General features: G+C 65.5%; 47 protein-coding genes and 1 pseudogene. 16 read left to right on the plus strand and 32 right to left on the minus strand.

The features are described 5' to 3' along the window. The 4 genes from AC1RMD_RS29015 to rpsL form a co-directional block, all read right to left on the minus strand. Positions 1-365 (minus strand): GTP-binding protein (locus AC1RMD_RS29015; protein ID WP_492931958.1); only part of this gene is annotated, 365 nt, incomplete at its 3' end. A gap of 70 nt (positions 366-435) precedes the next feature. Beyond that, positions 436-2,541 carry an elongation factor G gene (gene fusA, locus AC1RMD_RS29020; protein WP_492931960.1) on the minus strand — a complete coding sequence of 702 codons (2,106 nt, stop codon included), beginning with the start codon at positions 2,539-2,541 and terminating at the stop codon, positions 436-438. 114 nt (positions 2,542-2,655) lie between these two features. Then, positions 2,656-3,126 carry a 30S ribosomal protein S7 gene (gene rpsG / locus AC1RMD_RS29025; RefSeq protein WP_008444271.1) on the minus strand — a complete coding sequence of 157 codons (471 nt, stop codon included), beginning with the start codon at positions 3,124-3,126 and terminating at the stop codon, positions 2,656-2,658. Between the two features lie 149 nt (positions 3,127-3,275). Beyond that, positions 3,276-3,659 (minus strand): 30S ribosomal protein S12, encoded by a 384-nt coding sequence (gene rpsL, locus AC1RMD_RS29030; RefSeq protein WP_008444270.1) that lies wholly within the window; start codon positions 3,657-3,659, stop codon positions 3,276-3,278. Positions 3,660-3,954: 295 nt separating this feature from the next. Here rpsL and AC1RMD_RS29035 point away from each other — a divergent pair, with 295 nt between their 5' ends. Together AC1RMD_RS29035 and AC1RMD_RS29040 are read left to right on the plus strand one after the other, a co-directional pair. Further along, positions 3,955-5,931, plus strand: coding sequence for a phosphoethanolamine transferase (locus AC1RMD_RS29035; RefSeq protein WP_492931963.1), 1,977 nt, complete (start codon positions 3,955-3,957; stop codon positions 5,929-5,931). After that, positions 5,931-6,677, plus strand: coding sequence for a carbon-nitrogen hydrolase family protein (locus tag AC1RMD_RS29040; protein WP_492931965.1), 747 nt, complete (start codon positions 5,931-5,933; stop codon positions 6,675-6,677). The genes AC1RMD_RS29035 and AC1RMD_RS29040 overlap by 1 nt, the downstream gene beginning before the upstream one ends. A 45-nt stretch (positions 6,678-6,722) precedes the next feature. Here AC1RMD_RS29040 and AC1RMD_RS29045 read toward each other — a convergent pair whose 3' ends face one another. From AC1RMD_RS29045 to AC1RMD_RS29060, 4 genes are all read right to left on the minus strand, one after another. Beyond that, complete coding sequence (locus AC1RMD_RS29045; protein WP_492931967.1) at positions 6,723-7,685, minus strand: TIGR01777 family oxidoreductase; 963 nt, start codon at positions 7,683-7,685, stop codon at positions 6,723-6,725. Between the two features lie 113 nt (positions 7,686-7,798). Continuing rightward, a complete protein-coding gene (locus AC1RMD_RS29050) occupies positions 7,799-8,326 on the minus strand; it encodes a GbsR/MarR family transcriptional regulator (RefSeq protein WP_492931969.1) in 528 nt (175 codons plus the stop codon). A 104-nt stretch (positions 8,327-8,430) separates the two neighbouring features. After that, entirely contained in the window at positions 8,431-8,871 is a 441-nt protein-coding gene (locus AC1RMD_RS29055; protein WP_492931971.1) for a DUF4214 domain-containing protein, read from the minus strand. A 133-nt stretch (positions 8,872-9,004) separates the two neighbouring features. Further along, complete coding sequence (locus tag AC1RMD_RS29060) at positions 9,005-10,558, minus strand: MutS-related protein (protein ID WP_492931973.1); 1,554 nt, start codon at positions 10,556-10,558, stop codon at positions 9,005-9,007. Between the two features lie 192 nt (positions 10,559-10,750). Between AC1RMD_RS29060 and AC1RMD_RS29065 the strand changes: the two genes are divergently transcribed. The 9 genes from AC1RMD_RS29065 to AC1RMD_RS29105 all read left to right on the plus strand — a co-directional run bounded on the left by AC1RMD_RS29065 (position 10,751) and on the right by AC1RMD_RS29105 (position 22,330). Next, the gene (locus AC1RMD_RS29065; RefSeq protein WP_492931975.1) at positions 10,751-12,019 is read left to right on the plus strand and encodes an efflux RND transporter periplasmic adaptor subunit; all 1,269 of its coding nucleotides are present in this window, start codon (positions 10,751-10,753) and stop codon (positions 12,017-12,019) included. 22 nt (positions 12,020-12,041) lie between these two features. Further along, entirely contained in the window at positions 12,042-12,770 is a 729-nt protein-coding gene (locus tag AC1RMD_RS29070) for an ABC transporter ATP-binding protein (RefSeq protein WP_116993629.1), read from the plus strand. A 10-nt stretch (positions 12,771-12,780) separates the two neighbouring features. Continuing rightward, entirely contained in the window at positions 12,781-14,097 is a 1,317-nt protein-coding gene (locus AC1RMD_RS29075) for an ABC transporter permease (RefSeq protein ID WP_492931977.1), read from the plus strand. A 9-nt stretch (positions 14,098-14,106) separates the two neighbouring features. Continuing rightward, the gene (locus tag AC1RMD_RS29080; RefSeq protein ID WP_492931979.1) at positions 14,107-15,342 is read left to right on the plus strand and encodes an ABC transporter permease; all 1,236 of its coding nucleotides are present in this window, start codon (positions 14,107-14,109) and stop codon (positions 15,340-15,342) included. Between the two features lie 56 nt (positions 15,343-15,398). After that, on the plus strand, positions 15,399-16,742 hold the full coding sequence (locus AC1RMD_RS29085; RefSeq protein WP_492931981.1) for a sigma-54-dependent transcriptional regulator: 1,344 nt from the start codon (positions 15,399-15,401) through the stop codon (positions 16,740-16,742). Next, entirely contained in the window at positions 16,742-18,127 is a 1,386-nt protein-coding gene (locus tag AC1RMD_RS29090) for a sensor histidine kinase (RefSeq protein ID WP_492931983.1), read from the plus strand. Before AC1RMD_RS29085 ends, AC1RMD_RS29090 begins: the two co-directional genes overlap by 1 nt. A 213-nt stretch (positions 18,128-18,340) precedes the next feature. After that, complete coding sequence (locus tag AC1RMD_RS29095; RefSeq protein ID WP_492931985.1) at positions 18,341-18,835, plus strand: FxDxF family PEP-CTERM protein; 495 nt, start codon at positions 18,341-18,343, stop codon at positions 18,833-18,835. A gap of 66 nt (positions 18,836-18,901) precedes the next feature. Beyond that, positions 18,902-19,675, plus strand: coding sequence for a spermine/spermidine synthase domain-containing protein (locus tag AC1RMD_RS29100; RefSeq protein ID WP_492931987.1), 774 nt, complete (start codon positions 18,902-18,904; stop codon positions 19,673-19,675). Positions 19,676-19,891: 216 nt separating this feature from the next. Continuing rightward, positions 19,892-22,330, plus strand: coding sequence for a TonB-dependent receptor plug domain-containing protein (locus AC1RMD_RS29105; protein WP_492931989.1), 2,439 nt, complete (start codon positions 19,892-19,894; stop codon positions 22,328-22,330). On the opposite strand, the gene pdxR is transcribed toward AC1RMD_RS29105, so the two are convergent. Further along, on the minus strand, positions 22,327-23,823 hold the full coding sequence (pdxR, locus tag AC1RMD_RS29110; RefSeq protein WP_492931991.1) for a MocR-like pyridoxine biosynthesis transcription factor PdxR: 1,497 nt from the start codon (positions 23,821-23,823) through the stop codon (positions 22,327-22,329). The two genes, AC1RMD_RS29105 and pdxR, sit on opposite strands and share 4 nt — an antisense overlap. A gap of 81 nt (positions 23,824-23,904) precedes the next feature. On the opposite strand from pdxR, the gene AC1RMD_RS29115 reads away from it, so the two are divergent. Further along, positions 23,905-24,570 (plus strand): pyridoxamine 5'-phosphate oxidase family protein, encoded by a 666-nt coding sequence (locus AC1RMD_RS29115; protein WP_492931993.1) that lies wholly within the window; start codon positions 23,905-23,907, stop codon positions 24,568-24,570. Between the two features lie 235 nt (positions 24,571-24,805). Beyond that, positions 24,806-27,532 (plus strand): TonB-dependent receptor, encoded by a 2,727-nt coding sequence (locus tag AC1RMD_RS29120; RefSeq protein ID WP_492931995.1) that lies wholly within the window; start codon positions 24,806-24,808, stop codon positions 27,530-27,532. Positions 27,533-27,605: 73 nt separating this feature from the next. Here the strand turns inward: AC1RMD_RS29120 and AC1RMD_RS29125 are convergent, their stop codons facing one another. Genes AC1RMD_RS29125 through AC1RMD_RS29170 form a run of 10 tightly spaced genes read right to left on the minus strand, consistent with a single transcriptional unit; the run spans position 27,606 to position 40,943 of the window. Beyond that, positions 27,606-29,255, minus strand: coding sequence for a hypothetical protein (locus AC1RMD_RS29125; RefSeq protein WP_492931997.1), 1,650 nt, complete (start codon positions 29,253-29,255; stop codon positions 27,606-27,608). Positions 29,256-29,260: 5 nt separating this feature from the next. Next, positions 29,261-31,297: a hypothetical protein gene (locus AC1RMD_RS29130; RefSeq protein ID WP_492931999.1), complete on the minus strand. Its 2,037-nt coding sequence runs from the start codon at positions 31,295-31,297 to the stop codon at positions 29,261-29,263. Continuing rightward, the gene (locus tag AC1RMD_RS29135) at positions 31,281-32,324 is read right to left on the minus strand and encodes a hypothetical protein (RefSeq protein WP_492932001.1); all 1,044 of its coding nucleotides are present in this window, start codon (positions 32,322-32,324) and stop codon (positions 31,281-31,283) included. Before AC1RMD_RS29135 ends, AC1RMD_RS29130 begins: the two co-directional genes overlap by 17 nt. Before the next feature lie 13 nt (positions 32,325-32,337). Then, positions 32,338-33,273: a DUF58 domain-containing protein gene (locus AC1RMD_RS29140; protein ID WP_492932003.1), complete on the minus strand. Its 936-nt coding sequence runs from the start codon at positions 33,271-33,273 to the stop codon at positions 32,338-32,340. A gap of 12 nt (positions 33,274-33,285) precedes the next feature. Beyond that, complete coding sequence (locus AC1RMD_RS29145) at positions 33,286-34,284, minus strand: AAA family ATPase (RefSeq protein WP_492932005.1); 999 nt, start codon at positions 34,282-34,284, stop codon at positions 33,286-33,288. A 2-nt stretch (positions 34,285-34,286) separates the two neighbouring features. Beyond that, complete coding sequence (locus tag AC1RMD_RS29150; protein WP_161099398.1) at positions 34,287-34,907, minus strand: DUF4159 domain-containing protein; 621 nt, start codon at positions 34,905-34,907, stop codon at positions 34,287-34,289. Positions 34,908-34,917: 10 nt separating this feature from the next. Then, positions 34,918-36,255 (minus strand): TldD/PmbA family protein, encoded by a 1,338-nt coding sequence (locus AC1RMD_RS29155; protein ID WP_492932007.1) that lies wholly within the window; start codon positions 36,253-36,255, stop codon positions 34,918-34,920. A gap of 3 nt (positions 36,256-36,258) precedes the next feature. Beyond that, entirely contained in the window at positions 36,259-37,896 is a 1,638-nt protein-coding gene (locus AC1RMD_RS29160) for a TldD/PmbA family protein (protein WP_492932009.1), read from the minus strand. Positions 37,897-37,950: 54 nt separating this feature from the next. Then, entirely contained in the window at positions 37,951-39,288 is a 1,338-nt protein-coding gene (locus AC1RMD_RS29165) for a TldD/PmbA family protein (RefSeq protein ID WP_492932011.1), read from the minus strand. Positions 39,289-39,305: 17 nt separating this feature from the next. Next, positions 39,306-40,943, minus strand: a complete 1,638-nt coding sequence (locus AC1RMD_RS29170) for a TldD/PmbA family protein (RefSeq protein ID WP_492932013.1) — start codon at positions 40,941-40,943, stop codon at positions 39,306-39,308. A 421-nt stretch (positions 40,944-41,364) separates the two neighbouring features. On the opposite strand from AC1RMD_RS29170, the gene AC1RMD_RS29175 reads away from it, so the two are divergent. From AC1RMD_RS29175 to AC1RMD_RS29185, 3 genes are all read left to right on the plus strand, one after another. Continuing rightward, positions 41,365-42,177, plus strand: a complete 813-nt coding sequence (locus AC1RMD_RS29175; protein WP_492932015.1) for a class I SAM-dependent methyltransferase — start codon at positions 41,365-41,367, stop codon at positions 42,175-42,177. 123 nt (positions 42,178-42,300) lie between these two features. Beyond that, positions 42,301-42,930, plus strand: a complete 630-nt coding sequence (locus AC1RMD_RS29180) for a hypothetical protein (RefSeq protein WP_492932017.1) — start codon at positions 42,301-42,303, stop codon at positions 42,928-42,930. Further along, entirely contained in the window at positions 42,927-43,631 is a 705-nt protein-coding gene (locus AC1RMD_RS29185; RefSeq protein ID WP_492932019.1) for a PIN domain-containing protein, read from the plus strand. Before AC1RMD_RS29180 ends, AC1RMD_RS29185 begins: the two co-directional genes overlap by 4 nt. Positions 43,632-43,636: 5 nt before the next feature. Here the strand turns inward: AC1RMD_RS29185 and AC1RMD_RS29190 are convergent. The 13 genes and pseudogenes from AC1RMD_RS29190 to AC1RMD_RS29250 all read right to left on the minus strand — a co-directional run. Then, a pseudogene (locus tag AC1RMD_RS29190) lies at positions 43,637-44,503 on the minus strand (methyl-accepting chemotaxis protein); the annotation flags it as partial. A 724-nt stretch (positions 44,504-45,227) separates the two neighbouring features. Further along, complete coding sequence (locus tag AC1RMD_RS29195; protein ID WP_492932021.1) at positions 45,228-46,928, minus strand: HAMP domain-containing methyl-accepting chemotaxis protein; 1,701 nt, start codon at positions 46,926-46,928, stop codon at positions 45,228-45,230. Positions 46,929-46,959: 31 nt separating this feature from the next. Then, positions 46,960-47,484, minus strand: coding sequence for a chemotaxis protein CheW (locus AC1RMD_RS29200; RefSeq protein ID WP_492932023.1), 525 nt, complete (start codon positions 47,482-47,484; stop codon positions 46,960-46,962). Between the two features lie 11 nt (positions 47,485-47,495). Continuing rightward, complete coding sequence (locus AC1RMD_RS29205; protein ID WP_492932025.1) at positions 47,496-49,187, minus strand: methyl-accepting chemotaxis protein; 1,692 nt, start codon at positions 49,185-49,187, stop codon at positions 47,496-47,498. 77 nt (positions 49,188-49,264) lie between these two features. Then, entirely contained in the window at positions 49,265-50,533 is a 1,269-nt protein-coding gene (locus AC1RMD_RS29210; protein WP_492932027.1) for an EAL domain-containing response regulator, read from the minus strand. A gap of 11 nt (positions 50,534-50,544) precedes the next feature. Next, positions 50,545-51,615: a protein-glutamate methylesterase/protein-glutamine glutaminase gene (locus AC1RMD_RS29215; RefSeq protein WP_492932029.1), complete on the minus strand. Its 1,071-nt coding sequence runs from the start codon at positions 51,613-51,615 to the stop codon at positions 50,545-50,547. Further along, complete coding sequence (locus AC1RMD_RS29220) at positions 51,612-52,148, minus strand: chemotaxis protein CheD (protein ID WP_492932031.1); 537 nt, start codon at positions 52,146-52,148, stop codon at positions 51,612-51,614. The genes AC1RMD_RS29215 and AC1RMD_RS29220 overlap by 4 nt, the downstream gene beginning before the upstream one ends. Next, positions 52,145-52,951 (minus strand): CheR family methyltransferase, encoded by an 807-nt coding sequence (locus AC1RMD_RS29225; protein WP_492932033.1) that lies wholly within the window; start codon positions 52,949-52,951, stop codon positions 52,145-52,147. The genes AC1RMD_RS29220 and AC1RMD_RS29225 overlap by 4 nt, the downstream gene beginning before the upstream one ends. 13 nt (positions 52,952-52,964) lie before the next feature. Further along, on the minus strand, positions 52,965-53,534 hold the full coding sequence (locus AC1RMD_RS29230; protein ID WP_492932035.1) for a chemotaxis protein CheW: 570 nt from the start codon (positions 53,532-53,534) through the stop codon (positions 52,965-52,967). 28 nt (positions 53,535-53,562) lie between these two features. Further along, on the minus strand, positions 53,563-55,746 hold the full coding sequence (locus tag AC1RMD_RS29235; protein WP_492932037.1) for a chemotaxis protein CheA: 2,184 nt from the start codon (positions 55,744-55,746) through the stop codon (positions 53,563-53,565). A 37-nt stretch (positions 55,747-55,783) separates the two neighbouring features. Further along, complete coding sequence (locus tag AC1RMD_RS29240) at positions 55,784-56,092, minus strand: STAS domain-containing protein (RefSeq protein WP_492932039.1); 309 nt, start codon at positions 56,090-56,092, stop codon at positions 55,784-55,786. Positions 56,093-56,107: 15 nt separating this feature from the next. After that, complete coding sequence (locus AC1RMD_RS29245; RefSeq protein ID WP_492932041.1) at positions 56,108-56,476, minus strand: response regulator; 369 nt, start codon at positions 56,474-56,476, stop codon at positions 56,108-56,110. A 33-nt stretch (positions 56,477-56,509) separates the two neighbouring features. Beyond that, entirely contained in the window at positions 56,510-57,610 is a 1,101-nt protein-coding gene (locus tag AC1RMD_RS29250) for a methyl-accepting chemotaxis protein (protein ID WP_492932051.1), read from the minus strand. Positions 57,611-57,671: the final 61 nt, after the last annotated feature.

Consider the following 57,671-nt stretch of genomic DNA (forward strand, 5'->3'; position numbering starts at 1 on the left):
AGCAGGATGTGCTCGCGGGTCTGTGGCATAGGGCCGTCGGCTGCGGAGCAAACCAGGATCGCGCCGTCCATCTGCGCTGCGCCGGTAATCATGTTTTTGATGTAATCGGCGTGGCCTGGGCAGTCAACGTGAGCGTAGTGACGGGTAGCGGTTTCGTACTCGACGTGCGCGGTGTTGATGGTGATGCCGCGTGCTTTTTCTTCTGGCGCTGCATCGATCTGGTCGTAGGCTTTAGCTTCGCCGCCGAATTTCTTCGACAGAACGGTAGCGATTGCTGCGGTCAGGGTGGTCTTGCCGTGGTCGACGTGGCCGATGGTGCCGACGTTGACGTGCGGCTTGGTCCGTTCGAATTTCTCTTTTGCCATTTTATTCTTCCTTAGAACAATGTTTTAAATATGCGGGCGGAGGATCTCCCCGCCCGCAAAAATACAAAAATTACTTAGCTTTAGCGGTAACGATCGCGTCGATAACGTGCTTAGGCGCTTCCGAGTAGTGCTTGAATTCCATCGTGTAGGTAGCGCGACCCTGCGTTGCGGAACGCAGCGTGGTCGAGTAACCGAACATTTCCGACAGAGGCACTTCAGCTTTGATGATCTTGCCACCGCCGCCTGGGATCTCGTCCATGCCCTGCACCATACCGCGGCGGGACGACAGATCGCCCATCACGGTACCGGCGTAGTCTTCCGGCGTTTCCACTTCCACAGCCATCATCGGCTCCAGAATCACTGGCGACGCTTTGCGGCAGCCTTCTTTGAACGCCATCGAAGCGGCCATCTGGAACGCGTTTTCGTTCGAGTCCACATCGTGGTACGAACCGAAGAACAGCGTGACCTTGACGTCGACCACTGGGTAGCCAGCCAGAACACCGGTGTTCAGGGTGCCGCGCACGCCTTTTTCCACCGCAGGGATGTATTCGCGAGGAACGGTACCGCCCTTGATCGCGTCAACGAATTCGAAGCCCTTGCCTGGTTCTTGCGGTTCGATCTTCAGAACCACGTGACCGTATTGACCACGACCACCGGACTGCTTGACGAACTTGCCTTCGGACTCTTCGCATACCTTGCGGATCGTTTCGCGGTAGGCAACCTGTGGCTTGCCGACGGTCGCTTCCACGCCGAATTCGCGCTTCATACGGTCGACGATAATTTCCAGGTGCAGCTCGCCCATACCACCGATGATGGTCTGGCCCGACTCTTCGTCGGTCTTGACGCGGAACGAAGGATCTTCCTGAGCCAGACGGTTCAGTGCCAGACCCATTTTTTCCTGGTCAGCCTTGGTCTTTGGTTCCACCGCCTGTTGAATCACAGGCTCAGGGAAGACCATGCGCTCCAGGATGATGATCGCGGTCGGATCGCACAGGGTTTCGCCGGTGGTCACGTCTTTCAGACCAACTGCGGCGGCGATGTCGCCGGCGCGCACTTCTTTGATCTCTTCGCGCTGGTTGGCGTGCATCTGCAGAATACGACCCAGACGCTCTTTACGGCCTTTGACCGAGTTGTACACGGTGTCGCCCGAATTGATGGCGCCCGAGTACACGCGGAAGAAGGCCAGCTGGCCGACGAACGGGTCGGTCATGATCTTGAATGCCAGCGCCGAGAACTTCTCTTCGTCCGAAGCTTTACGGGTGGTTGGCTGTTCGTCCTCGTCGGTACCGCCGACGTCGTCGATGTCCAGCGGCGACGGCAGGTATTCGATGACCGCGTCCAGCATGGCCTGTACGCCCTTGTTCTTGAAGGCGGTACCGCACATCATCGGAACGATCTCGGAAGCGATGGTGCGTTCGCGCAGCGCTTTCTTGATCTCGGCTTCCGACAGGTCGCCTTCTTCCAGGTACTTGTTCATCAGTTCTTCGGACGCTTCAGCAGCGACTTCGACCATCTTCTCGCGCCACTCGGCGGCCGACTCGGCCAGCTCCGCAGGGATCTCGACGTAGTCGAACTTCATGCCCTGGGACGCTTCGTCCCACAGGATGGCCTTCATCTTGACCAGATCGATCACGCCTTTGAAGTTTTCTTCAGCGCCGATAGGGATCTGGATCAGGACCGGGTTCGCCTTCAGGCGAGCGCGCATCTGCTCGTAGACCTTGAAGAAGTTGGCGCCGGTACGGTCCATCTTGTTGACGAAGGCCAGACGTGGCACTTTGTACTTGTTGGCCTGACGCCATACGGTTTCCGACTGTGGCTGAACACCGCCCACTGCGCAGTAAACCATGCAAGCACCGTCGAGCACGCGCATCGAACGTTCAACTTCAATGGTGAAGTCAACGTGGCCTGGCGTGTCGATGATGTTGATGTGGTGCTCAGGGAAGTTGTTAGCCATACCCTTCCAGAAGCAGGTCGTCGCTGCCGAGGTAATGGTAATGCCGCGCTCTTGTTCCTGCTCCATCCAGTCCATGGTGGCGGCGCCATCGTGAACTTCACCGATCTTGTGGTTCACGCCCGTGTAGAACAGGACGCGTTCGGTGGTGGTGGTCTTACCTGCATCGATGTGAGCGGAGATACCGATATTGCGGTAGCGCTCGATGGGGGTCTTGCGGGCCATAATTATTCCTAAATCTTTGAATGGACAAAACCGAGCGCCATTTTTGCTGACAAAAATGAGCCCGGCCTCGAACAACAGATAACAGCCAGACCACGCAGGATCCGGCCGATTTGATTAGAAGCGGAAGTGCGAGAACGCCTTGTTCGCTTCAGCCATGCGGTGAACTTCGTCACGCTTCTTCATTGCACCGCCGCGGCCTTCAGCCGCTTCCATCAGCTCACCGCCGAGGCGTTGTGGCATGGATTTTTCGCTGCGCTTGTTCGCAGCTTCACGCAGCCAGCGCATGGACAGAGCCATACGACGCACTGGGCGCACTTCAACCGGCACCTGGTAGTTTGCACCACCGACGCGACGGGATTTCACTTCAACCAGTGGCTTGGCGTTGTTGATCGCGGTAGCGAACACTTCCAACGGATCTTTGCCCGACTTGGCTGCGATGTGCTCGAAGGCACCGTAGATGATGTTTTCTGCGACCGATTTTTTACCGGACAGCATCAGAACGTTCACGAACTTGGCGACATCCGTGTTGCCGAATTTTGGATCCGGCAGAATCTCGCGCTTGGGTACTTCACGACGACGTGGCATATCAATTCCTTTCAATCTTCAGTTGAGGTGCGCAGATATGGGATTCGCACTCTCGCGGAGGGCCATCATAGCCGACCACTTACTCGACCAATTGCGGTCGATTACATTCACTTAGTTAGCTGCCACTGAGCGAAAACTTTTAATGCAGATTACTTCTTGGCTTGCTTGGCACGCTTGGTACCGTATTTCGAGCGAGCTTGCTTACGGTCTTTAACGCCCTGGGTATCCAGTGCACCGCGAACCATGTGGTAACGCACACCTGGCAAATCCTTTACACGACCGCCGCGCAGCAGGACAACGCTGTGCTCTTGCAGGTTGTGGCCTTCACCGCCGATGTACGAAATGACTTCGAAACCGTTGGTCAGACGAACTTTGGCTACTTTACGCAGCGCCGAGTTAGGCTTTTTAGGAGTGGTGGTGTACACACGGGTGCAAACACCGCGCTTTTGCGGGCTGTTTTCCAGCGCCGGCGATTTGCTTTTCACGGTCAGAGCGACGCGTGGATTGCGAATCAGTTGATTGATGGTTGGCATCGTTATAAACCCAACAAAATTACAACATTAATAACCCGGACGACTGTCCGGCGACTAAAACCTCGTCTCGATCTACAGGAACAACGGAGGCGCGAATAGCCACTCGCGAGGAGCGGCCTGAAACAGCGTATACGATGTGCAGAATAAATTGAGAACTCGCGAGTATAGACGTGGTCGGAACACCAGTCAATCTATTTCGCGGCGGAATGCGGCTGGCGCAAACACTAGCTGAAAGGTCGGGAAACACTTGATAATAGCAGACAATCTCCAACCCTCCCTGTCTATGCGATCTTTGTTGCGCCCCGCTCCCCTGTTCGTGCTGTCCAGTTACCTGCTGCTGTCGCTGGTGCCCTGCGTGCCCATCCTGCTGGGACGACAAGTGCCGGAGCTGACGCAGATCCTGCAGGTCGAGCTGCTGGCCTGGGTCGCGGTGTGGAGCGTGTTGCAGCGCCCGGCCTGGTTCCACTGGCTGCTGATCCCGGCCTTCCTGGCGCTGCCGACCGAGCTCTACCTGTTCATATACTACGGCCAGGGCATCTCCACCCACCACCTGGGCATCATCGCCGAAACCAGCCCGAAGGAAGCGCTGGAGTTCCTGGGGCGCAAAGTGTGGCTGATGGGCGCCGTGATGCTGGCGGTGATAGCCTGGTGGATCGCGGTGCAGCTGGCCGCCCGCCGCAGCCCGCAGCTGGCCTGGCGCGGCAAGTCGCGCCGGAGCGCGCTGCTTATATTAGTAGCGCTGTCGGCGCTGTCGGTCTACGGCTGGGAATTCGGCGTCCACGCCAGGCCGGCGCAGAAGGCGTCGGCCGCGGTCGCCGCCAGCCAGCCCCAGCCGGCCAGCGCCAAACCGGCGGGCTCGGCGCTGGGGTCGGCCATCGGCTCGGCGCTCAGTTCCGCGCTCAGCCATGTCGGCATCACCGCCTCGGTCGGCGCCGGCGACGCCGCCGCCGAAGATGAGGAGGAGGAGGAAGAAGACGCCGACGAGGACAGCGCGCCGGAGCACGCCGCCATCGCCGGCGCCGGCCGCAGCGGCTGGCAACTGGCGCAGCTGCCGTGGTGGATGCGCTCGCCGCTGGGCTTCGACAGCTTCGCCTCGTCGTGGCCGTTCGGCCTGACCGCGCGCGGCGTCGACTTCGTCAAGGAGCGCGCATACCTGGCCGACCTGGGCCGGCGCAGCAGCAGCTTCAGCTTCAAGGCGCACCAACCGGAAAAGAACGACACGCCGGAAATCGTCATCATGGTGATCGGCGAATCGTCGCGCTACGACCGCTGGGGCATCAACGGCTACCAACGCGACACCACCCCGCTGCTCAAGCAGGAAGCCAACCTGGTCACGCTGCCGGACGTCATCACGGCGGTGTCGGCCACGCGGCTGTCGGTGCCGGTGATCATCTCGCGCAAGCCTTCGATGCAAAGCCTGAAGGACGGCTTCTCGGAAAAATCCTTCCTGACCGCATATAAAGAAGCGGGCTTCAAGACCTGGTGGCTGTCCAACCAGATCTCGTTCGGCCAGTTCGACACGCCGGTGTCGGTGTTCGCCAAGGAAGCGAACGTGATCCAGTTCATGAACCTGGGCGGCTTCACCAACAACTCCAACTTCGACCAGATCTTGTTGGAGCCCTTGCAGCACGCGATCGCCGACCCGGCGCCGAAAAAGCTGATCGTGCTGCACACGCTGGGCAACCACTGGAACTACAGCCAGCGCTATCCGAAGGAATTCGACAAATGGCAGCCGTCGCTGTTCGGCGTCGACAAGCCGGTCTACACCGACACCAAGATCAAGCCGCAGCTCAACAACAGCTACGACAATTCCATCTTGTACACCGACTGGTTCCTGTCGCAGGTGATCCGTCAATTGAAGGAGACCGGGCAGCTGGGCTCCATGGTCTACGTGGCCGACCACGGCCAGACGCTGTACGACAACAGCTGCAACCTCGCCTTCCACGGCCACAACACGCAGTTTGAATTCCACGTGCCGGCGCTGGTGTGGTACTCGGACGAATACAAGGCGCGCTACCCGGAAAAGGTGAAGCAGCTGGCGCGCCACCGCAAGGCGCGGCTGGCGACGGAAAACATGTTCCACACGCTGCTGGACCTGGGCGACATCGAGTACGAGGACGAGCGGCTGGAGTGGAGCTTCATCAACAAGCAGTTCAAGCAGCACAAGCGCTACGTCGACAGCTACGGCTGGAGCAACTACGACAACGCCAGCTTCAAGGGCGACTGCCGCGAAGTGATCGACAAGGCCAAGCCGCTGAAGCAGGAGAAGTAATGGGCATCTGCATCGCCGCCGCGCAATCGCCATCCATCGCCGGCGACATCGAGGCCAACGTCGCCATCCATTTGCGCTTCATCGAGGCTGCGCAGGCGCAGGGCGTGGAGCTGTTGCTGTTTCCCGAACTGTCGCTGTGCGGCTATGAATTGCCGCTGCTGCGCGACTGCCTGCTGACGCCGGACGACGCGCGCGTGGCACCGCTGCGCAACGCCGCCATCGCGACCGGCATGCGCATCATCGCTGGCGCACCGCTAGCCGACGACAGCGACGCCCTGCCCTGCATCGCTGCGTTCAGCTTCCTGCCCGACGGCACGACCACGGTCTACCGCAAGCAGTACCTGCATCCGGGCGAAGAGCTGTACGCACGGCCGGGGCCGATGGGCGCACACTGCCAGCAGCTGAACGGCCAGCGTTACGCCCAGGCGATCTGTGCCGACGCCACGCACTACCAGCACGCGGCGGATGCCGCGGCTGACGGCGCAGCGATCTATCTGGCGGGGGTGCTGATTTCCGAAGCGGGTTACGTTAGCGACGCCGCCAAACTGCAGCGCTACGCCAGCGACTTCGGCATGGGCGTGCTGATGGCGAATCACGCCGCGCCGTCGGGCGGCTTTGCGGCGGCGGGGCGCAGCGCCTGGTGGTCGCCTGGCGGCTCGCCGATGGTGGAAGTGTGTGGACCAGGCAGTGCTCTGCTCATCGTCGACCAGAACCGGCATGCGCGGACCATTCCGATCGATGCCTGAACCCCATCAGTTCGACAACAGCTCAACGTCATCAGTGCATTCAGATTAAGCAAGGCTGCGCAACGCGCCTTCCAGCAGCGGATGGCGAAATACGTATCCGCTCTCGAGCAAGCGCGCGGGAGCAATCCGCTGGCCTTCCAGCAGCAGGTCCGCTTGCTCGCCCAGCATCAGCCGCATCGGCCAGCCCGGCGTGGGGAAGCCGAACGGACGCCGCAACACGCCCGCCGCCACGCGGCTGAACTGCGCCTGTGTCAGGCTTTCCGGCGCCGTGAAGTTGTACACGCCCGCGTCTCCCGACCGGCACAGATGCGCAATGCCGCCGATGACGTCGTCCACATGGATCCACGACAGCCATTGCGCGCCGCCGCCCAACGGCCCGCCCAGTCCCAGCTTGATGGGCAACAGCAGCATCGGCAGTGCGCCCTGGGTACCCAGCACCAGCCCGAAGCGCGTGCACGCCACGCGCACGCCGTGGGCAGCGGCGCCTTGCGCCGCCTGCTCCCATTCGCGACACAGGTCGGACATGAACATGGGCTGCGGGCCGGCGCTCTCGGTCAGCAGCGCGTCGTCGCCCCGGCGTTGTATGCCGTAGTAGCCGATCGCGGAGGCCGACACCAGCATGGCCGGCTTGTGCTCGGCCTTGGCGATCCACGCCACCAATTTGTTTGTCAGCCCGACGCGACTGGCGCGCAGCACCGCTCGCCGCGCCGCCGTCCAGCGCCAGCCCAGGATGCGCGCACCCGCCAGATTGATCGCGACATTGATGCGGCACGACGGCGGCAACTGCGCCAAGCTCTCGACGCAATCGACGCGACCGTCGAACAGCAACGTTGCCTGGCGCGCTCGCCGGGTCAGCACCGTCACGCGATGGCCGTCGCGCAGCAGCGCTCGCACCAGGCGCTGGCCGATAAAGCCGGTGGCGCCGGTCACCAGGAAACTGCGTCCCGACGGGCCGAAGCTCAACGCGATTGCGGCATCGTCGCGCGCCGCGGGCAAATGGGTATTCATGACGCTGCCTTTCTAGGTTTGACTTCCAGGTCGAGCTCGCACACCAGTTTCACCATCATGATTTCATCCGTAATTTCTGCAAAGACAGAAACAACAGGTGAAATTTTTACGCGTCAATCCCCGCCCAGCAGGCGCGCCACTTTGCCGCCCATCTTCAGGAAGCGCTGCATGGTGGCGGGCGGCAGGTGCTTGTAGTCGCCGTAGCTGGTGGTCAGCATTTCGAGGAAGTCCAGCACCTGGTCCATCTTGATCTTGGTGGCCGCCTCCAGCGCCGGATCGTTCTCCGCCTCCAGCGCGCATTCGCGCAGCACCGTCAGCGTGGGGTCGATCTCGCGCTTCTTGCGTTCCTCGACGATGACGCGGAAGATTTCCCACACGTCCTGCAGGGCGACGAAATGGTCGCGGCGGTCGCCGGCCATGTGGGTGATGCGCACCAGCCCCCAGCCTTGCAACTCCTTCAGGCTGTTGCTGACGTTGGAGCGCGCCACGCCCAGCGTGTCGGCGATTTCCTCGGCCGGCAGCGGGCGGTTGACGAGGAACAGCAGCGCATGGATCTGCGCCACCGTGCGGTTGACGCCCCAGCGCGTGCCCATCTCCCCCCAGTGCAGGATGTATTTCTGGATGGTCGGCGCGAGCGTCATGGAATTTCCTTAATTTCTGTAATTACAGAAATAATAGAACGATTTTTTTAGAAAATCAAGTCCGTGACCGGACTACCTGGGTCAGGTCACGGATGGCGGCCCGCTTAGGCGAAGACGTCGAGTGGCATTTCGTGCGTCTGCACGCCGACCAGTTGAACCGGCAGGGCATCGGTGACTTTCTGCATCAGGTGCTGCAGATCGGCGCCGGTGGCGGCATCGCCGATCTGCATGATCACGTCGGAGGTCGGGGTGTGCTCCACCAGCGCGCCATATAATTTCACGCCCCAGGTGGACAGTTCCGCCACGCTCGCATGGCGGTCGAACATGTTCATGAAGGCATGGTCGACGCTGGTCGCAACGCCGTCGTTCCAGTTCTGGGTGAAGGCGGCGTGGTACTCGTCCGAGTTTTCCATGGCGTGGGCAACCTGGACAATGGTGCCGCCATTATTGACCATGTTGCTCCAGTACTGCAGGCCGCCTGCGTCTGCAGGACGATTAAAGAATTCAATGTACAGCTTTTCGATTTCGAAAGTCGTAGACGACATTTGTATTGTCCCCAAAAAGAATGGTTGAGTTCACAGGCATTGCATACATCGGCATGTTTCAAAATGCCAATTTTTACATATATGCAATTCAAATATACTAACTTTATTTTTTTGTTAACTCAACAGAAAATCATCACAAAACGCTGACGGCGGCTTGTTGCCCCTGCGGGCTATGCGCTTGCGCGTTCAGCCAGTCGAATACACGGCCGGCCTTCAGCGAGATGGCCTGATCGAAGCCGCGCGCCGCCAGCAGGGCGATGCCGTTGGTATCGGCCAGCACGCCCGGCGCCACCCGCAGGCCGTCGCCCGCGCGGCTGACGCACCACGGCGTCAAGCTCTGCTCCAGCAACGGCGCCAGCACCAGGTTGTGCGAGGAAACGATCACCGTGCCCTGCTGCGACAAGGTGTGCAGCACCGCCGCCGCCGCCGAGATCGATTCCAGGTGATTGGTGCCGCGGAAAATCTCGTCGATGATGAACACCGCCGGCGCCCGCTCGGCCAGCGCCAGTAGCTCGCGCGCCCGCCGCAGCTCGGCGATGTACAGGCTCTCGCCGCCCTCCAGCGCATCCTCGCTCTGCATGCTGGAATACACCGGCAGCAGCGGCGTGGCCGCCCGCTCCGCATAGCAGAAGCCGAACGCGCGGGCGACGATCAGGTTCAGCCCCACCGTGCGCAGCAGAGTGCTCTTGCCGATGCCGTTCTGCCCGGAGATAAAGGCGCCCTGCCCCGCCAGCGCGAACGTCAGCGGCTCGGCCTGCGCCAGCAGCGGATGCACCACCCGCTCCAGCGCGACGGCGCCGCCCTGCTCGGCCCAGCAATAGCGCGGCGTCTGCGCCAGGTGCCGCGCCAGCGCCAGGTCGGCTTCCAGCGTCGCCACCCGCTCGAAGCTGCCGCGCAGGAAGTCGAGATGGCCGCGCACCGCATCGCGGCTGTCGAAGTAGTGGCGCACATTCATCTGCCACAGCCAGTCGCGGTACTCGCGCACGCCGGGCAGGTTGCCGGCCGCCGACTGGGCGATCTTGCGATTGAGCTTGCCCGCCCGCGGCGCGTCCGCGCGCAGGCCGGCCGTCAGCGGATCGTCCAGCGCGGCCAGCAGGCTGTGGGCGCGCAGCATCTGCTGCAGCGTGGCCAGGATGCGGCGCCAGTCCTCGACCGCTTCGTGATAACGCATCTGCACCGCCAACAACACCATCCACAGCACCACCACCACGCCCCACAGCGCCACCACGCCGGTGACCAGCGCCAGCACCACCGACAGCAGCAAGCCCAGCGGCAGCCATGGCAGCAGCGCCAGCCAGCGCGGCGCCGGCGGCAGGGCGGCGCCGAACAGCGTGGTGCTGACTTCGCAGTCGGCGCGGCGCAAGCCGCTGCAGGCGGCGTGCAGGCGCTGCCGTTGTCCGGCGTCCTGCGCCAGTGTCCGCACGCGGACGGCGGACGCGGCCACGGCGCCGCCGTCCGCGTGCAGGCGCCGGTGCAGCTCCTGCTGGCCGAAGATGCTGGTCTCGCGCGCCAGTTGCGCGCTGTACTGCGGCAGCAGCAGGTCGTCCCAGGTTTGCGCGTCCAGCGCGCTGGCGTCGGCGTGGGCGGTGCGCTGGTACAGCGCGACGTCGCTGGCAACGAAGGGGTAGTCGGCGATCGGCGTTTCGGCGGGCAGCAGCAAGCGGGTCAAACGGTCGAACAAGCGCATACGGTACTCGGGTGGGGGCGACAGCGTCACAGATGGTCATGCTTGCCGGTTTATCAAGCGCGGCCGGACAGGGCGGACGACCGGACAAGGGCGCGGACAACGGCCGCGGCGGCCAACATCAATCAAATCAAACACTTAAGTGCTGGCACAGTTTCTGCATAACGTTGCATATCCACACACACTTACACGATCATGATACGCGACACCTCCAATCAAGACGCCGTCATCGCCGCCCCCAGGGGCCAAGCCGTCAAGCGCCGCCTCGTTTTCGCCGTCGGCGCCATCGCCCTGGTGGCGGTGGCCTACGCGGTGCTGCACTCCTGGCGCGGCAGCGACCATTCGGTCAACATCTCGCGCCTGCGCCTCGCCGAAGTGGGCCGCGGCACGCTGGTCCGCGACGCCGCCGTCAACGGCCGCATCGTCGCCGCCATCAGCCCGACGCTGTATTCGGCCTCGCCGGCCACGGTGACGCTGAAGGCGGCCGCCGGCGACACCGTCAAGCGCGGCGACGTGCTGGCGGTGCTGGAATCGCCCGACCTGACCGACGCCCTCAAGCGCGAGCAATCGAGCTTCCTGCAACTGGAAGCCGAAGTCGAGCGCCAGAAGATCCTGGCCCGCAAGCAGAAACTGCTGGCCCGCCGCGACGCCGACACCGCCGAGATCGACCGCCTGTCGGCGCTGCGCACGCTGGAGCGCTACAACGCCGTCTCCAACGAAGGCATCATCGCCAAGATCGAATACCAGAAGGCCAAGGACGCGCTGAACTCGGCCGAGATCCGCGCCAGGCACGCCGGCCAGGCGGCCGAGCTGGAAAGCGACAACGTGGTGCTGGAACTGAAGACCAAGATCAACGAGCTGGACCGCCAACGGCTGTCGCTGGCCAACGCCCAGCGCCGCGTCGACGAGCTGACCGTGCGCGCCCCGGTGGACGGCTTCATCGGCACCCTGTCGGTGGCCAACCGCAGCGTGGTGCCGGCCAACGCGCCGCTGATGACCCTGGTCGACCTGTCGCGCCTGGAAGTCGAGCTGGAAGTGCCGGAGACCTATGTGTCCGACATCGGCCTGGGCATGAACGCCGACGTCAACTACGGCACCGGCAGCGCCAACGCCAAGTTGTCGGCGCTGTCGCCGGAGGTGGTCAAGAACCAGGTGCTGGCGCGGGTGCGCTTCACCGCCGCCCAGCCGGCCGGCCTGCGCCAGAACCAGCGCGTCACCGCGCGCCTGCTGATCGACGAAAAACCCAACACGCTGATGCTGCAGCGCGGCCCGTTCGTCGAATCCGAAGGCGGCCGCTACGCTTATGTCGTGCGCGACGGCATCGCCATCCGCACCCCGATCAAGATGGGCGCCACCAGCGTCTCCGCGGTGGAGATCCTCGGCGGTTTGAAACAGGGCGACAAGGTCGTCATCTCCGGCACCGAAACCTTCGAGAACGCCGAGCGCGTCTCGATCAACCAATAACTTTTTTTCGAAGAGGCCCTCCATGCTGCGCATGCAAAACCTGAGCAAAGTCTATCGTACCCACATGATCGAAACCCACGCGCTGCGCGGCTTCGAGATCAACGTCAAGCAGGGCGAGTTCGTCACCGTGACCGGTCCTTCCGGCTCCGGCAAGACCAGCTTCCTCAACATCGCCGGCCTGCTGGAGGAATTCACCGACGGCGAGTACATCCTCGACGGCATCAACGTCAAGGGCATGGACGACAACGCCCGCTCGCGCCTGCGCAACGAAAAGCTGGGCTTCATCTTCCAGGGCTTCAACCTGATCCCCGACCTGTCGCTGTTCGACAACGTCGACGTACCGCTGCGCTACCGCGGCTTCAACGCCGCCGAGCGCAAGGAGCGCATCGAGGACGCGCTGTCGAAAGTCGGCCTGGCGTCGCGCATGAAGCACTACCCGGCCGAACTGTCCGGCGGCCAGCAGCAGCGCGTGGCGATCGCGCGCGCGCTGGCCGGCTCGCCCAAGCTGCTGCTGGCCGATGAACCGACCGGCAACCTGGACACCCAGATGGCGCGCGGCGTGATGGAGCTGCTGGAGGAAATCAACGCCCAGGGCACCACCATCCTGATGGTGACCCACGATCCGGAACTGGCGGTGCGCTCGCAGCGCAACGTCCACATCATCGACGGCCAGGTGTCGGACCTGGTGCGCAAGGCGCCGACGCTGTTCGACGCCAACGCCCACGCCGACGGCAAGTCCCATGTCGCATAAGGAGCGCCACATGTTCCAATACTACTTCCTGCTGGGACTGCGCAGCCTGCGCCGCAACCCGGCCCTGACCGCGCTGATGGTGCTGACCTTGGCCGTCGGCGTGGCCGCCAGCGTGGCCACGCTGACCATCCTGCACGTGATGTCGGGCGACCCGATCCCGCACAAGAGCGAGCGCCTGTTCGTGCCGCTGGTCGACAACGGCCCGGTCAAGGGCTACAAGCCCGGCGACGAGGCCAACGACAACCAGCTGAGCTACCGCGACGCGCTCAATTTCCTCAACAGCAAGGCGGCCGAGCGCGCCACGCCGATCTACGGCACCGGCCTGGCGGTCGAGCCGGCGCGCAAGGACATCGGCGTGTTCATCGCGCGCGGCCTGGCCGTGGCCAGCGACTACTTCAATATGTTCGACGCGCCCTTCCTGCACGGCCAGTCCTGGAGCCCGGCCGAAGACAAGAGCGCCGTCAACGTCGTGGTGCTGGGGCGCAAGCTGTCGGAAAAGCTGTACGGCGACACCGACCCGGTCGGCCAGCGCCTCACCATGAGCGGCCAGCAATACCAGATCGTCGGCGTGGTCGACACCTGGAAAGTGGTGCCGCGCTTCCACCGCATCATCGGCAGCCCCGACGGCGCCTTCAGCGACGAGGACGACATGTTCGTGCCCTTCAGCACGGCGATCCGCAATGAAATGCCGCGCAACGGCAGCACCAGCTGCAGCGACGACATCGCCCCCGGCAACCAGGCCTTCCTCGACTCCGAGTGCACCTGGATCCAGTTCTGGTTCGAGACCCGCGGCGCCGGCGAGCGCGCCAGCCTGCAGAACTACCTCGACAGCTACGCCGCCGAGCAGCGCAAGCTGGGCCGCCTGCCGCGCAACGCCCCCAACAAGCTGTACGACGTGCGCGAATGGCTGGACTACATGAAGGTGGTCGGCAACGACAGCAAGCTGTCGGCCTGGCTGGCGTTCGGCTTCCTGGTGCTGTGCCTGGTGAACACCATCGGCCTGCTGCTGGCCAAGTTCTCGGTGCGCGCCGCCGAGGTCGGCATCCGCCGCGCGCTGGGCGCCTCGCGCCGCGAGATCTTCCACCAGTTCCTGATCGAGACCACCGTGGTCGGCCTGGTCGGCGGCGTGCTCGGCCTGGTGCTGGCCTTCGGCGCGCTGGCGCTGATCGCGATGCAGTCGAAGGCGCTGACGGTGGTCGCGCATATGGACTGGATCATGCTGCTGACCACCTTCGCGCTGGCGGTGCTGTCGGCCGTGCTGGCCGGCCTGCTGCCGACCTGGCGCGCCTGCCAGGTCACGCCCGCCCTGCAACTCAAATCCCAATAAGGACCTGTCATGGAAATCCGTCCCATCCTGTCGGCGCTGCTGCGCAACAAGACCGGCCCCATCCTGGTGGCCGTGCAGGTCGCCCTGAGCCTCGGCATCCTGGCCAACGCCCTGCACATCGTGCAGGTGCGCCAGGCCGTGTCGGCCCGCGCCAGCGGCGTCGCCAACGAGGCCGACGTCTTCAACCTGCAGGTGCGCCGGCTGCAGAACGGCGGCCACCAGCCGGAGCTGGCGGCGCAGCAGCGCGAAACGGCGACGCTGCGCGCCGTGCCGGGCGTGCTCTCGGTGGCCATCACCAGCCAGATGCCGCTGTCGCGCTCGGGCAACTACACCGGCGTGGCGGCCGACCGCCGGCAAGTCAAGTCGACCGCCACCACCAGCACCTACGTCACCCCCGATTCGCTGGTCAAGACCTGGGGCCTGCAACTGGTCGAAGGGCGCGACTTCCTGCCCAACGAGATCCTGGAGATCGACCAGAACACCAGCGACGACTTCCCCAAGGTGGCCATCATCACCCGCCGGCAGGGTGAAAAACTGTGGCCGGGCGCGGCCAGCTTCATCGGCAAGACCTTCTACTTCGGCACCGGCGAGAGCGCCAGGGACGCGCGCGTGGTCGGCGTGATCGAGCGGCTGCAATCGCCGAACGCCCAGATCGGCGAACGCGGCGAGTTCTCCACCATCGTGCCGACCCGCCTGACCGGCGACAACGCCAACAACTACACGCTGCGCGCCGAGCCTGGCCAGCTCGACCGCGTGGTCAAGGAGGCCGAGGCGGCGCTGCGCGCCGCCTCGCCGACGCCGGTGATCACCAAGGTCAAGACCATGGCCGACTTCCGCCAGGACCGCTACCGCGCCGACAACGCGCTGGCCTGGATGCTGGTGACGGTCAGCGTGCTGCTGCTCTTGATCACCTCCAGCGGCATCGTCGGCATGGCCAGCCTGTGGGTCACGCAGCGCCGCAAGCAGATCGGCGTGCGGCGCGCGCTCGGCGCGCGCCGGCTCGACATCCTGCGCTACTTCATCACCGAGAACGTGATGATCACCAGCGTCGGCGTGGCGGCCGGCGTGCTGCTGGCGCTGGGCCTGAACCAGCTGCTGGTGAGCCAGCTGGAGATGGCGCGCCTGCCGGCCGGCTACCTGGTCGCCGGCGCCGGCGTGTTCTGGGCGCTGGGGGTGGCCGCCGTGTACGGCCCGGCCTGGCGCGCGGCCAGCATTTCGCCGGCCACCGCCACCCGCAGCGCCTAGCCGCGCGGCCAATGTTTGCCACCCCGGGCATGCCGCGACAATGTTATGCTTGCGGCATGCCTACCGTATTGATCATAGACGACAACGCCGCCGTCGCCATCGCGCTTGAAGTGCTGTTCTCGCTGCACGACATCGACGCGCTGCGCGCCGCCTCCCCCGAAGCCGGACTGGCGCTGCTGGAACGCCACAGCGTCGACCTGGTGCTCCAGGACATGAACTTTTCCGCCGACACCACCTCCGGCGAGGAAGGCACGGCGCTGTTCCGCGCCATCCGCGAGCGCCATCCCGAGCTGCCGGTGATCCTGCTGACCGCCTGGACCCACCTGGACGCGGCGGTCGACCTGGTCAAGGCCGGCGCCGCCGACTACCTGGCCAAGCCGTGGGACGACAACCGCCTGATCGCCACGGTGCACAATCTGATCGAGCTGGGCCAGGCCAAGCGGGCCCTGCAGCAGCGCCTGCAGACCGAGCTGCGCCAGCGGCGCGAACTCGAGCGCGGCTACGACCTGCGCGGCATGGTGTGGCGCGACCCGGCCACCGAGCGCGTGGTGCACCTGGCCTGCCAGGTGGCGCGCGCCGACGTGCCGGTCCTCATTAGCGGTCCGAACGGCACCGGCAAGGAACGCATCGCCGAGATCATCCAGGCCAACTCGGCCGTGCGCGACGGCCCCTTCGTGGTGCTCAACTGCGGCGCGCTGCCGGCCGAGCTGATCGAGGCCGAACTGTTCGGCGCCGACGCCGGCGCCTACACCGGCGCCTCCAAGGCGCGCGAAGGCAAGTTCGAGGCGGCCGACGGCGGCACCCTGTTCCTCGACGAGATCGGCAACCTGCCGCTGGCCGGACAAATGAAGCTGCTGCGGGTGCTGGAGACCGGCCGCTTCGAGCGGCTCGGCTCCAACCGCGAGCGCCAGGTCAAGGTGCGGGTGGTCAGCGCCACCAACGCCGACCTGCAGGCCATGATACGGGCCGGCAGCTTCCGCGAAGACTTGTTCTACCGCCTCAACGTGATCGAGCTGCGGCTGCCGCCGCTGGCCGGCCGTCCGGCCGACATCCTGCCGCTGGCCCAGCACTTCCTCGGCGACGGCAAGCAGTTGCACCCGTCGGCGCAGCAGGCGCTGCTGGCCCACCCGTGGCCGGGCAATGTGCGCGAACTGAAGAACGTCATGGCGCGCGCCGGCCTGCTGGCCGCCGGCGACGTCATCAAGGCGGCCGACCTCGGCCTGCCGGCCGCCGCCGCCAGCGCCAGCGCCGACGACGGCGCGCGCGAGCCGGACCGCGACACCATCGGCCTGGCGCTGAGCCGCGCCGGCGGCGTGGTGGCGCAGGCCGCCGCCGAGCTGGGCCTGTCGCGCCAGGCGCTGTACCGCCGCATGGAGCGGCTCGGCATCGCCCGCCCCTGATGGACGACGCCGGCCGCCAGGGTCCGCGCCCGCAAGGCTCGCGCCTTTCGCTGTTGACGCGCTGGACCGCGATGGTCGGCACCCTGCTGACGGTCGGCATCCTGATCGCGCTGACCCTGACCCATTTCTTCCCCGACCATCCGGGCCGGGTGCTGGCGGTGTGCCTGCTGTGCGTGCTGCCGATCTCGATCATCACCATCCGCTCCCAGCTGGAATACATGCTGTCGCTGTTCCGCGCGCTGACCGGCACCGTGACCAGCTACCAGGACGGCGATTTCTCGTTCAGCCTGCACTGGCCGCAGAACGACGAGCTGAGCGACCTGGTGGCGGCCCACAACGCGCTGGGCGACGTGCTGCGCCAGCAACGGCTGGACCTGGTGCAGCGCGAGCTGCTGCTCGACACCATGGTGCAGAACACGCCGGTGGCGATGCTGCTGGTCAGCGAGGCCGGCCCCGTCGTCTACGCCAACCTGGCGGCGCGCCAGCTGCTCAACCAGGGCCGCAAGCTGGAGGGCCACCGGCTCGACGACATCCTGGCGCACGCCTCGCCGGCGCTGCTGGAGGCGCTGGCGCGCGGCGGCGACGGCCTGTTCACCACCAAGCAGGCCGGCGCCAAGGGGGACCAGGAAACCCTCGACGAGGAAGAGGTCTACCACCTGGCGCGCCGCAGCTTCAACCTCAACGGCCGCAAGCACGAGCTGCTGCTGCTGCGCCAGCTGACCATGGAATTGCGCCGGCAGGAAGTGCAGACCTGGAAAAAGGTAATCCGCGTCATCAGCCACGAGCTGAACAACTCGCTCGCGCCGCTGACCTCGCTGGCCCATTCCGGCGCCGAGCTGGTGCGGCGCGGCCAGACCGAGCGCCTGCCGCAAATCCTCGCCACCATCGAGGAGCGCACCCGCCACCTGGAAAGCTTCATCCTCGGCTATGCGCGCTTCGCCAAGCTGCCGACGCCGCGGCTGGAGCTGCAGGCGTGGCCGGCCTTCCTGGCCCAGCTGGCGGCCCAGGTCGAGTTCCGCATCGCCGGCGCGCCGCCCGACGAGCCATGCGCCTTCGATCCCTCGCAGCTGGAGCAGGCGCTGCTGAACCTGCTCAAGAACGCCCACGAATCGGGCTCGCCGGCCGGCGAGGTCAGCCTGGAGGTGCGGCGTCTGCACGGCGCCGTGCGGATCGACGTGCAAGACCGCGGCCCCGGCATGAGCGACACCGTGCTGACCAACGCGCTGGTGCCGTTCTACTCGACCAAGCGCAGCGGCACCGGCCTGGGCCTGGCGCTGGCGCGCGAAATCGCCGAAGCCCACGGCGGCCGCATCACGCTGGCCAATCGCGACGGCGGCGGCCTGACCGTCACGCTGATCTTGCCGGTGTCGGCTGCCAACAACTAAACCGTCATTACTTAACTGAAATTAAGTTGATAATTTGCACAACGGAAATTGAATAATAGAAATTTCTTATCGTCCAGCCCGTGTATTAGTTGCGCTCTATCAGTCTTTCCGGTGCGATAAAAAAATAGCCAATTGACATCGAAAATCCGCCAGCGTACCTTGCATGAGCAGTACGGGGTTTCGTGGTCTTGTCTGATCTTTCGCGGGGATAAAATGAAATTAAAATCGATATTAGCAACCGGACTAATGGCAATGGCGGCAGGTGGCGCATGGGCGAACGACTATACGTCGCCGGTGCTGGCCATGACGGGCGGGCCGACCGACTGGACCATTTCCTTCGGCACGTCGCACACCGATGGCCTGGCGTTCACCGACACCTATACTTTCTCGTATTCCGGCATGCCGGGTACGGCGCAGGGCTTCTTCGCCAATGTGGCGTCCACGGCCGGCGACCTGAACTTCACTTGGGCCGACATCAACGGCGCGCCGCTGCCGGTGAGTAATTTCGGCGGATTTTCCGGCAGTCTGTACTTCGCCACGCCGGTGGTCGGGCTGCTGACGCTGACCATCAAGGGCACGGATCACGGCATCGGCAGCTACGCCGGCACGCTGGACGTGACCTCGCCGGTGCCGGAACCGACCACCTACGGCATGCTGCTGGGCGGCCTGGCGCTGATGGGCGTGGTCGCGCGACGCCGCAAAGCCTGAGCTGTTTCCCCTCAAAAGACGCTACGGCGTCTTTTTTTACGCCGCTGCGGCTGGTAGACTGCCGGCATGTCCACCTTTCCCGCCTCCCCCAGCCGCTACGACGCGCCCGGCCACCCGCCGGCCACCACCACCGAATTCGAGGGCGTGCGCAGCCTGCACCTCGGCACCTCCTGGGTGCAGGGGGCGATGCGGCTTTCCAAACCCGACAACATCGAGCTCGAGTATGTGCAGATGATGATGATGTGGCTGCTGTTCAACGACCAGCCGCGCCACATCGTGCAGCTGGGCCTGGGCAGCGCCGCGCTGACCAAGTTCTGCTACCGTCGCCTGCCCGGCGCGCGCGTGACGGCGGTCGAGCTCAATCCGAACGTGATCGCCATCTGCAACGCGCAGTTCGGCCTGCCGTCCAACGACGAGCGCCTCGACGTGCTGGAGATGAACGCCATGGATTTCGTGCTCGACCCGGCCAACCACGGCAGCGTCGACATCCTGCAGGTCGACCTGTACGACGAGGAGGCGCGCGGCCCGGTGCTGGACACGCCCGAGTTCTACCAGGCCTGCTGCGACTGCCTGCGCGACGGCGGCATGATGACCACCAATGTGTTCGGCGACTTCGCCAACTACGACAAGAACCTGCACGCGATGGAACAGGTGTTCGACGCCGTGGTCTGGCTGCCGGAGGTGCACGACGCCAACATCGTGGTGATCGCCTTCAAGCAGTCGCCGGTGCTCGATTTCAGCGTGCTGTACGAACGCGCCGGCGCCATCAAGAAGAGCCTGAACCTGCCGGCCAAGTCCTGGGTCAACGGTTTGAAGGGCTGGATGCTGGATCAGCAATAAACAGTTTACTGATGCGTGCACACCACAGTTTTGCACCATTTTGCGGCAGGCCGTCGGCCAGATTACGCCAAGTCGTCGTATAAGGCACGAAATATTATCAAATGTGCATATTCCGCAACAATATGGTGCAAGCCGCGTTGCCGCCCGGTGAGCGGCCACGATAGTATTTTTCTCGACCGTGCTATCCGCGCGTGTCCACAACAACGAGAGAGATACATGACAAGAGCACCGCACTTCAAACGCACGCTGGTCGCCAGCGCGATCCTGCTGCTGGCCGCCGGCCAGGGCAGCGCCCAAACCGCCGCCGCGGCAGCAGACACAGCGCCGGTCCAGGAACAAACCGTGGTCGTGCTGGGCTCGCGCTCGGTCGCCAAGACCGCGCTGGACACCTCGTCCCCGGTCGGCCTGATCAGCCTGAAAGACATGCAGACCGCCGGCCCGCTGGAACTGGGCAAGCTGCTGCAGACCTTGGACCCATCGTTCAACTTCTCCAGCACCTTCATCAGCGACGGCACCGATTCGATCCGGCCGGCCACCTTGCGTTCGCTGGGGCCTGACCAGGTGCTGGTGCTGGTCAACGGCAAGCGCCGCCACCAGCAGGCGCTGGTGAACGTGCAGCAGACCATCGGGCGCGGCTCGGCCGGCACCGACATCAACGCCATTCCGCTGGGCGCCATCCACCACATCGAAGTGCTGCGCGACGGCGCCGCCGCCCAATACGGCTCCGACGCGATCGCCGGCGTGATCAACATCGTGCTGAAGTCGCAGACCAACGAAACCCAGTTGAGCGGCAGCTACGGCACCACCTCCGAAGGCGACGGCGACCTGTACTCGGGCACCGCCAATACCGGCTTCGCGCTGGGCCAGGACGGCGGCTTCGTCAACCTGACCGTGGAAGCGCGCAAGCGCGGCGAGACCAACCGCGCCGGCCCGGATTCGCTGCGCGTCAACCCGCCGCGCGTGACCCAGCACATCGGCGACAGCAACACCAAGGACGGCTACCTGTGGTGGAACGCCGCGCTGCCGATCGACAAGGCCAGCGAGTTCTACGCCTTCGGCGGCGTCTCCAAGCGCAAGAGCGATTCCTACGGCTTCTTCCGCTCGGCCGGCGACGACCGCACCATCCCGGCGATCTCGCCGAACGGCTTCCTGCCGGCGATCAGCACCGACATCAAGGACGCCTCGTTCGCCTTCGGCTACCGGCGCGACCTGGCCAACGACTGGAAGGCCGACGTCAGCATCAACTACGGCGCCAGCGAGCTGGGCTTCCATGAGTCGGACAGCGTCAACGTCAGCTACTGGTACGAGAAAAAGGCCGACGGCAGCATCTACGGCGAATCGCCGCGCGACGCCAACACCGGCACCCTGAAGTTCAACCAGCTGACCTTCAACGCCGACGTCAAGGGCCCGCTCAAGTTCGGCGACAGCAGCGTGTTCCTGGCCACCGGCTTCGAATACCGCGCCGACCACTACCAGATCGTCGCCGGCGACCCGGTCTCGTACCAGTACGGCCGCACCAACAACCCTGCCATCGCCATCACCACGCCGAGCGGCGCCACCGCCGCCTCCGGCATCCAGGGCTTCCCGGGCTACACCCCGTCCACCGCCGTCGATTCGGGCCGCCACAACATCGCCCTGTTCCTCGACGCCGAAACCAAGCCGGTCGACAACCTGACCCTGGCCGGCGCGGTGCGCTACGAAAAATACTCGGACTTCGGCAGCACCGTCACCGGCAAGCTGAGCGCCCGTTTCGATCCGACCAAGCAGCTGGGCTTCCGCGGCAGCCTGTCCACCGGCTTCCGCGCGCCGAGCGTGCAGCAGGAGTTCTACAGCTCCGTGTCGACCAACCTGAACAACGGCGTGCTGACCGAAACCCTGACCGCGCGCCAGGGCAGCGCCGTCACCCAGGCCTTCGGCATCGCGCCGCTGAAAGAGGAAACCTCGACCAGCGGCAGCATCGGCATGGTGCTGCGTCCGGCGAAGAATATGTCGCTGACGGCCGACCTGTACCAGATCAAGATCAAGGACCGCATCGTGTTCTCGAGCGAGATCGCACCGGAAGCCGGCGGCGGCCCGATCGCCAACATCCTCAAGCCCTTGGGCGTGGGCCAGGCGCAGTTCTTCACCAACGCGGTCGACACCCGCACCCGCGGCCTGGACATCGTGGCCGAGCACACCTCGAAATTCGCGGCGTCGACCCTGGTGCTGTCCGGCCAGCTGGGCTTCAACAAGACCGAAGTCACCAAGCGTCATTCGACGTCGTCGGTGCTGAGCGGCGAGAAGCTGTTCGACAAGTCGCAAGTGACCCTGATCGAACACGGCCAGCCGCGCAAGCACCACGTGGTGGCGGCCGACTACAGCGCCGGCCAGTGGAACGTCAACACCCGCGCCAACTACTACGGCGAAGTGCAGGCGGAAAACTTCAGCCCGCTGCAGAAGTGGGACGCCAAGTGGCTGATCGACGCCTCGGTGCGCTATGCCTACACCAAGCGCACCTTCTTCAGCGTCGGCGTGAACAATCTGTTCAACCAGCTGCCGTCGGAGTGGACCAACGGCGGCGCGTTCCCGAAACTGGGCTTCACCCGCTGCTGGGAAACCTGCCCGATCGGCGTCAACGGCCGCTCGATGTACATCCGCGCCGACACCGCGTTTTAATGTCGTCCTGAACGGTTGGCGGCGAACGCCGCCAGGTGCAATATCGCCGCCAACTGTTTGACCAGTCCCTCCATCCGCTCGGCCGGCACTTGTGCGTAGCCGAGCATCAATCCCCGCCAGCCCGACGTCCCCTGCGTGTCCTTGCCGCTCAGCGCCTCGGCCACGATGCCGTGCTCCAGCGCCTGCGCGCTGATCGCGTGGTCGTCCACATGTTCCATATCGGCGTGCGTGAAGCGCAGCGCCAGGTGCATGCCGGCCGAGCCGCCGTACACCGTCGCCACCGATCCCAGATGTTGTTCCAGCGCCGCCACCAGCGCGTCGCGCCGCTGCCGGTACAGCCGCCGCATGCGCCGCAGGTGCAGCGCGAACTGGCCGCTGCGCAGGAACTCCGCCAGCGCCAGCTGCTCGGCCACGCGCCCGCGCGCGGACGACTGCGCGCGCATCTGCGCAAAGGCCTCGGCCAGCCACGGCGGCACCACCACGAAGCCGATCCGCAGCGACGGGAACATGGTCTTGCTGAAGGTGCCCAGGTAGACCACCGGCGCGTCCGGCGCCAGGCCCTGCATGGCCGACAGCGGCGCGCCGTCGTGGCGGAATTCGCTGTCGTAGTCGTCCTCGATGATCAGCGCGCCGGCCTCGCGCGCGGCGGCGATCAGCGCCAGCCGGCGGCGCAGGCTGAGCACGCTGCCCACCGGGTACTGGTGCGACGGCGTAGTGTAGACCAGGCGCGGCGGCCGCAGCAGCCAGTCGTCGTCGGTCGGCGCGATGCCGTCGTCGTCGATGTCGATGCCGGCCACGTTCAGGCTGGCCGCGCGCGCCGCCGCCAGCGCGCCGCCGTAGCCGGGGTTCTCGATCCAGATGGTGTCGCCGACGTCGGCCAGCGCGCGCACGCACAGATCCAGGCTGCTTTGGGTGCCGTCGGTGATGAACACCTGCGCCGCCTCGCACACCACGCCGCGCGCGGCGCGCAGGTGGTCGGCGATGGCTTCGCGCAGCTGCGATTCGCCGGCCGGATCGCCGTAGTTCAGCTGCGCCACCGTCATGGCGCGCCAGGCCCGTTCCAGCATGCGGCGCCACAGCGTCAGCGGAAACTGGTCGAGCGCCGGCACGCCGGGCACGAAGGCGCCCATCATGTCGGCCGGCCCCTGCGGCGGGCGCAGGGCGCGCGCGCGCTGCGACAGGCCGGCCTGCGGCAGCGCCGCCGCATGCGGCGCGGCCGGCTTGCGGTCGGGCGCCACGGCGGCCACCACGGTGCCGCGCCGGTCGGTGGTGACGAAGCCTTCGCTGGCCAGCTGCTCGTAGGCGTACAGCACGGTGTTGCGGGCCAGGCCCAGCTCCTCGGCCAAGGCGCGCGAAGCGGCCAGCCGCGTACCCGCCGCCAGCGTGCCGTTGCGGATGGCGGCGCGCAGGCATTCATGCAGCAAGCGCTGGCGCGGCCAGCCGCGATGACGGTTCTGCGCGGCATAGCCGTCGATCAGCAAGGCAAAGTCCATTCGTGGCTCCATAAAATTGTATGCTTCTGGACCTGTTTCAGGAGCCAGCCAGCCATTATATTGCGGCTTCAACCTTTTTGGATGGAGATCATGACCGAACCAGCAAGCCACGCCGCACCGAGCGAACGCACCCGCGTCCGCCGCATTCCGACCAACGCGCACTACGATACCGCCACGCTGCACGCCATCATCGACGACGCCTACCTGTGCCACATCGCCTTCGCCGACGACAAAGGATCGCACTGCATTCCCACCGCCTGCTGGCGCGAAGGGGATCACCTGTACATCCACGGCTCCAACGGCAGCCGCATGCTCAAGCGTTTGACGGAGAGCGAGACCTGCGTGACCATCACCCACCTCGACGGCCTGGTGATGGCGCGTTCGGCGTTCAATCATTCGATGAACTACCGCTCGGCGATGATCTACGGACGCTTCGAGGTGGTGGCGGACGAGGGCGAGCGGCGCCGCACGATGGAAGCGTTCATGGAGAAGCTGGTGCCGGGCCGCCAGGCCGACATCCGTCCGGGCTCGGACAAGGAATACGCGGCCACCACCATCATGCGCATCGCGCTGGACGAGGCGGCCTGCAAGGTGCGCGCCGGCGGCCCGGAGGACGACGAGGACGACATGAGCTGGCCGGTGTGGGCGGGCGTGCTGCCGTTCGCGCGCATGCAGATGAAACCGATCACCGATCCGGTCTGCACCCACGCCGCGCCGGCCTACGTGGTCGGCTGGCAGAAGTGGTAAACGTGTCGCGAACCGCACCATGTCGCGGGCGGGGCAGTTTTCGATGTAGTTTACTTACACAAAAATACAACATGGAAGCGCTTCCGAGGGGCGATTATGGCTAAACCTGCACATTGTTGATATCAAGGCACCAATATTCGTTTGACTTGGTTTCTAGTTTTAATACAAGATCGTTTCCAAGCGGCCTCAGAACGCCGTTCAGAAACGACCTTTTACAACACCAGGAGACCTCCAAATGAAGTTGAACACGCACTCGTCCGGCGTCCGTGCCGCCCTCCCACTCACCCCGGTGGCCGCCGCTTGCGCGGTCCTGATCTCGGCACTGGCCGCGCCGCTGCACGCGCAAACCAACAACGCGCCGCAAGCGGCCGAAACGCCGGTGTCGACGGTGGTGGTGTCGGGCATACGACGCGGCATCGAGGACGCGATTTCGGTCAAACGCGACTCGACCTCCATCGTCGAATCGATCTCCGCCGAAGACATCGGCAAACTGCCGGACGTCAGCATCGCCGAATCGATCGCCCGCCTGCCGGGCCTGGCGGCGCAGCGCGTGGGCGGCCGCGCGCAGGTCATCAGCATCCGCGGCCTGTCGCCGGACTTCGCCACCACCCTGCTCAACGGCCGCGAACAGGTCAGCACCGGCGACAACCGCAGCGTGGAGTTCGACCAGTATCCGTCCGAGCTGCTGAGCGGCGTGACCGTCTACAAAACCCCGGACGCCGGCTTGGTCGGCCAGGGCCTGTCGGGCACCATCGACATGCAGACCGTGCGTCCGCTGGCCTTCTCCGGCCGCAACATGTCGATCAACGTGCGCGGCGAGAACAACTCGATGGGCAAGATCGCCAACGCCAAGAACACCGGCCACCGCGTCAGCGCCAGCTACATCGACCAGTTCGCCAACCGCACGGTCGGCATCGCGCTCGGCTTCGCCAACATGGAATCGCCTATCCTCGACAACGAGACCGGCACCTACGAGCCGTTCGACCAGAGCAAGGTCTCCGGCGTGCCGGCCGGCACCTACGTCACCGCCGGCGTCAAGTCGCTGGCCAAGAGCGGCACCCTCAAGCGCACCGGCCTGATCGGCGTGCTGGAATACCGCCCGAACAAGATGTGGACCAGCACGCTGGACATCTTCGCCTCCGAGTTCAAGCAGGTCGACACCAACAACCAGTTCGAAGTCAACCTGGGCGGCTACAACGGCAGCAACAACCCGGTCGGCTTCAACTACAACAGCACCAACATCGTCAACGGCACGCTGCTGGGCGGCACCGCCACCGGCGCCTACCCGCTGGTGCGCGGCCAGTACAACAACCGCAAGGATGAAATCCGCACCGCCGGCTGGGCCAACAAATTCAACTTCGGCGGCTGGTCGCTGCTGGCCGACGCCAACTACTCGGAAGCCAAGCGCGACGAGACCTACCTCGAAAACAACCTGCAACTGCAAAGCGCCACCGGCGGCGCCTTCAACGACCCGCTGATGACGGTGGGCTGGGCGCCAGGCCAGTTCGCCACCATCGCCGGCAAACTCAGCTACAGCGATCCGACCAAGCTCTATACCGGCAACTCGATCTACGGCTACGGCAGCACCTACTCGCCGCACCTGAAGGACACGCTGAAGAGCTTCAAGCTGGCCGCCACCTTGCCGGTGCCGGAGATGATGGACAAATACCTGGCCGGCTTCGACCTCGGCATGAACTACAGCGACCGCACCAAGACCAAGCGCCAGCCGTCGGGCCAGCTGTTCGCCAAGGGCAATCCAACCATCTCCAGCGACTTGCTGTACACCCCGGTCGACCTGGGCTTCGCCGGTTCCGGCGTGGTCCCGTCGTGGAACGTGCCGGGCGTGATCGCCAAGTACTTCGACCCGATCAACTACAGCCTGGCCAACAACGCCGGCACCATCAGCCGCGCCTGGGACGTGACCGAAAAAATCACCACCGGCTACGCCCGCGCCAACATCGACAGCGACTTGGGCGGCGTGACCGTGCGCGGCAACTTCGGCGCGCAACTGGTGCACACCGACCAGTCTTCGCAATCGCTGTACGCCGACAACGGCGGCGCGGCCCATCCCACCTCCGATGGCAAGGCCTACAACGACGTCCTGCCAAGCCTGAACCTGGCCTTCGGCCTGCCGAACGAGCAAACGCTGCGCCTGTCGGTGGCCAAGCAGATCGCCCGCGCCCGCGTCGACCAGCTCAACGCCGGCTTCAACTTCACCGTCGATGCCGGCACCCGCCTGCCGAGCGGCAGCGGCGGCAATGCGCGCCTCGATCCATGGCGCGCCAAGGCCTTCGACATCTCGTGGGAAAAGTACTTCGCCAAGAAGGGCTACGTGGCGCTGGCGGGCTTCTACAAAAAGCTCGACACCTACATCTACACCTTCTCGGAAACCCGCGACTTCTCGCAGTTCACGCCGGGCACCAACGCCATCAGCAACATGGGCCAGTACACCACCTCCTACAATGGCGGCGGCGGCATGTTGAAAGGCGCCGAGCTGTCCGTGTCGGTTCCGCTGGAACTGCTGACGCCCGCGCTGAGCGGCTTCGGCGTGCTGGCCAGCAGCTCGTACACCGAGAGCGGCATCGACATCAAGCAGGTCAACTCGACCATCGGCAAGATCCAGCTGCCTGGCCTGTCGCGCACCGTCACCAACCTGACGATGTACTACGAAAAGAACGGCTTCTCGACCCGCGTGAGCACGCGCCGCCGTTCCGACTACGTGGGTGAGATCGGCAACTTCGCCGGCGACCGCCAGCTGCGTTATGTGGTGGGCGACAGCCCGGTCGATTTCCAGGTCGGCTACACCTTCAACGACGGTACCTACAAGGGCCTGGGCGTGCTGCTGCAGGTGAACAATCTGACCAACGAGGCGTATGAAACCTACGCCAACAGCAAGGACCGCCAGCTGGAGTATGCGAAGTATGGCCGTACGGTTCTGTTCGGACTGAACTACAAGTTCTGATTTTCAGTTCCAAGGATGCCGGCCAAAGTACCAGGCCGGTTTTGATCCTGCAATCAGGGTTGCAGGATCTTTTTTACCGGCGTTGCGCCGACTCGCGATACCACAAGCCCAGCATGCACAGGGCGAACAGCAGCGCAAAAGGCACAGCCGGCAGTGGACGTTCCACTGCCGCGCCGTTGCCCTTGCCAACAGCAGCAACCGCCCGCGCCGCATACACCGCCGTCGCGTCGCGCCGCAAGGCCCGCTGCCAGGCCGGCCAATCCTTCACGTCATACACATACTCGAACGCCGGAGCTTCCATGCCCGCCGCGTTGAACTTCGCCCAGCCGGAACGCTGCGGCCACCAGGCGCCGCAGCGCGCGTCGGCCTTGTCGGCACGCGCCTGCAACGGCAGCGCGGGTCCGCCGTCGGCCGGCTGCACGCTCATTACGGCGCCGCCTTCCACGCACACTTCGCTGCGCAAGCCAGGGATCGGCATCGGATCAGGCAGCCGCCAGCCGGCCTTCTGCGGGCTGGCCAATGCGATCCTGTCCATCGCGCCCTGCCACCACAAGGCCAGGGCCTGCGGCGCGCTGATCGCATAGCGGTGCCAGTCCGATACGCCTATCCACACCACGCGCCCCTGCTGCAAATCGCGCTGCCACAGCCACGGCAGCAGCTTGCCGTCGCGCCCCACCACCGACCACGGCGCGGCCGCGCTGTCGCCAGGGTTCAAGCCGGCCGGCGGCATCGCCAGCACGGCGCCGGCGACGGTGAACTGGCGCGTGTCTTCCTTCTCGGTGGTCGGCGATTGCGGATGCAGGCGCAGGCCGAACTCGCGCTGCCACATGGCGGCGTCGGCGGCGTTCGCGCCCAGCACCACCAGCGGCACGCCTTGCCGCGTCTGCGCCAGCAGCGCGCCGCGCGCCGACGGATTCATATGCTCCACGTAGGCGGCATCGACAAACACCGCGTTGGGCGCCGTCAATGGAGCGCGGGCGGTTTCGCTGCGGGCCACCGCCTTGCCCAGCGCGACGTTCCAGTCGAGTATCGCGCTGCCGTCGGCCAGCAGCTGATTCAGCGCGCGGGCGTCGAACGACGGCGCGTCGAAGCGGCCCTGTATCTGCAAGGGCAGCGCGTCCTTTATCTGCAACGGCACCGGGCCTTGCGCGATCACTTTTCCGGCGGCGTCCAGCAGGCGCGCCTGCAACACCATCGCTTCCGCCACCGGCGGCAGCCATTGCACGCTCAGCTGCGATGTGGCGGAGGCGGCGAGATTCGAATCCGCCAGCACCTGCTTGTTCTCGGCCAGCAGTTGTAGGCGCCATCCGGCCTGCGCCTGCGCGCGCCGCACCGTCAAGGTGAAGATGCGGCCCAGCGCCATCGAACGGGGGAAGTCCAGCCACAGCATGTCGGCGGCGGCAGGCTGCCACTGCACGCGACGCGCAGGCAGGTCGCCCCACTCCGCCGCGCGCAGGCCGTCGCCGCTCAAGCTGATGGCCTGTGCACGCGGAATCGCCAGCAGCGATGCTTCACTGATGGCGCCGTTTGCGCCGGTCGCCACCGCCACGATATTCTCGCCGGTCTGCGGCAAGCGTATGTCGGCCAGCGCGACCGCCAGCGATGCCGACGCCACGACGATCAACGACGCGTTGATCCAGTTGCGCTTGCGGCCATACAGCACGGCGCTGGCTGCGCCGGCGGCCAGCACCGCCGCAGGTACGGCGATTGCGGTGAGGTCCATGTCGATCATTTCGGCTGCTCCTTGCCGTTCCACGCCTGGCGGAACGGCGTATCCGTCGAAGGCCGCGCCTGCAGCAGCACCGGCGCATCCGTCAGCGTGCCACGCAGCCATGCGCGCAGTTCGCCGCGACAGGCAACGCAGCCATCCTGCACGTCCTGCACCGCGCGCTGGGCGCTCAGTTTCTGTTCCTGGTCGGCGATGCGGGCGGCGATGGTGTCGCGCGCGGCCTTGCTCCACAGGGCCGGCAGCGCGCCGTCCTGCGACAAGGCTTGCACCAGTTCGCGCACTTCGGCCGGCACGGTGTCGCCAGCGGCGCCCTGGGCGCGCTTGTAGCTCAACACGCCGACGATGTCGCCGCTCATGCGTTTTTCTTCCTTCAACGCGGGCGGCACGAAGGCGGTGCGGTGCAGGTAGATGCGCTCCGCCGCCTGCAATTCCTTGATCGCCTCCAGCGCCTTGTACTCGGGCGGCAGCGCGGGCTTGGGCGCGATAGCGCGCAGCGATTTCTCGGCATCCCACATGGCCGACAATGCGCGCTTCAATACCGCCTTGGTCTTGGGGTCGAAGATGGTGGCGTTGTCCTCCTGGTCGTGCGCGTGGCCGAACTCCTTCAGCACCGACATGTCGCTGCCGAAGCCTGCCTTGCCGTTGGAGCGTTCCTCGCCTTCGTGTTCATGCTCGTCGCCGAACAGGCTGGATTCTTCGCCGAGGAACTGGCCGTAGCGCAGCCGCAGCTTGGACTGGTCCGATGCGATGGCTTCGCTGCGCTCGCGCAGCGTGGCCGCCGGCATGTTGGGGTGGGCCTGCAGGTCGGCCACCAGCTGTTCGGTGTCGATGATGATCTGGCGCTGGCTGCGCAGGTTTTCAGGCTTGGCCAATGACGGCAACGCGGTCGAGTCCAGGCTCTCCGCTTCCGGCGCGGGCAGGCGCAGCGTGTAGGTCGGCGACTGGGTGGTGTGCGGATGGTCCGGTGCGTTGTCGGTGGCGCGCACGAAGAAGTACAGCTCGTCGCCCGGCTCCATGCCCAGCTCCGCGAGCGTCCACTGCTTTTTCCAGTTGCGGACTTTGGGATCGGACGATTGCGGCAGCGGCACTTCGCGGTCGCTGAAGCGGATGTTCTCGCCGCTGCCGCGCGCCAGCGTCATGTGCAGGCTGGCGCGAACGATGGCGTAGTCGTCGCGGGCGGTGACGGCGATCTGCACGGTCTTCGCGCCTTTGGCGAGGACGTGTATCAACTCGGTGGGTTCGACGATGGTCACTTGCGGCGCCTGGTCCGGTGTGACGCGGATGTTGTAGCGCGTGCCGTTCTTGCCGCGCGCGCGCCAGAACAACGATTCTTCGACACGCTTCAGCGCGCAGGCTTCGGTGACGGGCAGGCTTAGTCCATCGCCCAGTTCCACGACCGGCTGCGGGCCGCTCGGCTTGCGCACGCACCAGCGCACTTCGGAGAATTGCGGCACCTGGATGTCGCGGGCGGCGGTCTCGAACGGCTGGACGCCGGTGTAGGCTGGCGGCGTGACGCGCAGGTAGATCTCGCCGTCGACAATGGGCTTGGCCGCCTGGCTGGTGGCGGGGGTTGCGACGGCGGCGGTTTGCTTGCCGTGGTAGCCCCAAGCGGCGCCCGCCGCCGCAAGGCTGAGCAGGACCGGCACGATGCTGATGCGTACGCGGCTGCGGGCGATGCTGCGATAGTCGCTCTCGCCCAGCACGGAGGCCAGGCGGGCTTGCAGGCGTTGTTGTTGGAGTTTGGCGATCGGCGTGGTGGCGTCGGCGGCCAGCAGCGTGCTGCTGTCTTCCAGCGCGGGGATGGCGGCGTTCAGCCACGAGGTCCATTCGCGCTTGATGCGCAGGCGCCAACGGTAGATGTCGACGGCGAGCCAGATGGCCCACGGCAGTATCGCCGCGATCACCAGCGGACGGGCCGCGTGCAGCAGGGCCAGTGCGATGGCCAGCGGCGCCAGCGCGGCCAGCCATTGTGGCGCGCGGCGGCGCAGGACGGCGGCCCACAGGTGGCGGCGCAGGGTGTCAGTGTCGCCGTGCATGGGTCAGTATCCGTTCGAGTAAAAACAGCGCCAGCAGGGCGAACGCGAGCCACGTGGCTGGCTTGGCGTCGGTGATGGCGGGCAGTGCGATGCGCGCTGCGGACAGCGATTGCGATGGCATCGGGTAGGCCGGCGCGGGGGCTGGGCTGAGCTGGCGCCAGGCTTCATGGAGGGCGTGCGCGGTGTCGGCGTCGCGTGGCGGCAGGGCGTCGGAGGTCCACAGGCGGCCGCGCGGGGTGTCGGTGTATTTCAGTGCGATGCCGTTGATGTTCAGCGTTGCGGCGTTTGCCAGTTCGGGGAACCCGGTTGGCGCGGCGATCCACCAGTGCGGGGCGCGCCAGTTGGCCGGCGGCGCGGTGGCGGATTGCCAGACGATCAACTCGGTGTTTGCGTTTGGTTCGGCGGCGAGCGCGTAGCGGTTTGCACCATCGCCGGCGCGATTGAAGGCGGCGAACAGCGAGCGCCAGGCGGCGCCCTGCTCCCGCGCGCCGGCCAGCACGATGTGGTGCTCGGCCGGCGTCGGCGCTGCGGCGACGGCCGGCGGCTTGGTGCGCAGCTCCACCTGGTGGCTGAATTGCGGCACGCGGGCCGGCATCGCCAGCTGGTCCGCGCGGGCGACGATCAACAGGCGCGCGCTGGGGCGCCAGTCGCGTTCATGCTGGCGCAGCCATTGCAGGCCGTTAGGCGGCAGCTCGATGCGCTGCGCCGCGCCCATGCCGGCGGCGGCAATCTGCTGCTCCGCCCACGCCTTGTCGGCGCCGGCGTCCAGCAGCACGGTGTCGCCACGCCACGGGAAGATGGACGCGACCAGCCAGGCGATCAGCGCCACCAGCATCAGACAGCGCACCAGCAACAACAGGCGGTCGCGCCACTGCCAGACGCGCAACTGCTCCGGCGCGGCCGACGGCAGGAAGCGCGCCGTCGCCAGCGGCTCGGCCTTCAGGCGTTGGCGCTTCTGGCGATGCCACCACACCGGCAGCAACAGCACCGGCAGCGCAAGCCACCACAAGGGATAAGAACTCAGCATCGACAACCCATCTTCATTTTGCGCGCGCTCCGGCCAGCTGCAACCAGCTGCGCAGCACGCCGCCCAGAGGCTGCTCGATACGCGCCTCGTAGTGGACGATATTGTTTTGACGGCAGTTGGTCGCCACCGCATCGAAGTGCGCGCGGCTCTGCTGCCTGTAGCTCTCGCGGTCGGCGTTGCTCATGCGGTGCAAGCCGTCGCTCTGCTCCGGATCGCGATAGGCCGTGCCGGCCTTGAAGCTGGCGTCCACCTCCGCCTGCGTGCGCAAGGTCAGCAGACGCACGTCGTGCCGCAGGCTGCGCAGGCGCAGCAGCGCTTCGCTCAGCGGCGACGGCCAGTCGAGGAAATCGCTGGCGGCGAAAATCAAACTTGGCGAGCGGGCGAAATGCAGGTTGGCCTTTAACACCTCGGCGCTGGGCAGGCTGCCCTCCGGCTTGGCCCTGGCCAGCTGCGCCAGCACGCGCTGCAACTGGCGCGGTCCGCGCGACGCCTGCGTGAACTCGACCTTGCCGCCGCCGCACACCACCAGGCCGAAGGCGTCGCCCTGACGCTGCGCGATGGCCGCCACGCAGGCCAGCACGGTGCGCGCGAACCACAGCTTGTCGACGCCGTTGATCTCGCGGCTGGGCTCCGCCATCGAGGCGCTGGCGTCCAGCCACAGCCAGGTGGCGACGTGGCTGTCGCGCTCCGCCTCGCGGACGAAGTAGCGGTCCGCGCGCGCCAGCAGCTTCCAGTCGACGCGGCGCCACTCGTCGCCCGGCGCGTAAGCCCGGTACTCGGAGAACTCGACGCCGGCGCCGCGTTCGCGGCCCGCGTGCAGGCCGTGGCCCAGCCCCGCCAGCACGTGGCGGATCACCAGCTCCAGATCCTTGGTCTGCGCCATCATCGCCGTCATGGCGGCGGCCGGCGTGGAAGTGCCCGGCGCGGACGGTTTAAAGGTCGATTGCATCGCGGCTCAGGCTTATTCTGGGCGGATATGCTCGCGCAGCGCCAGCAGGATGTCGGCGATCGCCACGCCGTCGGCCTCCGCCTCGAAGTTACGGATCACGCGATGCGCCAGCACCGGCAGCAGCATCTCGCCGATGTCCTCGCGGGTGACGGCCAGGCGGTTGTGCATCAACGCGCGCGCCTTGGAGGCCAGCACCAGCGCCTGCCCCGCGCGCGGTCCCGCGCCCCAGCCCACATGCTTCTTCACCGCCGGCACCGTCGTCAACGCCGGACGGGTGGCGCGCACCAGCCGCGTCGCATACGCCAGCAGGTGGTCGCCGATTTCGATGTCGCGCACCAGCTGCTGCAGGCGCAGCAGGGTCGCCACGTCCATCACCGGGTCGGCGTCCTTCAGTCCGGCGTGGGTGGTGGCGGAGACCATCGCGATTTCCTCTTCCTCGGTCGGATACACCACGTCGATGCGCAGCAGGAAGCGGTCCAGCTGCGCTTCCGGCAGCGGATAGGTGCCGGCCTGCTCGATCGGGTTCTGCGTCGCCAGCACGAAGAACGGCTTGGGCAGCATGTGCGTCTGGCCGGCGAAGGTGACGCTGCGTTCCTGCATCGCCTCCAGCAGCGCCGATTGCGTCTTCGGCGGCGCGCGGTTGATCTCGTCGGCCAGCAGCACCTGCGTGAACACCGGGCCGCGCTGGAAGCGGAACTCGCGCTTGCGCGTCGCATGGTCTTCCTCCAGGATCTCGGTGCCGACGATATCGGACGGCATCAGGTCGGGCGTGAACTGCACGCGATGGAAGTCCATGTCGGTCGCTTGCGACAGCGACTTCACCAGCAGCGTCTTGCCCAGTCCCGGCACGCCTTCCACCAATGCGTGGCCGCCGGCCAGCAGGCAGATGATCAGCGAATCGATCACGTTTTCCTGGCCGATGATCACACGGGACATGCTCGCCTTCAGCGCCGCCACCTTGGCGCTCAGCGCGCCGATTTCATTTTCGCTCCAGGCGATTGCACTATCCAAGATCAAGCTCCCAACGCATATTGAATGATATTGACCGCAAAGCGGGTATTGTCGACCACCAGCCAGCGCTTGTTGCGGAAGTCGTAGTCCCACTCGCAGCCGTAGTCCTTGTTGCTGTACAAAAGCCGCACGCGGCCACCGACCTCCACCGCTTTCAGGTAGTCGTGCACCAGATCGTCGCCCCAGCCGTTGAGCTCCACGCTGGTGTTGGGCGGGCCGTCGAAATGGAAGAAGCTCGAATACACCGGATGCGTGTTCGGGATCTTGTGCAGCGCCTTGGGCCCGAAGATGCGGGCGATTTCGGCTTCGAACGATTTGGCGAACAGGCCGTCGATGTCGTGGTTGCAGTCGTCCACGAACAGGAAGCCGCCGCCCTTGATGTAGCGCTCCAGGTTCTTGCGCTCGGCCGGCGTGAACTGCACCAGCTTGTGGCCGGCGAAATAGCAGAACGGCGCCTCCAGCATCTTTGCATCGGACAGCGCGACGATGCGCTCGACGGGATCAACCCGCAAGGTCGTGTATTCGACCAGCGAGTTGAGCACGTTGCTCGGCATGCGGATATCGACATCCCAGTCGCCCGACTCGTAGGTCAGGCGGGTGAAGTAAAAATCGTAGTTGGCCACAACCCGACCTTTATACCGCGTCCGACAAGGACGTGAAGTTAAAGTCGCGCACCTTCATCGGCGGGATCAGCATCTGGTAGCGCACCTCGTCGCCGCCGATCACCACCGGCTTGCCCAGTTCATCGATATTGTTCAGCATCGATACCGGGCTTTCGTTGAAGCGGAAGTTCTTGATCGGATGCTTGATCTTGCCGTTCTCGATGTAGAAGGTGCCGTCGCGCGTCAAACCGGTCAGCAGCAGCGACTGCGGATCGACCATGCGGATATACCAGGTGCGGGTGACCAGCACGCCCTTCTTGGTCGACGCGATCAACTCCTCGGTCGACTTGCCGCCGCCCGCCATGATCATGTTGCCGTGACGGCCGGCGGCGCGCTGGCCCTGCTTCTCGGCCCAGTAGCGGGTGTAGTCCAGCGAGGCCACCTTGCCGCCCTTGATGACATCCGTGCGCTCGCGCGCCAGCATCGACGCGTCGTCCCAGCCCAGCACCGGCACCTCCTTATCCCAAGGATCGGCCCAGACGTTGACCTGCTCGTCGAACAGCTTCTCGCCCAGACGGTTGCCGCCGCCCTTCTTCGACAGGAAGCTGCGGCCCTCGTCGGCGCGGCGCGCATCGAAAGCGCCGAACATGCGGCCGATGATTTCCGACGTCGCCGCCGGTTCCAGGATCACCGTGTAGCGGCCCGGCTCCAGCGCCTTGGCCTCCACCGATTTCAGCGCTTTTTCAATCGCGATCTCGGACGCTTCGCGCGCATCGAACTTCTTCGCATCGGTGGCCGAGCGCGTGGCCCAGCCCGAACCGCAGCCGTCCTCGGTGCGGGTGGTGATGGTGAAACCCAGGTTGCTCAAGGTCTGGTACCCGAACACGCCGTTCGAGTTCGCCACCGTCTCGAAGCCGGTGGTGTCGCTGAAGAAGCCTGCCGCGACCAGGCCCCGCTTGCGGCAGGCGTTGATGCTGACGGCCGCCACTTCGGCGCGGTATTCGGGATCGATGGCGGCGGTGGCTTCGTTGTAGGTGGAAGAAGACTTGTACGCCTGCTTCTTGATCGCCGGCAGGAACTCGGGATTCTCCGGCGCCAGGCGCGCCACGTCTTCGGCGCGGCGCACCGCGCGTTCCAGCGCCTTGTCGTCGAACTCATTGATCGACGCCGTGCCCTGGCGCTTGCCGAAGGCGACGCTGACGGTCAGCTGCGTGTTTTCGGTCAGGCCTGCGGTCGACACGGCGTTGCGCGCGTAACGGATATTGCCGTTGCGGTTGCCGCTGATCTGCACGCGGCACTCGTCGGCCCTGGACAGCGACATCACCTTGTCGCTAATGCGTTTTGCTTCGTCCTGGTTCAGCATTTTCATTGCTTATCCTATCTTGCGAGCGGTGTTGATGACGTTGATGCCGTTGAAACGCGTGGTCGGCGACCCGTGCGATACGGCGCTGACCTGGCTAGGCTGGCCCTTGCCGTCGAAGAAGGAGCCGCCCATGCGCCAGTCGCGTTCATCGCACAGCGCCGAGCAGGCGTTCCAGAACTCCTGGGTGTTGGACTGGTAGGCCACGTCTTCCAGCTGGTTGGCGATCTTGCCGTTCTTAATCTCGAAGTACAGCTGGCCGCCGAACTGGAAGTTGTAGCGCTGCTGGTCGATCGAGTACGAGCCGCGGCCCAGGATGTAGATGCCCTTCTTGATATCCTTGACCATGTCGTCCGGCGTCAGCGGCTTCTTGCCCGCTTCCAGCGACACGTTGGGCATGCGCTGGAACTGCACGCTGCTCCAGCTGTCCGCATACGAGCAGCCGTGCGATTCCTTCTCGCCGATGATGGCCGCCTGGTCGCGCGTGGCCTGGTAGTTGACCAGGATGCCGTTGCGGATCAGGTCCCAGCGCTTGGAGGCCACGCCTTCGTCGTCGTAGCCCACGCAGCCCAGCGAGCCTGGCGTGGTCTTGTCGGCGACGATGTTGACCAGCTCCGAGCCATACTTGAAGTTCTTGCTCTTCCACTTGTCCAGCGTGGCGAAGCTGGTGCCGGCGTAGTTGGCCTCGTAGCCCAGCACGCGATCGAGTTCGGTGGCGTGGCCGACCGACTCGTGGATGGTCAGGAACAGGTGTTCCGGCGACAGCACCAGGTCGTACTTGCCCGGTTCGACGGTTTTCGCGGTGAGCTTTTCGCGCGCCTGGCGGCCGGCGGCGCGCGCATCCTCAACCAGATCGTAGGCGCCCTTGTACAGCGTGGTGACGCCGCCGGCGGCCTTGATCTTGTTGGCTTCTCTCGCGTCGAAGAATTCATAGCCCATGCTGGCCGGCGACGACAAACCATCGCGGGTGCGGAAGCGGTTGCTGGCCTTGTCGACGGCGGTGGCGGTCAGCGGCGACCACAGACGGTGGATGTCCTGGTCGATGTAGGAGCCGTCGGTGGAGGCGAAGTACTTCTGCTGGTTGACCTGGAACAGGTTGGACGACATGAAGCTGGCGCCCGCGTCCAGACCGGCCTTGTTGGCGGCGATCAGCAGCTCGGCCTTTTCCTTGATCGCCACGCTGCGCCAGTCCTTCTTGAACGGCGTGGCCCATGCCACTTCGCCCACGCCCTTGACCGGGGCCAGCACCACCGGCTCGGTTTGCAGCTTGGCGTTGGCGCGCGCGATGGCGACCGCCTGGCGCGCGGCGGCGGCCACCGAATCGAGCGTCATGACGTTGGTCGAGCAGAAGCCGTAGGCGCCGTTGGCGATCACGCGCACGCCGACGCCGGAGGATTCGGTGTTGACGATGTTTTCCACGTTCAGGTCGCGCGTGGTGAGGAACTGGTTCAGGTAGCGGCCGATGCGCACGTCGCAGTAACTGGCGCCGGCCTTGGTGGCGGCGTTCATCGCGGCGTCGGCCAGCGACTTCTTGAACTGCACCGCCATGGGGTTGAGCAGCTCTTCAGCCGCGATGGCGTTGCCGAAGACCGGTATCAGCAGGCTGCCGCCGGCCGCCGCGCTAACTTTTAGAAATGAACGTCGTTCCACAATAACTCCCTGAAAAATGTAACAGGGCCGGAACTAGTCCGGCCCCTTGATGCTTTAAACCGCGTCGGAAAGCGAGGTGAAATTGAAGTCGCGCACCCGCATCGCCGGTATCAGCAACTGGAACTGCGACTCGTCACCCGACAGGATCTCCGGCCGGCCCAGCTCCTCGATGTTGTTCAACATCGTCACCGGGCTTTCGTTGAAGCGGAAGTTCTTGATCGGATGCTTGATCTTGCCGTTCTCGATGTAGAAGGTGCCGTCGCGCGTCAGTCCGGTCAACAGCACCGACTGCGGATCGACCATGCGGATGTACCAGGTACGGGTGACCAGCACGCCCTTCTTGGTGTTGGCGATCAGCTCCTCGGTCGACTTGTTGCTGCCGGCCATGATGATGTTGCCCGGCGCGCCGACCGCGCGCTTGCCCTGCTTCTTGGCCCAGAAGGTCGAGTAATCGAGGTTGGCGATCTTGCCGCCCTTGATGATGTCCTGGCGTTCGCGCGCCAGCATGTTCTGGCCGTCCCACGGCAGCACCGCCACGTCCTTGTCCCACGGATCGGCCCAGACGTTGACCTGCTCGTCGAACAGCTTCTCGCCCATGCGGTTGCCGCCGCCCTTTTTCGACAGGAAGCTGCGGCCTTCGTCGGCCTGGCGCGCGTCGAAGCCGTTGAACATGAAGGCCAGCAGGTCCGAAGTCGCCGCCGGCTCCAGGATCACCGTGTAGCGGCCCGGCTCCAGCGCCTTGGCCTCCACCGAACGCAGCGCTTTTTCAATCGCCACGTTGGACGCTTCGCGCGCATCGAACTTGCTGACATCGCCCACGCTGCGCTTGACCCAGCCCGAACCGCGGCCGTCCTCGGTGCGCACGGTCACGGTGAAGTCCAGCCCCGTGTCCTGCTGGTAGCCGAACACGCCGTTCGAGTTGGCGATGGTGTTGAACTGGGTGTTGTCGCTGAAGAAGCCGGCCGCCACCAGCTTGTTCTTCTTGCTGTTCTCGATGCTGTAGGCCGCCACCTGCGCGCGGAACTCGGGATCGATGTCGGCGGTCTTCTGGAAGAAAGTCTCGCTGGCCTTGTATTGCTGCTTGGTCGGCGTCGGCATGAACTCCGGATTTTCCGGCGCCAAGCGGGCCAGGTCTTCGGCGCGGCGCACCACTTTTTCCAGCGACTTGTCGTCAAACTCGTTGATGGTGGCCGTGCCCTGCTTCTTGCCGAAGGCGACCGACACCACCAGCTGGGTGTCCTCGATCAAGCCGGCGGTCGACACGGCGTTGCGCGCGTAGCGGATATTGCCCTTGCGGCTGCCGGTGATGTTCACTTCGCACTGGTCGCCCTTGGAAAGGGACAGCACCTTGTCGCTGATACGTTTTGCTTCGTCTTGACTCAAATTCTTCATCTCGTGGTCTCCAGGGCTTAGCCGATTTTGCGTGCGGTGTTGATGACGTTGATGCCGTTGAAGCGCGCCGTGCTGGAGCCATGCGACACCACCGACACCTGCGAAGGCTGGCCTTTACCGTCAAAGAAGGAACCGCCCATGCGCCAATCGCGCTCGTCGCACAGACCGGCGCAGGCATTCCAGAACTCCTGGGTGTTGGATTGATAGGCCACGTCTTCCAGCATCGCGCCGATCTTGCCGTTCTTGATTTCGTAGAACAGCTGGCCGCCGAACTGGAAGTTGTAGCGCTGCTGGTCGATCGAGAAGGAACCGTCGCCGACGATGTAGATGCCCTTCTTGACGTCCTTGACCATTTCGTCCGGGGTCAGCTTCTTCTTGCCCGCCTGCAGCGAGACGTTGGGCATGCGCTGGAACTGCACGCTGCTCCAGTTGTCCGCGTACGAGCAGCCGTGCGACTCCTTCTCGCCGATGATGTGGGCCTGGTCGCGGGTGGCCTGGTAGTTGACCAGGATGCCGTCCTTGATGATGTCCCAGCGCTTGCACTTGACGCCTTCGTCGTCGTAGCCGACGTTGGCCAGCGAACCCGGGGTGGTCTTGTCGGCGACGATGTTGACCATCTCCGAGCCGTACTTGAACTTCTTGGTCTGCCATTTGTCGAGCGTGGCGAAGCTGGTGCCGGCGTAGTTGGCCTCGTAGCCCAGCACGCGATCGAGCTCGGTCGGGTGGCCGACCGATTCGTGGATGGTCAGCCACATGTGTTCCGGCGACAGCACCAGGTCGTACTTGCCCGGCTCGACCGACTTGGCGGTCAGCTTCTGCCTGGCCTGCTTGCCGGCCGCGCGCGCATCCTCGATCAGGTCGTAGGAGTTGGTGTACAGCGTGGTCACGCCGCCGGCCGCCTTGATCTTGTGCTCGGGACGCGCGTCCAGGTATTCGTAGCCCATGCCGACCGGCGACGACAGGCCCTGGCGCGAACGGAACTTGTTGGTCTTCTGGTCGACGGCGGTGGCGAACACCGGCATCCACAGGCGATGCACGTCCTGGTCGATGTAGGAGCCGTCGGTGGAGGCGAAGTACTTCTGCTGATTGACCTGGAACAGCAGCGACTGCATGAAGCTGGCGCCGCCCTCCATGCCGGCCTTGTTGGCGGCGATCAGCAGCTCGGCCTTGTCCTTGATGGCGACGCTGCGCCAGTCCTTGACGATGGGCGTGGCCCACGACACTTCGCCGACGCCCTTGACCGGCGCCAGGATCACCGGCTCGGTCTGCAGCTTGGCGTTGGCCTTGGCGATGGCGACCGCCTGGCGCGCGGCGGCGGCGACGCCGTCCGGGCTCATGTCGTTGGTGGCGGCGAAGCCGTAGGCGCCGCCGGCGATCACGCGCACGCCGACCCCGGCCGATTCGGTGTTGACCACGTTCTCGACGTTCAGGTCGCGGGTGGTGATGAACTGGTTCAGGTAGCGGCCCACGCGCACGTCGCAGTAGGAGGCGCCGGCCTGGGTCGCCGCAGTCAGCGCGGTGTCGGCCAGCATTTTCTTGAATTGCAGGGCGACTGGCTTGAGCAGCTCTTCCGCCGCGATTGCGCGGCCGAAGGCGGGCAGCAGCATCGTGCCCAGGGCCAGACTACTAACATTGAGGAATGCACGTCGTTCCATCGTATCTCCAAAAACGTAACAGCAAGGATTAGATTGCGGGCCGGTCGCCCGGGGTTCTGCTTTTTATTTGCTTTTCTAGCTGGAACTACTTCGTTACCGCTCGTTGCTTTGCACTACACCTGAATATCCGCCGCCGTTTCCGCCGGTTTGGCAATATTAGCGCCGGATTAAGGAAGGGGATAGGCAAAATGTGTGCCACGACCATTCATATTGCAAGCCAGTGTGGCCGGCAGGAATTTCAGGGGTGCAGTGTCCGCAGATCTGTCCGCCGGACTGTCCGCCAGTGTCCGGAAGTGTCCGCCCGGCGTCCGCCGGGGACGTCCGTCCCAATTCGCTTGACCTATAGGCAAGCCTGGACCATGATCGCGCAGGGCGAGCGGCTGCGCATCGTCCAAACAAACGAACCCTCAGGAGACTTTGCATGAAACGTACCGTACTTGCCGCCCTGGCCGCCACCATGTTGATCGCCGGCGGCGCCTTTGCCGCCGAAGACGCCGCACTGAAGGCCGCCGTCGCCGCGCCGTCGCGCACGCCCGCCAACGTCGAGCGCGACGTCTACCGCCATCCGTATGAAACGCTGAACTTCTTCGGCATCAAGCCGACCATGACGGTGGTCGAGCTGGCGCCGGGCGGCGGCTGGTACACCGAGATCCTGGCGCCCTACCTGCGCGAGCACGGCAAGCTGATCGCCGCCGGCAACGACCTGGCCTCGCCGGAAGCGGACGAGCGCAAGGCCGCCGAGCGCTTCATCGCGCGCCTGAACGCCAAGCCGGAGGTGTACAACAAGGTGGCGCTGGGCGTGTTCTCGCCACCGCGCAAGTACGAGTTCGCGCCGGCCGGCAGCGTCGACATGGTGCTGACCTTCCGCAACATCCACAACTGGACGGAGACCGGCCCGGACAACCTGAAGGCGCTGTTCGGCAGCGTCTACGCCAGCCTGAAGAAGGGCGGCGTGTTCGGCGTGGTCGAACACCGCCTGCCGGCCGCCAAGGCGCAGGGCAAGGGCGACAGCGCCGGCTATATGCACGAGAAACAGGTGATAGGCCTGGCCGAAGCGGCCGGCTTCAAGCTGGCCGACAAGTCGGAAGTCAACGCCAACCCCAAGGACACCGCCGAGCACAAAAACGGCGTCTGGGCGCTGCCGCCGACCTACGCCAACAAGGACGCCGACCGCGCCATGTACAAGGCCATCGGCGAGAGCGACCGCATGACGCTGAAGTTCGTCAAGCCTTAACCCTGTCATTGCTGGTGTTTCAAGCTCGCTCTCGCAGGAATGGCATATGATTTAAGGTGACAAACCGACCTGGCCTTCGACGGCCGGCGTCGGTCTTTCTCACAGCCCTGAAAAGAGACGATCATGAAGAAGTTCCAAGAACTAACCATCAAAACGAATAGCACACCGGAAGAAGCTGTCCGTGCCATTGCAACACACCTGCCGCCGCAATGGATGCGCGATGCGAAAAGGGAGGCGGATATCGTTTTGAATGTGGGCGGTAAATTCTTCTGCTTCGAAATCAAAGCGAGCCCTGCTGGGGCTGCAAGACTTTGGGCCGCGCCTTCAGATGGCGGAATTTCGGTGAGAAATATCGTGCCGATAGATAAGTCGGAGCTGACGCCTGATGAGTACAATGAAATCCTTGGTTTATTTGTTCGCGACGCCATCAACGGGCATTTCAAATATGAGATGAGCAAGCCTGAAGTTAAGCTTGTCGACCTGGTTAGCAAAGCTTCCTCAGAAAAGTTCCACGCATTTTCAAGCTGCGCAAACAAGTCGACCGGTCACAGCCATCCTCTCGACGACGCCCGTTGGCTGGACTTTATCTACAGCGTAGCAAAACACCGCGAGTCGCTCGATTCAGACGATCTTCAATTTTTCTTGAGAGAAGATGGCTGGGATGAACAGAGTTCACAGGATCTAGTCGGAGATTTTTCATATGGACTCCGCGCCATGCAACATGCGCTCGCGTCAGCGGAGCGCGGGGAATGATTTGCGACATCCCGACTGCGGCCCAAATAATCGGAGCGTCATCCAAGCCTGTATTACTTGTCGATACATGCTCGCTGCTCGACGTGATACGCACGCCCGTTCGCGACAAACTTAACCCGGATCATATAAAAGGCGGTATCGAGATACTTGACAAGGTTGCGGCGGGTGATCTTCACATGGTGGTGACAACCACCATACAGACAGAGTTTAACGAGCACCTGAGCACCACTTGTGACGACTTGGAAAAAAGCGCAAAGTCCCTGGAGGATAGGACTGGCCACTACATTCGAGCAAGTGCCTTCGCCGGCCTTCCCCTAATGACCGCCGGTTCCCTGCAAGGGGCAACCCTCTCAAAAAAATTATCACGATATTCCACTGACTTACTCGCTCAAGCCATCATCCTCGAACGCGACCTCGATTGCGGTCATCGGGCGCATGACCGGGTCGAAGTGCACAACGCTCCGGCAAGCAGGGGAAAAAGCGAATCGAAGGACTGCCTGATCGTCGAACACTTCCTTGAACTGGTTCGACGGCTGCGAAACGCTGGCTACGCGAGCAAAGCCGTATTTGTCACAAACAACTCAAATGACTACGGCTCACCGAACGCCCCCCGGCCCCCATTGGACAGCGAGTTCGTCAACGCGAAGATCGTCTATTGCAATAATTTTTCCTGGGCGCTTACCGAAGCACTGAAACCTTAAACTGATTAAAAGCGCGTGAACTTGTTCTCGTCGGGCGCACCGTCGGCCACCAGGTCCAGCTTGCGCGCCGGGCGCGCAGGCTTGACGCCCGGCTTCAGCAGCACCGGCCGGCGCGTCGCGCCCCGCTGCGGCGCGTCGTCGACCGCGTACTGCTTGAACACCGCCATCAGCCGGGTCAGCTGCTCGGCCTGCGCGCTCATCTCTTCCGAGGTCGCCGCCAGTTCTTCCGAGCTGGCGGCGTTGATCTGGGTGGTCTGGCTGAGCTGACCAACCGCGCTGTTAATCTGCCGCACGCCGGAGCTCTGCTCTTCCGACGCCGCCGAAATCTCCTGCACCAGCTCCGACGTCTTGCGGATGTTCGGCACCAGCGCGTCGAACATATGGCCGGCCTGCTCGGCCAGCTCGACGCTGTCCGACGCCACCTTGCTGATTTCCTGCGCCGCCACCTGGCTGCGTTCGGCCAGCTTGCGCACCTCGGCCGCCACCACCGCGAAGCCCTTGCCGTGTTCGTGCGCGCGCGCCGCCTCGATCGCCGCGTTCAGCGCCAGCAAGTTGGTCTGGTAGGCGATGTCGTCGATGATGCCGATCTTGCTGGCGATCTGCTTCATCGCCGCCGCCGTGGCCTTGACCACTTCGGCGCCGCGCGCCGCGTCCACCGCCGCCTGGGTGGCGATGCCGTCGGTGATCTTGGCGTTTTCCGTGTTCTGCGCGATCGACGCCGTCATCTGCTCGATCGAGGCGCTGGTCTCCTCCACCCCGGCGGCCTGCTCGCTGGCCGCCTGCGACAGCGATTGCGCGGTCGAGCTCACTTCCTCGGAGGCGCCGGCCAGGCCGCCCACCACCGCCTGCACTTCGCGCACGATGCCCGACAGGCTGCGCGCCAGCCACACCGCCAGCACGCAACCGAGCAGCGCGATCGCCATGTCGATGCCCAGGATCAGCCGCTTGGCGGAGTCGGCCACCTCCGTCATGCCGGCCGAATCGTTTTTGGTTTCGTTTTCGTTGACTTTGAGCAGCTTGCGGAAGGCGGTCGAGATGGCCTCGTCCGCGCCCTTGATGGCCTTGTCCATCTCCAGCGCGGTCAGGCCCTTTTCGTGCATAGCCTCCAGCTGGGTCATGCTGTCGCCGTAGCTTTTGGTGCCGGCCGCGACATCGCCCAGCAAGGTCTGCTCGTCGGCGCTCAGTTTGCCGGCCGCCTTGTAGCTGGCCATTTCCTTGTCGATGACGGCGAGGTCGGAGCGGAACTTGCTGTTGTTTTCGCCGCCGCGCAGGATGTAATTCTTGAAATGATGGACTGCATGGCCATGGGCGGTCACGCCTTCCAGCACGGCGTTCTTGCGCACCAGCGTAACGGTTTCAAAATCGGTCCAGCGCTCGTGCAGCGAGCTCAACTTGGCGAAGGCCACCACCCCCAGCAACATCACCAGCAGCACGATGCCGCCAAAACCGGCATGCAGCCGGGTCTCCATTTTCATCTGCTTGAACATGAGCGATTTCTCCAGTCGGCGGGGGGGGTCACGAGTCATTGTGAACCTATCCGCCGCTGCAATTCTCACCAATATTCACCTGTGGCGTACAGCCCACGTCGCTTGCGCTTCAGAACTTAGTGAAGTGCGATTCGTCCGGTTCGCTCATGTCGGTCATGGTGCGGCTGCCGGCCATGCCGCCCGGGTTGGCGCCGCCCCGACTCCGCGGCTTGCGCGGCTGGCCGGACTGGCGCGCCACCACCGTGCGCATCGGCCGCGATGCGCCGGCCAGCTTGAAGAAGGACATGGTCTGCTGCAGCTGTTCGGCCTGGCCGCTCATCTCTTCGGCGGTGGCGGCCAGCTCTTCGGAACTGGAGGCGTTCTGCTGGGTCGTCTGGCTCAGCTGCGTGACGGCCGAGTTGATCTGGCCGACCCCGGCCGACTGCTCTTCCGACGCCGCCGTGATCTCCTGCACCAGGTCGGAGGTGCGGCGGATATTCGGCACCATGGCGTCGAGCAGGCTGCCGGCCTTTTCCGCCAGCTGCACGCTGCTCGAGGCCACCTGTTCGATCTCCTGCGCCGCCACCTGGCTGCGCTCGGCCAGCTTGCGCACCTCGGCCGCCACCACCGCGAAGCCCTTGCCGTGCTCGCCGGCGCGCGCCGCCTCGATCGCCGCGTTCAGCGCCAGCAGGTTGGTCTGGTAGGCGATGTCGTCGATGATGCTGATTTTCTTGGCGATCTGGCGCATTGCCGCCACCGTCGACTTGACCGCCTCGCCGCCCTCGGCCGCCTCCAGCGCCGCCCTGCTGGCGATGCCGTCGGTGACCTTGGCGTTTTCCGTGTTCTGCGAAATCGACGCCGTCATCTGCTCCACCGAGGCGCTGGTTTGCTCGGTGCCGGCGGCCTGCTCGCTGGCCGCCTGCGACAGCGATTGCGCGGTCGCGCTCACTTCCTCGGAGGCGCTGGCCAGCGCCTCGGCGCCGTTGTTCACTTCCTGCACCACCTGCGACAGCCGGTCGATCATGCCCTGCATCGCCGCCAGCAGGCTGGTGCTGTCGCCGGGCCTGAGGGCGACCTCGGCGCTGAGGTCGCCGTCCGCCACCTGGCGCACGATTTCGGCCGCATAACCCGGATCGCCGCCCAGCTGCCGCATGATGCCGTTGAGGATCAGCATGCCCAGCGCCACCAGCAGCGCCAGCGCCACGCCGGCGCTCGTGTACATCAGGCTGAGCGCGCGGGCCGACGCCTCCTCGGCGCTCTTCACCGCCGCCTCGCCATAGCCGATGTTCAGCGCCACCAGCTTATCCAGGCTGGCCTCGGCGTCGTGAAAGAAGGGGCGGGCCTCGCCGATGGCGGCGTGCAAGGCGGCGAACAGTTCCTTGCGCTTGGCGGCGTCGGCCCGCGCGATCTGGCCGGCCAGATCGCCGATGACGGCGTCGCGCGCCTTCCAGGCATCCCACTGCTTGACGAAGGTCTTCCACAGCGCCGCCTCCTCGGGTTCCTGCGACAGCGGCTCGTAGATCTTCCAGGCCTTGTCGACCGTGCCCCAGATTTCCTGCTTGCGCTTGAGTTCGTGGGCGATATTGTCGACCTCGCCCGGATAGGCGGCGACCACGTCGATGGAGCGGTTGGCCGAGCGCAGCGCCGTCTGCCCCTCGCTGACCTGTTGCAGCGCCTGCACCGACGGCAGCCGGTTGCCGCCGATCTCGGCCAGCATCTCGCCTTCTTTTTTCAGGCCGGCGAAGGCGATCACCATCACCAGCAACAGCGCCAGCACGGCGACCGCGATCAGCGTCAGGATCTTGGTCCTGACGGTTATGGAGGAAAACATGGGCAACTCCCGGTTGTCTGCATTGTCTGTGTTACGAGGCCAGCGGCAGCGCGCCGCCGGAAGCCAGCGCCGCCAGCTCGCTGGCCGCCACCACGTGTTGCACGTTCAGCAGCAGCACGAAGCGCCCCTGCACCTTGCCTATCCCCTGCAGCATCTCGGCGCGCACCTGGGCGCCGAAGCTGGGCGCCGGCTCGACATCGGCCGGCGGAATATCGAGCACCGCGTTGACCGCGTCGACCAGGATGCCGATCACGAACGCACCCTCGTCGCTGTCGACTTCGACCACGATGATGCAGGTGCGCTTGCCGATCGGCGAGGACTGCCGCTCCAGCCGGCGCGCCAGGTCCAGCACCGGCACGGCGGTGCCGCGCAGGTTGATCACGCCGCTGATGCAGGCCGGCATCTGCGGCACCGGCGTCACGCCGGCATACTCCAGGATCTCGCGCACCGCCAGGATGCCGATCGCGAACATGTCCTGCCCCAGCATGAAACTGAGGTATTGCGCCGGTCCGCCGGCGGCCAGTCGCCTGGTTTCGGATACATTCAAAGTATTCATCGCTGCCTCGCTCAGAATTTAACAAAATGCGTTGCGTCCGGTTCCCGCATGTCCGCCATGCGGCGGTTGCCGGCCATGTCGCCGAGCGGACGCAACGGCGGTCGGCCCGGCTTGCCCGGCCGCTGCGCCGCCAGCGCCCGGACCGGCCGCGACGCGCCGGCCAGCTTGAAGAAGGCCATGGTCTGCTGCAGCTGTTCGGCCTGGCCGCTCATCTCTTCGGCGGTGGCGGCCAGCTGCTCGGAACTGGAGGCGTTCTGCTGGGTCGTCTGGCTCAGCTGCGTGACCGCCGCGTTGATCTGGCCGACCCCGGCCGACTGCTCCTCCGACGCCGCCGTGATCTCCTGCACCAGATTGGAGGTGCGGCGGATGTTGGGCACCATCTCGCCGAGCAGGCGGCCGGCTTTTTCCGCCAGCTGCACGCTGCTGGTCGCCACCTGTTCGATTTCCTGCGCCGCCACCTGGCTGCGCTCGGCCAGCTTGCGCACCTCGGCCGCCACCACCGCGAAGCCCTTGCCGTGCTCGCCGGCGCGCGCCGCCTCGATCGCCGCGTTCAGCGCCAGCAGGTTGGTCTGGTAGGCGATGTCGTCGATGATGCCGATCTTCTTGGCGATCTGGCGCATCGCCGCCACCGTCGACTCGACCGCCGCGCCGCCCTCGGCCGCCTCCAGCGCCGCCTTGCTGGCGATGGCGTCGGTGACCTTGGCGTTCTCGGTGTTCTGCGAAATCGACGCCGTCATCTGCTCCACCGAGGCGCTGGTTTGCTCGGTGCCGGCGGCCTGCTCGCTGGCCGCCTGCGACAGCGCTTGCGCCGTCGCGCTCACTTCCTCCGAGGCGCTGGCCAGCGACCCGGCGCCGTTGTTTACTTCCTGCACCACCTGCGACAGCTTTTCTATCATGCCCTTCATCGCCGCCAGCAGGCTGGTGGTGTCGCCCGGCTTGAGCGCGACATTGGCGCTGAGGTCGCCGTCCGCCACCAGCCGCACGATCTCGGACGCGTAAGTCGGATCGCCGCCCAACTGGCGCAGAATGCCGCTCAGGATCAGCAGGCCCAGCGCCACCAGCAGCGCCAGCGAAATGGCCGACGCCGTGTACATCCGCGACTGCGCGCCCGCCGCCGCCGCGTCCGCCTCCTTGACCGCCTCGTTGCCGACGTCGACATTGATCTGCACCAGCTTCTCCAGGCTGTCCTCGATCAGGTGGAAGGCGCCGCTGTTCGCCAGCAGCATCTTGTGCATCTCGACAAACTCTTCCTTGCGTTTATCCTTGTCGGTACGGATCACCTTGGCCAGCTGCGCGGTGACGCCCGCCTGCCTTTGCTTCCAGTCGTCCCACTGCTTGACGAACACCTTCCACACTCTTTCCTCCTCGACCGTCTGCGGCAGCGGCTCGTAGAGCTTCCAACCTTTTTCAAACTGCGCCATGAGCTCGGCCTGGCGTTTGAGCTCATGCGGCAGCTCGTCGAACTGGTCCGGATAATTGGCCAGCGCATCGACCGCGCGCGCCGACGAGCGCAAAGCGGTCTTGGCCTCGTTCATCGTCATCAGGCCCTGCACCGATGGCATGCGCACAAGGCCTATCTCGCGCAGCATTTCGCCTTCCTTTTTCAACCCCAGGAAGGAAATCGTCATCACCACCAGCAGGGCCAGCACGGCGATTCCCAGCAGCGTCAGGATCTTGGTCCGGACGGTAATCATTGCAAACATAATGTGCTCCCCGGTTAAACAGCTACAAAGCGTGATCGATGGCCGACAAGCAGGCGCCGCCGCGCTATCAGCAAAACCTAGCCCTGTTCCGCCAGCGCGCGCAGGCGGCGCCGCTCCTGCCGGATCCAGCCGACCAGTTCCCCGGCCGGCATCGGCTTGGCCAGCAGATAGCCCTGCGCCATGTCGCAGCCCAGCTCGCGCAGCAGCTTCCAGTCCGCCAGCGTTTCCACGCCCTCGGCCACGGTGGCCACGCCCAGGCTCTGGCCCAGGTCGAGCGCGCTTTTCAGCACCACGTGGCGGTTCGGCCACTGCGAGGCGCCGTGCACGAAGGCGCGGTCGATCTTCAGTTCGGTGAAGGGGCAGCGGGCGAACTGCTGCATCGACGAATAGCCGATGCCGAAATCGTCCATCGCCAGGCCGAAGCCCATCAGCCGCAAGCGCCCCATATTGGTCAGCGCCTGCGACAAATGGCGCATCACGCTGGTCTCGGTGACCTCCCACACCAGCGCCGACGGCGGCACGCCGGAGGCCATCACCAGCGCCGTCAGGCGGTCGATGAAGCTGCGCTCGGCCAGGTTGTCGGCCGACAGGTTGACCGACACCGTCAGCGACGGCAGGCCGTTCCGGGTCCATTCCAGCAGCCGGTCCAGCACCTGGCGCACCATGCCCAGCGTGAACTCCGCCATCAGCGGCGTGCCCTCCATCGCGTCGATGAAGTACTGCGGCGCCAGCAGGCCGCGGCTCGGGTGCTGCCAGCGCGCCAGCGCCTCCAGGCCCTTCAGGTGGCCGTTCTGGATGGTCACCTTGGGCTGGAAGTGGGGCAGGAATTCCTGCCGCGCCACCGCCTGCGCCAGCTCGTCGGCGCCGGGCAGGTCCGGCTGGGCGCTGGCCGGCCGCGGCGCCGCCTTCTTGCCGGCGCGGTCGAGCAGCATCGCCAGCGCGTCCAGCTGCACCGGCTTGAGCAGGGTGCCCAGCAGGTCCATGTCGGCGTCGTCGAAGTTCATGCTCTCGATGATCTCCAGCAGGCGCGGATCGCGCGCGCTGACCACGATCAGGTTCTGCGTCAGCTGCCGCTCGCGCAGCTGGCAGGTCAGCTCGATGCCGTCCATGCCCGGCATTTCGAGGTCGGTCAGCACCAGGAAGATCGCCGCGCCGCCCTGGCGCTCCAGCAGCTGCAGGGCTTCGTTGCCGTCGGCCGCCTCCAGCACCTCGCCGAATTCGAGCTGGCGCAGCAGGCCGGCCAGGTAGCCGCGCTGCACCACGCTGTCCTCGACCACCAGCACCCGCTGGCCGCGCCAGGCGCGCGGCGTCGCGGTCAGGCTGTCGGCGCGGGTCAGGGTGGACATGGGGGCGGCCATCAGTAGGACAGCTGTTGCAGGATTTCGCGGTAGATCGCGTTCAGCGGCAGCGACTTCTCGACGCCGCCGCGCTTGACCGCTTCCTTGGGCATGCCGTACACCACGCAGCTGGCCTCGTCCTGGGCCACGGTGCGGGCGCCGGCCTTGTGCATCTCCAGCATGCCGGCGGCGCCGTCGTCGCCCATGCCGGTCATGATCACGCCCAGCGCGTTGGCGCCGGCCGCGCGCGCGGCGGAACGGAACAGCACGTCCACCGACGGCCGGTGGCGGTTGACCAGCGGGCCGTCCACCACCTCGACGAAATACTGGGCGCCGGTGCGGCGCAGCAGCATGTGCTTGCCGCCCGGCGCGATCAGCACCAGCCCTTGCAGCACGCGGTCGTTGTTGGCCGCCTCCTTGACCCGCACCTGGCACACGCTGTCGAGGCGGGCGGCGAAGGCGGCGGTGAATTTTTCCGGCATGTGCTGCACCACCACGATGCCGGGCGAGACCCGCGGCAGCGCCGTCAGCACCTCCTCCAGCGCCTGGGTGCCGCCGGTCGAGGTGCCGATCGCCACCACCCGCTCGGTGGTGGCGGTCATCGGCCGGTAGTCGGCCGGCGGCAGCACCGCGTCGGCGTTCAGCTTGGCCGTCACCGGCGGCGGCGCGCGGTTGACCAGCTTGCCGACGCGGGCGCCGGCCGCCGCCCGCACCGCCGACACCAGCTCGTCGGCCGAATCGTGCAGGAACTGCTTGAGGTCCAGCCGCGGCTTGGTGATGATGGCCACCGCGCCGGCCGACAGCGCCTCGACCGAGGTCTGGGCGCCCTTCTCGGTCAAGGTGGAACAGATCACCACCGGCGTCGGCCGCTCGCTCATGATCTTGCGCAGGAAGGTGATGCCGTCCATCTTGGGCATCTCGACGTCGAGCACGATCACGTCCGGCCACTGCACCTTCATGCGCTCCATCGCCAGCAGCGGATTGGCCACCGCGTGGCCGACCACGATGCCGGGCGCCGCGTTGAGCAGGCTGCTGAGCACCTGGCGCACCACGGCCGAGTCATCGACGATCATGACGTTGATTGCGCTCATGCCTTCTCCTTGTCCGGCCCCGCCGCGGCGCCGGCCGACGATTCCGGCGGCACCTGGCGGCTCAGTACCTCGCCGCTGCGGATGGTGAAGATCAGTTGACGGTGTCCTTCGCCGAACAGGCTTTCGGACACCACGCGGATGCCGTGCTGCTGCAGCAGCGCGCGGGCATAGTCGCCGTTCTGCATGCCGATGTCGCGCACCCTGATACTGCGCGGGAACATGGCGGCGCCGCCGAAAATCTTGCCCTGGCACTGGATCAGCGGCACGCCGTGGCGCGCCATGCCGCGCAGCAGCAGCTCCATGGCGTCGGCGCCGTAGATGCCCGGCTTGTCGTGGCATTTCTTGCGGCCGCTGCCCGGCAGCAGGAAGTGCGACATGGCGCCGATCCGCAGCGCCGGATGCCATAGCGTGACCGACACGCAGGACCCCAGCAGCGTGCGCACCCGATAGCGCTCGTCGCCGACGAAGTAGTCGCCCGGCATCAGGAAGATATCGATGAGCTTGGCGTCGGGCATGGTCAGCGTCACGATCATGGCTTGCGGTAGATCGAGGGCGCCACCGCAAGCAGGGTGTCGTTGATGTCGTTCAGCGTTTCCGAGTGGCCGATCAGGAAGTAGCCGCCCGGCCGCAGCTGCGTCAGCAGACGCGTCACCACCTGGCGCTTGGTGGCCAGGTTGAAGTAGATCATCACGTTGCGCAGGAAGATCACGTCGAAGCTGCCCAGCTTGGGCAAGGGCTCGTTCAGGTTCAGGTGGCGGAACTGCACCCGCTGGCGCAGCGGACGCTCGATCAGCAGGGTGCCGGTCTCGCTGCCCTGGCCCTTGAGGCAGAAGCGCTTCAGGTAGGCGGCCGGCATCTGGCTGGCGCGCTCCAGCGGGTAGTGGCCGCAGCGCGCGCGCTCCAGCACGCGGGTGCTGATGTCGGTGCCCAGCACTTCCCACGGCCCCTCGTCGAGCACGTCGGCCAGCACCATGGCGATGCTGTAGGCCTCCTCGCCGCTGGAGCTGGCGGCGCTCCAGACGCGCAGCGTCTGGCGCTTGTCGCGCGCCTCCAGCGCCAGCTCGCGCAGCAGCGCGAAGTGCTTGGGCTCGCGGAAGAAATAGGTCTCGTTGGTGGTCAAGAGGTCGACCGCCACCTGCAGCTCGGCCGGCTGGGCGCGGCTCTCGAGCAGGCGCAGGTAGTCGCCGTAGCTCTCCAGCTGATAGTGCGCCAGGCGCTTGGCCAGGCGCCCGCTCACCAGCGCCTGCTTGCCGTTGGCCATGCAGATCCCCGCCGCCTCGTAGATGAAACGCTGGAACTGGGAAAACTCGCGCTCGGTGATGGTCACGGCAGGCATGGCGTCCGCCGCTTCAGCAGTGGTGCATGGCGACGGTGCCGCGCGCCATTTCAACAATTTCCTCGTTCGACAGCACCTGCTCGATGTCGAGCAGGATCACGAACTTGCCGTTGACCTTGCCGATGCCGGCGATGAAGTCGGGGCGGATGCGGGTGCCGAACGGCGGCGCCGGCTCGATGTCGCCGGCGGCGATCTCCACCACCGCGTTGACGGCGTCGACCAGCATGCCCAGCACCTGCTTGTTGTCGCCGGCGCCGCCCTCGACCTCGACGATGACGATGCAGCTGCGCTTGCCGATCACGCTGGGGCCGCGCTCGAAGCGCGCCGACAGGTCCATCACCGGCACCACCGCGCCGCGCAGGTTGATCACGCCGCGCACGCAGGGCGGCATCATCGGCACCGCCGCCAGCGCGCCGTACTCGATGATCTCCTTGATGTGCAGGATGCCGACCGCGTACGGGTCCTCGCCCAGCATGAAGGTCAGGAACTGGCTGGGCAGGGCGGCGCCGCTTTGCAGCACCATCATCGCACTGCTGCCGTAGGTGACCACCTTGTTGACTGATTCGGTCGCTGCTGTATTCATCTCATCCTCTCCACAATTGCGCGGCCGGCTAGGCCGCCAGCGCGACGCTGGCGCCCTTGCCGCTGACGGTGTGCATCAGCGCCGACACGTCCAGGATCAGCGCCACCTCGCCGCTGCCCAGGATGGTGGAGCCGCTGATGCATTTGACTTCGCTGAACATCGGGCTGAGCGGCTTGATGACGGTCTGGAACTCGCCCAGCAAGGTGTCGACCACCAGCCCGGCGCGGTGGTTGCCCAGCTTGAGCACGACGATGCTCTCGCGCCGCGTGGCGGCGCCGCCGATGCGGAACAGCTCGCGCAGCCGCACGAACGGCAGCACCTGGCCGCGCAGGTTGCAGTAGTCCTGCCCCGGCTCGGTGGCGTACTCGATGCATTCCTCGATCATGTCGAGCGGGATCACGAACACCGAGCCGCCCACCTGCACCAGGAAGCCGTCGATGATCGCCAGGGTCAGCGGCAGGCGCACCGTGACGGTGGTGCCGGCGCCCTCCCGGCTGGAGACGTCGACGCTGCCGCGCAGCGCCGTGATGTTGCGCTTGACCACGTCCATGCCGACCCCGCGCCCGGACAGGTTGGTGATTTTTTCGGCGGTCGAGAAGCCGGCCTCGAAGATCAGGTTGTAGATCTCGCTGTCGGCCAGCTTGCGGTCGGCGTCCACCAGGCCGCGCTCGACCGCCTTGGCCAGGATTTTTTCCTTGCGCAGGCCGCCGCCGTCGTCGGACACTTCGATGACGATGCTGCCCGATTCATGGAAGGCGTTGAGCTTGATCATGCCCTTGGCCGGCTTGCCGTTGGCCACCCGCACGTCGCCCGGCTCGATGCCGTGGTCCATGGCGTTGCGCACCAGGTGCATCAGCGGATCGCCGATCTTCTCCACCACCGTCTTGTCGAGCTCGGAATCCTCGCCGTCGACGATCAGGCCGATGTCCTTGCCCAGCTCGCGCGCGACGTCGTGCACCACGCGCTGGAAGCGGTTGAAGGTGGCGCCGATCTTGACCATGCGCAGCTCGAGCGCGGCGTCGCGCACCTCCTCCACCAGGCCGGACAGGGTCGAGGTGCATTCCTGCAGCTCGGTGTTCTGGATGTGCTGGCCGATCATATTGGCGCGCGCGCCGGCGATGATCAGTTCGCCCACCAGGTCGATCAGGCGGTCCAGCTTGTCGGAGTCGACGCGGATCGAACGGCTTTCCTGCGCCTTCTGCTCGCTGACCTGCTTTTGCTTGGCCAGCGCGGCCTCCACCACCACCGGCGGCACGCTGCCGGCGCCGACCAGGATGCTGCCGAGCTGCTGCGGCGAGACCTCGTCCTGCGGGTTGTCGGGATGGGATTGCTGGTGCAGCGCGCCTTCCAGCTCGAAGCTGGTGACGCTGCCGCAGCGCACCAGGATCTCGCCCAGGCGCGCGGCCTGCTCCGGCAGGGCGCGGATCAGGTCGACGTAGTGCGACACCTTGCTGTGCGGCGGAATGATACGGATCTCGCAGTCGTCCTGCACGAACTCGAACACGCCGGCGATGGCTTCGCGGTCGGCCGTGCTGTCGAAGGCGATCTCGAAGCCCAGGTAGCACAGCTCGGCGTCCATGTCGTCGGCGGCCGGCAGCGCGTCCGGCACGGTGGCGATGCCGACGATCTTGCCCAGCTTGGCCAGGTAGCGCAGGAAGGCGATCGGGTCCATGCCGTTCTGCAGCACGCCGCGGCCGAAGCGCAGCGAGATGTGCCAGTAGTCGCTGTCGCCGCGTGCCTGGTCGATGCGCTCGACGCCCGGCTCGGCGTGCACCGCCAGCGGCGCTTGCGCCGGCTCGGCGTGGGCCTCGGCGGCGGCGCCGGCCATGTGGCGGCGCAGCTGTTGCAGCAGCATCTCGCCTTCCGGCGCGGTGTCGGGATCGGCGTCCAGCTGGCCGGCGGCCAGCGCGTCGGTCATGCCGGACAGGTAGTCGCAACAGGACAGCAGCAGCACGATCATTTCATCGTTGAGCGTCACGCGGCCGTCGCGCACTTCATCCAGCAGGCTCTCGACCACGTGGGTGAAGGCGACGATGTGGTCCAGGCTGAACAGCCCGGCCGAGCCCTTGATGGTGTGCGCCGCTCGGAAGATGGCGTTGATCGCCTCGCCCTGGTCGCCGGCGATGTCGACGTTGAGCAGCGCGTTCTCCATGTCTTCCAGCAGTTCGCGGCTTTCGGTGATGAATGTCTGTAGTGCTTCGTCCAGGTTCATGGCATACCCTCGGAACAAAAATACGCAGATGGATGGTTCAGGCGTGTATCAGCAGGGCGTCGCCGAAGAAGGCGCCCAGGTCCAGCATTTCCAGGATTTCCACCACCGCCGGACTGTGCTTGACCAGGCGCAGCTCGCGCTGGTGGGCGTTGGCGGTGGTCTTGGCCAGCATCAGCACTTGCAGGCCGGCCGTATCGAGTTCGGTGATGCCGGACAGGTCGATCTCCAGCACCTGGGTCTTGCGCAGGGCGTCCAGCACGGTCGCCTTGAGGTCGGCGGCGCGGTAGATCGTCATCTCGCCGTCGATGGCGATGCGGGCGACGGCGACTCCTGATTCATCGGACATGGCGTCCTCCGTGAGTTATGGCAAAACCAGTTTGGCGACGGCGCCGAGCAGCACTTCCGGCTTGAACGGCTTGACCACCCAGGCCTTGGCCCCGGCCGCCTTGCCCTCTTCCTTCTTGCTCTCCTGCGACTCGGTGGTGAGCATGATCACCGGCGTGAATTTGTACAAGGGCAGCTGCTTGAATTCGCGCACGAAGGTGATGCCGTCCATATTGGGCATGTTGACGTCGCACACCACCAGATGGATCTTCTGGCCGGTGCATTTGGACAGCGCATCGACGCCGTCGCGCCCTTCGATGACCTCGTAGCCCGCGCCCTTGAGCGCGATGCCGACCACTTGACGCAGGGAGGCCGAGTCGTCGACCACCATGATGGTTTTAGCCATGTTCTCTACCTCGGTTAATCGTCAGAAAAAACATCAGAAAAAGGTGATCTCGTCGGCGGCCGCGGCGACCGGCGCGGCGTGGCTGGAGCCGCCGTGCACCGCGTGCTCTTCCGCCATGGCGTAGGTTTTTTGCAGCTCGCTCAGCAGCGGCTGGGCGTCCAGCGCCTGCAGCACCTGGTCGGCGGCGTAGCGCTCGCGGTTGTCGCGCAGCAGCGCCGGCAGCAGCTCCATGTTTTCGCGCACGTGGGCCATCACCTGGCTGACCCGGTCCTGGAACTGCAGCTGCACCAGCGCCTCGCCCACCTCGCCCTGGATGCCGATGCTGTCCTGCTTGAGCTTGTCTGCCGACTGCACCAGCGCGTCGGTCATCTGGCGGAAGTCGCCCAGCACCGAAACGATCATGCCCTCGGCCGACTGCATCGACTTGTCCTCCTGCTCGCTCGATTGCTCGGCCGCCTGGCTGGCGGCCAGGATGGCGCTGCTGATCAGGCCGACGCGGTTGGAGATGTTGCGGCCGGTCTCGGCCGAGCGGCTCGACAGGTTGCGCACTTCCTGCGCCACCACCGCGAAGCCGCGTCCGGCCGGGCCGGCGCGCGCCGCCTCGATGGCGGCGTTCAGCGCCAGCAGATTGGTCTGGGCGGCGATGCTGGCCACGCCCTCGGCCATGTCGCGCAGTTCGCGCGTGAAGCGTTCCAGGTCCTTGATCTTGGCCAGCATGGCGTGCTTGGACGACATGGCCGACTTCATCGACGTCACCACCGAGCCGAGCTGGGTTTCACTGCGGGAGAAGATTTCGGTCATCGAGCTGCCGTCGCCCTTGCCGCCCTTGCCGCTGTCGTGGCTGGAGACGTGGACCGCGTCGTCGAGCTTGTCGACGATGCTGGAGAAGCGCCCGGCCAGGTCGGCCACGGCTTCCTCCATCTGGGTGCGCGAGTTTTCGATGTGGCGGCACCAGATCGGCAGCACGGCGTCGCCGAAGCGTTCGCGGGCGTCGAGGTAGTCCTCGATCATGGCGCGCTCGCCGCCGCCCAGCGCCGACGCGGCGGCGCCGCGCACGCTCCATGCCGCGGCCGCCAGCAGCGCGGCCGACCACAGCACCGTGTACCAGCCCCAGGCACCCCAACCGGCCCACATTGTCCCCAGTGCGCCGCCGCCGGCCAGGCCGAAGGGGAGCAAGATTTTACTATCGAAGCCG

The organism is Duganella sp. GW822-FHT06D06 (assembly GCF_058799615.1).

Excerpts from the sequence above, each read along its gene's own strand:
- fusA (WP_492931960.1), bottom strand. The coding sequence starts at position 2,541 with ATGGCCCGCAAGACCCCCATCGAGCGCTACCGCAATATCGGTATCTCC.
- rpsG (WP_008444271.1), bottom strand. The coding sequence starts at position 3,126 with ATGCCACGTCGTCGTGAAGTACCCAAGCGCGAGATTCTGCCGGATCCA.
- rpsL (WP_008444270.1), bottom strand. The coding sequence starts at position 3,659 with ATGCCAACCATCAATCAACTGATTCGCAATCCACGCGTCGCTCTGACC.
- AC1RMD_RS29040 (WP_492931965.1), top strand. The coding sequence starts at position 5,931 with ATGGGCATCTGCATCGCCGCCGCGCAATCGCCATCCATCGCCGGCGAC.
- AC1RMD_RS29045 (WP_492931967.1), bottom strand. The coding sequence starts at position 7,685 with ATGAATACCCATTTGCCCGCGGCGCGCGACGATGCCGCAATCGCGTTG.
- AC1RMD_RS29050 (WP_492931969.1), bottom strand. The coding sequence starts at position 8,326 with ATGACGCTCGCGCCGACCATCCAGAAATACATCCTGCACTGGGGGGAG.
- AC1RMD_RS29055 (WP_492931971.1), bottom strand. The coding sequence starts at position 8,871 with ATGTCGTCTACGACTTTCGAAATCGAAAAGCTGTACATTGAATTCTTT.
- AC1RMD_RS29060 (WP_492931973.1), bottom strand. The coding sequence starts at position 10,558 with ATGCGCTTGTTCGACCGTTTGACCCGCTTGCTGCTGCCCGCCGAAACG.
- AC1RMD_RS29065 (WP_492931975.1), top strand. The coding sequence starts at position 10,751 with ATGATACGCGACACCTCCAATCAAGACGCCGTCATCGCCGCCCCCAGG.
- AC1RMD_RS29070 (WP_116993629.1), top strand. The coding sequence starts at position 12,042 with ATGCTGCGCATGCAAAACCTGAGCAAAGTCTATCGTACCCACATGATC.
- AC1RMD_RS29075 (WP_492931977.1), top strand. The coding sequence starts at position 12,781 with ATGTTCCAATACTACTTCCTGCTGGGACTGCGCAGCCTGCGCCGCAAC.
- AC1RMD_RS29080 (WP_492931979.1), top strand. The coding sequence starts at position 14,107 with ATGGAAATCCGTCCCATCCTGTCGGCGCTGCTGCGCAACAAGACCGGC.
- AC1RMD_RS29085 (WP_492931981.1), top strand. The coding sequence starts at position 15,399 with ATGCCTACCGTATTGATCATAGACGACAACGCCGCCGTCGCCATCGCG.
- AC1RMD_RS29090 (WP_492931983.1), top strand. The coding sequence starts at position 16,742 with ATGGACGACGCCGGCCGCCAGGGTCCGCGCCCGCAAGGCTCGCGCCTT.
- AC1RMD_RS29095 (WP_492931985.1), top strand. The coding sequence starts at position 18,341 with ATGAAATTAAAATCGATATTAGCAACCGGACTAATGGCAATGGCGGCA.
- AC1RMD_RS29100 (WP_492931987.1), top strand. The coding sequence starts at position 18,902 with ATGTCCACCTTTCCCGCCTCCCCCAGCCGCTACGACGCGCCCGGCCAC.
- AC1RMD_RS29105 (WP_492931989.1), top strand. The coding sequence starts at position 19,892 with ATGACAAGAGCACCGCACTTCAAACGCACGCTGGTCGCCAGCGCGATC.
- pdxR (WP_492931991.1), bottom strand. The coding sequence starts at position 23,823 with ATGGACTTTGCCTTGCTGATCGACGGCTATGCCGCGCAGAACCGTCAT.
- AC1RMD_RS29115 (WP_492931993.1), top strand. The coding sequence starts at position 23,905 with ATGGAGATCATGACCGAACCAGCAAGCCACGCCGCACCGAGCGAACGC.
- AC1RMD_RS29120 (WP_492931995.1), top strand. The coding sequence starts at position 24,806 with ATGAAGTTGAACACGCACTCGTCCGGCGTCCGTGCCGCCCTCCCACTC.
- AC1RMD_RS29125 (WP_492931997.1), bottom strand. The coding sequence starts at position 29,255 with ATGGACCTCACCGCAATCGCCGTACCTGCGGCGGTGCTGGCCGCCGGC.
- AC1RMD_RS29130 (WP_492931999.1), bottom strand. The coding sequence starts at position 31,297 with ATGCACGGCGACACTGACACCCTGCGCCGCCACCTGTGGGCCGCCGTC.
- AC1RMD_RS29135 (WP_492932001.1), bottom strand. The coding sequence starts at position 32,324 with ATGCTGAGTTCTTATCCCTTGTGGTGGCTTGCGCTGCCGGTGCTGTTG.
- AC1RMD_RS29140 (WP_492932003.1), bottom strand. The coding sequence starts at position 33,273 with ATGCAATCGACCTTTAAACCGTCCGCGCCGGGCACTTCCACGCCGGCC.
- AC1RMD_RS29155 (WP_492932007.1), bottom strand. The coding sequence starts at position 36,255 with ATGAAAATGCTGAACCAGGACGAAGCAAAACGCATTAGCGACAAGGTG.
- AC1RMD_RS29165 (WP_492932011.1), bottom strand. The coding sequence starts at position 39,288 with ATGAAGAATTTGAGTCAAGACGAAGCAAAACGTATCAGCGACAAGGTG.
- AC1RMD_RS29170 (WP_492932013.1), bottom strand. The coding sequence starts at position 40,943 with ATGGAACGACGTGCATTCCTCAATGTTAGTAGTCTGGCCCTGGGCACG.
- AC1RMD_RS29175 (WP_492932015.1), top strand. The coding sequence starts at position 41,365 with ATGAAACGTACCGTACTTGCCGCCCTGGCCGCCACCATGTTGATCGCC.
- AC1RMD_RS29180 (WP_492932017.1), top strand. The coding sequence starts at position 42,301 with ATGAAGAAGTTCCAAGAACTAACCATCAAAACGAATAGCACACCGGAA.
- AC1RMD_RS29185 (WP_492932019.1), top strand. The coding sequence starts at position 42,927 with ATGATTTGCGACATCCCGACTGCGGCCCAAATAATCGGAGCGTCATCC.
- AC1RMD_RS29195 (WP_492932021.1), bottom strand. The coding sequence starts at position 46,928 with ATGTTTTCCTCCATAACCGTCAGGACCAAGATCCTGACGCTGATCGCG.
- AC1RMD_RS29200 (WP_492932023.1), bottom strand. The coding sequence starts at position 47,484 with ATGAATACTTTGAATGTATCCGAAACCAGGCGACTGGCCGCCGGCGGA.
- AC1RMD_RS29205 (WP_492932025.1), bottom strand. The coding sequence starts at position 49,187 with ATGTTTGCAATGATTACCGTCCGGACCAAGATCCTGACGCTGCTGGGA.
- AC1RMD_RS29210 (WP_492932027.1), bottom strand. The coding sequence starts at position 50,533 with ATGTCCACCCTGACCCGCGCCGACAGCCTGACCGCGACGCCGCGCGCC.
- AC1RMD_RS29215 (WP_492932029.1), bottom strand. The coding sequence starts at position 51,615 with ATGAGCGCAATCAACGTCATGATCGTCGATGACTCGGCCGTGGTGCGC.
- AC1RMD_RS29220 (WP_492932031.1), bottom strand. The coding sequence starts at position 52,148 with ATGATCGTGACGCTGACCATGCCCGACGCCAAGCTCATCGATATCTTC.
- AC1RMD_RS29225 (WP_492932033.1), bottom strand. The coding sequence starts at position 52,951 with ATGCCTGCCGTGACCATCACCGAGCGCGAGTTTTCCCAGTTCCAGCGT.
- AC1RMD_RS29230 (WP_492932035.1), bottom strand. The coding sequence starts at position 53,534 with ATGAATACAGCAGCGACCGAATCAGTCAACAAGGTGGTCACCTACGGC.
- AC1RMD_RS29235 (WP_492932037.1), bottom strand. The coding sequence starts at position 55,746 with ATGAACCTGGACGAAGCACTACAGACATTCATCACCGAAAGCCGCGAA.
- AC1RMD_RS29240 (WP_492932039.1), bottom strand. The coding sequence starts at position 56,092 with ATGTCCGATGAATCAGGAGTCGCCGTCGCCCGCATCGCCATCGACGGC.
- AC1RMD_RS29245 (WP_492932041.1), bottom strand. The coding sequence starts at position 56,476 with ATGGCTAAAACCATCATGGTGGTCGACGACTCGGCCTCCCTGCGTCAA.
- AC1RMD_RS29250 (WP_492932051.1), bottom strand. The coding sequence starts at position 57,610 with ATGTGGGCCGGTTGGGGTGCCTGGGGCTGGTACACGGTGCTGTGGTCG.